The 57,671-nt window shown below is 36.7% G+C and carries 56 protein-coding genes, 1 pseudogene and 1 riboswitch (1 of these 58 cut by a window edge); of the genes and pseudogenes, 8 read left to right on the forward strand and 49 right to left on the reverse strand.

Annotated features, from left to right (window positions below):
• Together COE25_RS07585 and COE25_RS07590 are read left to right on the forward strand one after the other, a co-directional pair.
• A protein-coding gene (locus COE25_RS07585) for a chromate transporter (protein WP_098932166.1) crosses the window boundary here: on the forward strand, nt 1-131 show its end. 490 nt of this gene lie to the left of the window's left edge; 131 of the gene's 621 nt are visible here — the last part of the coding sequence; its start codon lies off the left edge, out of view; it ends in the stop codon at nt 129-131.
• A gap of 18 nt (nt 132-149) precedes the next feature.
• Nucleotides 150-692, forward strand: coding sequence for a chromate transporter (locus COE25_RS07590; RefSeq protein WP_098932167.1), 543 nt, complete (start codon nt 150-152; stop codon nt 690-692).
• A 127-nt stretch (nt 693-819) separates the two neighbouring features.
• Here the strand turns inward: COE25_RS07590 and COE25_RS07595 are convergent.
• A pseudogene (locus COE25_RS07595) lies at nt 820-1,045 on the reverse strand (hypothetical protein).
• Between the two features lie 419 nt (nt 1,046-1,464).
• Here COE25_RS07595 and COE25_RS07600 point away from each other — a divergent pair.
• Nucleotides 1,465-1,893 (forward strand): cell wall hydrolase, encoded by a 429-nt coding sequence (locus tag COE25_RS07600; RefSeq protein WP_098932168.1) that lies wholly within the window; start codon nt 1,465-1,467, stop codon nt 1,891-1,893.
• Nucleotides 1,894-2,029: 136 nt separating this feature from the next.
• Here COE25_RS07600 and COE25_RS07605 read toward each other — a convergent pair whose 3' ends face one another.
• The 23 genes from COE25_RS07605 to COE25_RS07705 form a co-directional block, all read right to left on the reverse strand.
• On the reverse strand, nt 2,030-2,332 hold the full coding sequence (locus COE25_RS07605; RefSeq protein WP_098932169.1) for a dockerin type I domain-containing protein: 303 nt from the start codon (nt 2,330-2,332) through the stop codon (nt 2,030-2,032).
• Nucleotides 2,329-2,700, reverse strand: coding sequence for a hypothetical protein (locus tag COE25_RS07610; RefSeq protein ID WP_098932170.1), 372 nt, complete (start codon nt 2,698-2,700; stop codon nt 2,329-2,331). Before COE25_RS07610 ends, COE25_RS07605 begins: the two co-directional genes overlap by 4 nt.
• Nucleotides 2,701-2,762: 62 nt before the next feature.
• Nucleotides 2,763-2,963: a helix-turn-helix domain-containing protein gene (locus tag COE25_RS07615; RefSeq protein WP_098932171.1), complete on the reverse strand. Its 201-nt coding sequence runs from the start codon at nt 2,961-2,963 to the stop codon at nt 2,763-2,765.
• Nucleotides 2,964-3,052: 89 nt separating this feature from the next.
• The gene (locus COE25_RS07620) at nt 3,053-3,235 is read right to left on the reverse strand and encodes a hypothetical protein (protein WP_098932172.1); all 183 of its coding nucleotides are present in this window, start codon (nt 3,233-3,235) and stop codon (nt 3,053-3,055) included.
• A 395-nt stretch (nt 3,236-3,630) separates the two neighbouring features.
• Nucleotides 3,631-3,936 (reverse strand): hypothetical protein, encoded by a 306-nt coding sequence (locus tag COE25_RS07625; protein WP_142354458.1) that lies wholly within the window; start codon nt 3,934-3,936, stop codon nt 3,631-3,633.
• Nucleotides 3,937-4,270: 334 nt separating this feature from the next.
• Entirely contained in the window at nt 4,271-5,545 is a 1,275-nt protein-coding gene (locus COE25_RS07630) for a helix-turn-helix domain-containing protein (protein WP_098932174.1), read from the reverse strand.
• Nucleotides 5,546-5,758: 213 nt separating this feature from the next.
• On the reverse strand, nt 5,759-9,973 hold the full coding sequence (locus COE25_RS07635) for a S8 family serine peptidase (RefSeq protein WP_098932175.1): 4,215 nt from the start codon (nt 9,971-9,973) through the stop codon (nt 5,759-5,761).
• Nucleotides 9,974-10,142: 169 nt separating this feature from the next.
• On the reverse strand, nt 10,143-11,408 hold the full coding sequence (locus COE25_RS07640; protein WP_098932176.1) for a helix-turn-helix domain-containing protein: 1,266 nt from the start codon (nt 11,406-11,408) through the stop codon (nt 10,143-10,145).
• A 199-nt stretch (nt 11,409-11,607) separates the two neighbouring features.
• Nucleotides 11,608-11,736 (reverse strand): hypothetical protein, encoded by a 129-nt coding sequence (locus tag COE25_RS31420; RefSeq protein ID WP_257208725.1) that lies wholly within the window; start codon nt 11,734-11,736, stop codon nt 11,608-11,610.
• A gap of 51 nt (nt 11,737-11,787) precedes the next feature.
• Nucleotides 11,788-11,949, reverse strand: coding sequence for an AMP-binding protein (locus tag COE25_RS32200; RefSeq protein ID WP_142354459.1), 162 nt, complete (start codon nt 11,947-11,949; stop codon nt 11,788-11,790).
• Nucleotides 11,950-13,365: 1,416 nt separating this feature from the next.
• Nucleotides 13,366-14,214 (reverse strand): tryptophan 2,3-dioxygenase, encoded by an 849-nt coding sequence (gene kynA / locus COE25_RS07645; protein ID WP_098932177.1) that lies wholly within the window; start codon nt 14,212-14,214, stop codon nt 13,366-13,368.
• 56 nt (nt 14,215-14,270) lie between these two features.
• Nucleotides 14,271-15,698: an amino acid permease gene (locus COE25_RS07650; protein WP_098932178.1), complete on the reverse strand. Its 1,428-nt coding sequence runs from the start codon at nt 15,696-15,698 to the stop codon at nt 14,271-14,273.
• 24 nt (nt 15,699-15,722) lie between these two features.
• On the reverse strand, nt 15,723-16,994 hold the full coding sequence (kynU, locus tag COE25_RS07655) for a kynureninase (protein ID WP_098932179.1): 1,272 nt from the start codon (nt 16,992-16,994) through the stop codon (nt 15,723-15,725).
• Between the two features lie 50 nt (nt 16,995-17,044).
• Nucleotides 17,045-17,836, reverse strand: coding sequence for a 2-keto-4-pentenoate hydratase (locus COE25_RS07660; protein WP_098932180.1), 792 nt, complete (start codon nt 17,834-17,836; stop codon nt 17,045-17,047).
• A gap of 46 nt (nt 17,837-17,882) precedes the next feature.
• A complete protein-coding gene (locus COE25_RS07665) occupies nt 17,883-18,662 on the reverse strand; it encodes a 2-keto-4-pentenoate hydratase (RefSeq protein ID WP_098932181.1) in 780 nt (259 codons plus the stop codon).
• A gap of 71 nt (nt 18,663-18,733) precedes the next feature.
• On the reverse strand, nt 18,734-20,200 hold the full coding sequence (locus COE25_RS07670) for an aldehyde dehydrogenase (RefSeq protein ID WP_373605342.1): 1,467 nt from the start codon (nt 20,198-20,200) through the stop codon (nt 18,734-18,736).
• Nucleotides 20,193-20,666, reverse strand: a complete 474-nt coding sequence (locus COE25_RS07675; RefSeq protein WP_179196016.1) for a RidA family protein — start codon at nt 20,664-20,666, stop codon at nt 20,193-20,195. The genes COE25_RS07670 and COE25_RS07675 overlap by 8 nt, the downstream gene beginning before the upstream one ends.
• A 22-nt stretch (nt 20,667-20,688) precedes the next feature.
• Nucleotides 20,689-21,699, reverse strand: coding sequence for an amidohydrolase family protein (locus tag COE25_RS07680; protein ID WP_180247438.1), 1,011 nt, complete (start codon nt 21,697-21,699; stop codon nt 20,689-20,691).
• A complete protein-coding gene (locus tag COE25_RS07685) occupies nt 21,684-22,223 on the reverse strand; it encodes a 3-hydroxyanthranilate 3,4-dioxygenase (RefSeq protein WP_098932183.1) in 540 nt (179 codons plus the stop codon). Before COE25_RS07685 ends, COE25_RS07680 begins: the two co-directional genes overlap by 16 nt.
• A 35-nt stretch (nt 22,224-22,258) precedes the next feature.
• Nucleotides 22,259-22,825 (reverse strand): NADPH-dependent FMN reductase, encoded by a 567-nt coding sequence (locus tag COE25_RS07690; protein WP_088086753.1) that lies wholly within the window; start codon nt 22,823-22,825, stop codon nt 22,259-22,261.
• 61 nt (nt 22,826-22,886) lie between these two features.
• Nucleotides 22,887-23,411 carry an FAD synthetase family protein gene (locus tag COE25_RS07695; RefSeq protein WP_098932184.1) on the reverse strand — a complete coding sequence of 175 codons (525 nt, stop codon included), beginning with the start codon at nt 23,409-23,411 and terminating at the stop codon, nt 22,887-22,889.
• Between the two features lie 32 nt (nt 23,412-23,443).
• A complete protein-coding gene (locus tag COE25_RS07700) occupies nt 23,444-24,922 on the reverse strand; it encodes a 4-hydroxyphenylacetate 3-hydroxylase family protein (RefSeq protein ID WP_098932185.1) in 1,479 nt (492 codons plus the stop codon).
• Nucleotides 24,923-25,095: 173 nt separating this feature from the next.
• Entirely contained in the window at nt 25,096-26,409 is a 1,314-nt protein-coding gene (locus COE25_RS07705; protein WP_257208740.1) for an MFS transporter, read from the reverse strand.
• 364 nt (nt 26,410-26,773) lie between these two features.
• Between COE25_RS07705 and COE25_RS07710 the strand changes: the two genes are divergently transcribed.
• Nucleotides 26,774-27,409, forward strand: a complete 636-nt coding sequence (locus tag COE25_RS07710; RefSeq protein ID WP_098932187.1) for a Crp/Fnr family transcriptional regulator — start codon at nt 26,774-26,776, stop codon at nt 27,407-27,409.
• Entirely contained in the window at nt 27,406-28,062 is a 657-nt protein-coding gene (locus COE25_RS07715; protein WP_098932188.1) for a Crp/Fnr family transcriptional regulator, read from the forward strand. Before COE25_RS07710 ends, COE25_RS07715 begins: the two co-directional genes overlap by 4 nt.
• 58 nt (nt 28,063-28,120) lie before the next feature.
• On the opposite strand, the gene COE25_RS07720 is transcribed toward COE25_RS07715, so the two are convergent.
• From COE25_RS07720 to COE25_RS07755, 8 genes are all read right to left on the reverse strand, one after another.
• On the reverse strand, nt 28,121-29,044 hold the full coding sequence (locus COE25_RS07720) for an AEC family transporter (RefSeq protein ID WP_098932189.1): 924 nt from the start codon (nt 29,042-29,044) through the stop codon (nt 28,121-28,123).
• Nucleotides 29,045-29,399: 355 nt separating this feature from the next.
• Nucleotides 29,400-30,692: a CitMHS family transporter gene (locus COE25_RS07725; protein WP_098932190.1), complete on the reverse strand. Its 1,293-nt coding sequence runs from the start codon at nt 30,690-30,692 to the stop codon at nt 29,400-29,402.
• Nucleotides 30,693-30,883: 191 nt separating this feature from the next.
• Complete coding sequence (locus COE25_RS07730) at nt 30,884-31,567, reverse strand: response regulator (protein ID WP_098932191.1); 684 nt, start codon at nt 31,565-31,567, stop codon at nt 30,884-30,886.
• Nucleotides 31,560-33,167, reverse strand: coding sequence for an ATP-binding protein (locus COE25_RS07735; protein WP_098932192.1), 1,608 nt, complete (start codon nt 33,165-33,167; stop codon nt 31,560-31,562). The genes COE25_RS07730 and COE25_RS07735 overlap by 8 nt, the downstream gene beginning before the upstream one ends.
• Nucleotides 33,168-33,312: 145 nt before the next feature.
• Nucleotides 33,313-33,702, reverse strand: a complete 390-nt coding sequence (locus COE25_RS07740; RefSeq protein WP_098932193.1) for an iron chaperone — start codon at nt 33,700-33,702, stop codon at nt 33,313-33,315.
• Nucleotides 33,703-33,729: 27 nt separating this feature from the next.
• Nucleotides 33,730-34,527, reverse strand: coding sequence for a rhamnogalacturonan acetylesterase (locus COE25_RS07745; protein WP_257208726.1), 798 nt, complete (start codon nt 34,525-34,527; stop codon nt 33,730-33,732).
• 220 nt (nt 34,528-34,747) lie between these two features.
• Nucleotides 34,748-35,545, reverse strand: a complete 798-nt coding sequence (locus COE25_RS07750; protein ID WP_098932194.1) for a hypothetical protein — start codon at nt 35,543-35,545, stop codon at nt 34,748-34,750.
• 239 nt (nt 35,546-35,784) lie between these two features.
• Nucleotides 35,785-36,789 carry an asparaginase gene (locus COE25_RS07755; protein ID WP_098932195.1) on the reverse strand — a complete coding sequence of 335 codons (1,005 nt, stop codon included), beginning with the start codon at nt 36,787-36,789 and terminating at the stop codon, nt 35,785-35,787.
• A 176-nt stretch (nt 36,790-36,965) separates the two neighbouring features.
• On the opposite strand from COE25_RS07755, the gene COE25_RS07760 reads away from it, so the two are divergent.
• The gene (locus COE25_RS07760; protein ID WP_098932196.1) at nt 36,966-37,307 is read left to right on the forward strand and encodes a helix-turn-helix domain-containing protein; all 342 of its coding nucleotides are present in this window, start codon (nt 36,966-36,968) and stop codon (nt 37,305-37,307) included.
• A 32-nt stretch (nt 37,308-37,339) separates the two neighbouring features.
• On the opposite strand, the gene COE25_RS07765 is transcribed toward COE25_RS07760, so the two are convergent.
• The 7 genes from COE25_RS07765 to COE25_RS07795 form a co-directional block, all read right to left on the reverse strand.
• On the reverse strand, nt 37,340-39,712 hold the full coding sequence (locus COE25_RS07765; protein WP_098932197.1) for a polyprenyl synthetase family protein: 2,373 nt from the start codon (nt 39,710-39,712) through the stop codon (nt 37,340-37,342).
• A gap of 349 nt (nt 39,713-40,061) precedes the next feature.
• Entirely contained in the window at nt 40,062-41,021 is a 960-nt protein-coding gene (locus COE25_RS07770; RefSeq protein WP_088086728.1) for an aldolase catalytic domain-containing protein, read from the reverse strand.
• Nucleotides 41,022-41,668: 647 nt separating this feature from the next.
• Complete coding sequence (chbG, locus tag COE25_RS07775) at nt 41,669-42,373, reverse strand: chitin disaccharide deacetylase (protein WP_098932198.1); 705 nt, start codon at nt 42,371-42,373, stop codon at nt 41,669-41,671.
• A gap of 98 nt (nt 42,374-42,471) precedes the next feature.
• Nucleotides 42,472-42,780: a PTS lactose/cellobiose transporter subunit IIA gene (locus tag COE25_RS07780; protein WP_088086726.1), complete on the reverse strand. Its 309-nt coding sequence runs from the start codon at nt 42,778-42,780 to the stop codon at nt 42,472-42,474.
• Between the two features lie 25 nt (nt 42,781-42,805).
• Entirely contained in the window at nt 42,806-44,119 is a 1,314-nt protein-coding gene (locus COE25_RS07785; protein WP_098932199.1) for a 6-phospho-beta-glucosidase, read from the reverse strand.
• A gap of 27 nt (nt 44,120-44,146) precedes the next feature.
• The gene (locus tag COE25_RS07790; RefSeq protein WP_098932200.1) at nt 44,147-45,514 is read right to left on the reverse strand and encodes a PTS sugar transporter subunit IIC; all 1,368 of its coding nucleotides are present in this window, start codon (nt 45,512-45,514) and stop codon (nt 44,147-44,149) included.
• Nucleotides 45,515-45,519: 5 nt separating this feature from the next.
• Nucleotides 45,520-45,828 (reverse strand): PTS sugar transporter subunit IIB, encoded by a 309-nt coding sequence (locus COE25_RS07795; protein ID WP_088086723.1) that lies wholly within the window; start codon nt 45,826-45,828, stop codon nt 45,520-45,522.
• Between the two features lie 323 nt (nt 45,829-46,151).
• Here COE25_RS07795 and COE25_RS07800 point away from each other — a divergent pair, with 323 nt between their 5' ends.
• Nucleotides 46,152-46,880: a GntR family transcriptional regulator gene (locus tag COE25_RS07800; protein ID WP_088086722.1), complete on the forward strand. Its 729-nt coding sequence runs from the start codon at nt 46,152-46,154 to the stop codon at nt 46,878-46,880.
• Nucleotides 46,881-46,997: 117 nt separating this feature from the next.
• On the opposite strand, the gene COE25_RS07805 is transcribed toward COE25_RS07800, so the two are convergent.
• The 5 genes from COE25_RS07805 to COE25_RS07825 all read right to left on the reverse strand — a co-directional run bounded on the left by COE25_RS07805 (nt 46,998) and on the right by COE25_RS07825 (nt 52,172).
• The gene (locus tag COE25_RS07805) at nt 46,998-47,369 is read right to left on the reverse strand and encodes a hypothetical protein (protein ID WP_088086721.1); all 372 of its coding nucleotides are present in this window, start codon (nt 47,367-47,369) and stop codon (nt 46,998-47,000) included.
• A gap of 233 nt (nt 47,370-47,602) precedes the next feature.
• Nucleotides 47,603-48,820 (reverse strand): MFS transporter, encoded by a 1,218-nt coding sequence (locus COE25_RS07810; RefSeq protein WP_098932201.1) that lies wholly within the window; start codon nt 48,818-48,820, stop codon nt 47,603-47,605.
• 234 nt (nt 48,821-49,054) lie between these two features.
• Complete coding sequence (locus COE25_RS07815) at nt 49,055-50,419, reverse strand: amino acid permease (protein WP_098932202.1); 1,365 nt, start codon at nt 50,417-50,419, stop codon at nt 49,055-49,057.
• A 165-nt stretch (nt 50,420-50,584) separates the two neighbouring features.
• A riboswitch (glycine riboswitch) is annotated at nt 50,585-50,665 on the reverse strand.
• A gap of 271 nt (nt 50,666-50,936) precedes the next feature.
• Nucleotides 50,937-51,197, reverse strand: a complete 261-nt coding sequence (locus COE25_RS07820; RefSeq protein ID WP_088086719.1) for a hypothetical protein — start codon at nt 51,195-51,197, stop codon at nt 50,937-50,939.
• 177 nt (nt 51,198-51,374) lie between these two features.
• Nucleotides 51,375-52,172 (reverse strand): DUF2935 domain-containing protein, encoded by a 798-nt coding sequence (locus COE25_RS07825; protein ID WP_098932203.1) that lies wholly within the window; start codon nt 52,170-52,172, stop codon nt 51,375-51,377.
• Between the two features lie 251 nt (nt 52,173-52,423).
• On the opposite strand from COE25_RS07825, the gene COE25_RS07830 reads away from it, so the two are divergent.
• Entirely contained in the window at nt 52,424-52,978 is a 555-nt protein-coding gene (locus COE25_RS07830; protein ID WP_098932204.1) for a MerR family transcriptional regulator, read from the forward strand.
• 298 nt (nt 52,979-53,276) lie between these two features.
• Here COE25_RS07830 and COE25_RS07835 read toward each other — a convergent pair whose 3' ends face one another.
• The 5 genes from COE25_RS07835 to COE25_RS30570 all read right to left on the reverse strand — a co-directional run bounded on the left by COE25_RS07835 (nt 53,277) and on the right by COE25_RS30570 (nt 57,570).
• Nucleotides 53,277-54,197: a patatin-like phospholipase family protein gene (locus COE25_RS07835; RefSeq protein WP_098932205.1), complete on the reverse strand. Its 921-nt coding sequence runs from the start codon at nt 54,195-54,197 to the stop codon at nt 53,277-53,279.
• A gap of 101 nt (nt 54,198-54,298) precedes the next feature.
• A complete protein-coding gene (locus tag COE25_RS07840; RefSeq protein ID WP_088086715.1) occupies nt 54,299-54,733 on the reverse strand; it encodes a hypothetical protein in 435 nt (144 codons plus the stop codon).
• 429 nt (nt 54,734-55,162) lie between these two features.
• Entirely contained in the window at nt 55,163-56,323 is a 1,161-nt protein-coding gene (locus COE25_RS07845; protein ID WP_257208727.1) for a glycosyl hydrolase family 18 protein, read from the reverse strand.
• A gap of 230 nt (nt 56,324-56,553) precedes the next feature.
• On the reverse strand, nt 56,554-56,793 hold the full coding sequence (locus COE25_RS07850; RefSeq protein WP_098932206.1) for a histidine kinase dimerization/phospho-acceptor domain-containing protein: 240 nt from the start codon (nt 56,791-56,793) through the stop codon (nt 56,554-56,556).
• Nucleotides 56,794-57,417: 624 nt separating this feature from the next.
• On the reverse strand, nt 57,418-57,570 hold the full coding sequence (locus COE25_RS30570; protein ID WP_179195768.1) for a hypothetical protein: 153 nt from the start codon (nt 57,568-57,570) through the stop codon (nt 57,418-57,420).
• Nucleotides 57,571-57,671: the final 101 nt, after the last annotated feature.

Genomic DNA, 57,671 nt, shown 5'->3' on the forward strand with positions numbered 1-57,671 from the left:
TTCTAGCTGGTGCTTTAGCAGGTATTATTTTAATCAATTTAAAAGAAAAATTGGGCTACAAAGTCCAATTTGACAAACAGAAAGAAACGGATGTATATGATATCGATTATTTTATGGGCTCAGGAATTTAAAATGAAGGGATAAAAACAATGATATTGTGGGAACTATTCAAAATGTTTTTTGTCGTTGGTTTAATTTCTTTTGGTGGGGGATACGCTATCATGCCGGTCATAGAGCTAGAGGTGATTAAGCATGGATGGATGACAACTCAAGAGTTTACAAACGTTATAGCCGTTGCAGGTATGTCACCTGGTCCAATTGCAACAAATTGTGCTATTCTTGTTGGGTATTCAACAGCTGGAATTACGGGTTCTATCATTTCTGCCTTAGGAATCTTGCTTCCATCGATCATTCTGGTTCTTATTGTAGCAACCTGTTTTCTTAAGTTAAATCATTATCCAATTGTAAAATCAATGTTTTATGGGTTAAGACCGATTGTCACTAGTTTAATTTTTTATGCAGCCATTAGGTTTGCACTTTCAAATAACATTATAAGTCTCCATTTTACATGGCATACATTAAGCCTATTACTTGTCTTTGGATTGTCACTTGTGGCTCTTCTAAAGTTCAACTGGCATCCCGCCTATATTATTGTACTTTCTGGATTAGTAGGGATTGCTCTCTATTCATAAATTGAGCATTTTTATTATTCTGGTTCTAATGCATACATTTTTTGTCTTTCTTTACTAACCCCCAAAAAAGCATCTACAAACCTGCAGATACTCTTCATTAGTGTAAGGCCTCTAGGCCATTTTCTACTTAGTATAAGGGTTGTGGAGCGGAACAAGCTGGATAAGGGTTTATAAGCTTGAATTTGTCTGATATCATATTGTTTCATGGCAAACTGGGATTGGTATAAGTATTCCATTAAATAAATACTCCCTCCAGTCACGTTACATAAAACTCCAGAAACCCCTTGACCATTTATTAAAGAAACACCAACTGGTTGACCAATCAAATTACTAACTGATTGTTGCCTATACATACATGTAGGCCTCCTTTTAGAATATAATACTGACAATTTATTAGATGGTTGCTTATCCCGATACATATTTGTCAGGTGCATTAAAAGAGCAACAACCCAATTGACTGTTGCTTCCATTCTTTACTTTAATTTAAACCTAAAAAAACAATAAAAAAAACAGCAATACCTATCAAGGTTTTGCGGCTTTTGAATCCCAACACTTTTCAATCTATAACTTCGTTCTTAAACTCAAAGCTCTGGCAAAAATTGTTGGTCAAATTCTCACATTGTTCTACATGAATGATTACTTTAATATTATTTATAGATTGTTCGTCAAATGCTTTTATCGTATTTAGATCCCATTTTTTAACTTGACTAATCATTTGTTAATTTGAAGTTAATATTGGAAAATTAGTTCAAATAAAAAAGGGGGTGAACGGATGCCAGTTGTAAAAGCAAGAACTTCAGATATTGATCTTTTAGCAAGGTTACTTCGAGCGGAAGCTGAAGGTGAAGGTGAAATGGGAATGCAGCTTGTTGGGAATGTAGGAATTAATCGAATACGAGCGAATTGTTCAGACTTTATCGGTATTCGAACCATCCCACAAATGGTTTATCAGCCACATGCCTTCGAAGCTGTTCAACATGGCTATTTTTATCAAAGAGCCAGAGAACAAGAAAAACGTTTAGCACGTCGCGCAGTTGAAGGAGACAGGTTTTGGCCAGCGAAATTTAGTTTGTGGTATTTTAAGCCGCCAGGTGGTTGCCCCCCAACTTGGTATAATCAACCTTTTGTGGGGAAGTACAAAAATCACTGTTTTTACCAACCAAAAGCAGAGACCTGTGAAAATGTTTATAATACTTTTTAAAATTAACTTAATTTTAACAACTATAAAAAATCCCCTCCCAGATAGACTATTAAGAACAAAATATCCTGCTCTCTTATTTAGTGTCTATCTGTAGGGGATTTCTAGCAATAATTGATTCTCTAAAAAAATATCACTATTACATGCCTACTTCTTTCAGTACATCCTCTAAAGTTTTACCTTGGTATTTCTTTTCCGCTTTTGGAGCATTTTCCATCCATGGATTTTGCATTAAGTAATTATTTAGTACATATTGCATGTCTTTCCCATCGACTACTCCGTCATAGTTAACATCCGCTTCACGTTTATTTTCTTTCCAATATTTCTTAATGAAAAGGGCATCATTTACATCGATGACATTATCTTTGTTTACATCTCCCCCAGGTGCATAGTTATAATAGAGTGCTTTCGAATAAGGTTTAACTTCACCATTTTCTTTCAACCCGATCGTAAAGGTTTTCTTAAAAGTGAAATGTCCCGGCATTTAGATGAAAACGACCAAGGAAACCCCACATGACTACCAAGCGTGTTTGGATATTCTTTTCCTGATTCATCTGTCACTTTGACTTTTGCACCTGCCTTTACATAATCAAAGGCCGGTGATGGCTCATCAAGATAAGGATTCCCAAATGCTTCCGCATAGACGAACGATTTCATGTAGGAGTAAGTTCGTTCAACCTGATATGGGATACTAATACCAAATGCGGATTTCTGATTGACATCTGTATTTGTATACAATACATTGAATTGTGCCAAATCTAAAGATACACTGTTAGAATCATCTTTCACTTTGTATGTGATATCTACCATTGGAACTTTTCCTGTTACTCCTGTTTTTGCTGCATCACCAGTTAATGTAGCGGTGATGTTCGTTAATCAGAGTAAAAAGCATCTTCATCTAATCCTAGTGCTGTGGTGATTGCATCTAGATTTTGTAAAGAAAGAGGTTGCTTGTGGTTGAATATCCGACTTATATCACTTAAATGAATGCCGGAGTGTTTTGCTAAATCTATTTTTCTCCATTTTTTCTCCTGCATATATTGCTCAATCCTAAATAATAAAGCTTGATTCATCTTATCCACCTTCTTTATCTAGACTAGCTCTCGGCAAAGTTTATTTGAAGTTTAATATATAAAGAAAAAACCTATTAAGGAAAAATCTTCTACACAATTCGTGCCAATTTGTTAAATATTAGGTATTTAATCCTCATAATTTCAATGACCAATAAATCAAATTTTTTGCTTAGGTCAATGGTGCTTCGATCTGTTAATCTGAATTTCCTCACTGATAGTTCCATTTTGGATTTTATTTGATTATATTCAAATAAATATTTTCCCTGCTCCATGTTGCTACCTCCAACTGATACAAAGTGCGCTAGTTTCATTGTATTTAAGTTTGAGGTAATTTTGAAATTGAGAAATTCCATCAAGTTCCATTTTTTCAATAAAAATAGAGAGCCCTTTTGAGCTCTCCTTCCATTTTGTCATTTAAGAGAAAAGAATAGTTATTTAAGTGTTTACCTTACTAACTTTCATTTAGAAGTTGTTTATATTTAACTACCTGTTCTACATTCACATGGTCTCTATATGTCCAAAACACTAAAGGTCAGCGTTTTAACATCTCCATATTTCCTATAGTGCTCGCTGAGTTTGCCACTTCTAATAATTCATTCACACCCTCCTGAAATCGTTTCCTTCTACACAGATACAAAGAAAATGCAAACCGAAAACTCAAATAAGCCTATCGCTTGAAGAATTCCTTACTTACAGATATTTCATTGATTACAGGTTTGAATCTTTTAAGTAATGTTTCAGCATCATCTAATCGGTTTAATTCTACATATGCCTCTAACAATCGTGGTAAACCAATATATATATCTTCCCTATTTTCTAACCAACTCATATTTTCATCTGCATACTCTAAATGTTCATAATCCAAGAAGGCAACTAATCTGTTTCCGACTGCAAAATCAGCAAAAAATTCATTTATCTGGGCGTATTGGTTCGTAAGACCTGGAATGCTTAAAGTATACAAATCTACTACCATTGTCTATATTCGATGCGATACAATTCTCATTTAGGAAAAGGTGTTTGTCCTTTTTACCCTTTTATGCTTTGAATGAGGATAAAAATATTACACTTGGATGCACGTTTACTTATTCATTGAACGATCACATAATCATTTATCCATTTTACCAGCAAACTTTCTAATAAAGCTATATTTAAACCCTTACCTATATAGCTCTCTTAAAGTAGTTATCAATCCCTTGGAAAGTTACCAGCTGATGAGTTGCTACTTGCTGTTGGGATTGTTGTTCACTCACAGTCAGATCATCTAACTGTCTACCGTTTCACTCAAAACATTCTGTATTGCTATTGTCCTAAATCAAATCTTTTGAATGGTTATCTGGTAGTGTCAAGGTATTTAGTAATTCCATATATTTGTCTTCCTGTTCAGGAGTAGCACGATGTTTATATCTCCAGTACTCAAGAAGGCATTTTTGCAAACGTTTCACATTCCCTATTTGATTAGCAGTTAACGCTACATCTAATAATTCATTTAATCCTTGTGGAAACTTCTCTCTTCTACACTGATAGAGAGCGTGTGCAAAGAGGAAATTCAAATACATCTTCTGCTTTAGCCATGATTCTTTACTAACTGCCATGTCGTTGATCACATATTGGAAATTTTCTAACAAATGTTTTGCATCTTCTAATCGATGTAGCTGAATAAGTGTTTCAAATACCCTCGGTAATCCAACATATAAATCGTCTCGATCTTTTAGCCAAATCATATATTCATCTACATATTCCAACTGTCCAAAATCTAACAAAGCAATATATCGGTTTCCAACTGCAACTTCAGCAAAATAATCACTTACTTGAGCATATTGATCGATAGAAGTTAAAACTTCCTCCAATGAAGCACCTAATTGTGCAAGTGCAAAACTCTTATACATAAGGGCTCTTCCATAATACTCGCCTTCACTAGCCATTCTTTCTAATCTCTTCGAATAATACAGCACTCCTTCCCATTGTTCACTTCTATAGTAAAACGACATAATCCACATATACGCTTCTTTTCTAACGCCTTTTGGCATGTACGCAAGATGCTCTAACACATACGTCAATGTTTGATGTCCTTTATCAGTCATTCTTTCGACATAAAATTTTCTATAGAAACTGATTGCCAGTTGTTCTGAAAAATGATTTGATTCATTTTCAATGATCAACTCATATAAAGAAAGTGCCTTCTCTTCTTTCCCAGCCACAAACAGCTTTTCTGCTACGGAAAATATATAGGTCAAATACTCAGGTCGAATTGTATTTTCTTCTATCATCAAATCTATTAGATTATTAAATGGTTGATCGTTGCCATTCTCTAAACATTTGTACAAAAACTTTATACTTCTGTGTTTGTCTAAAGATTGATTCTCATTGAAACACTCTTCTACATAATATAAATATAGAGTACCCTCTACCAATTCAAGCGCTTCTGTAATCGTATCCAAATGTTTTAAAGAGAGTGGTTGCTTGTGATTTAAAATACGACTTATATCACTAATATGAATACCAGAGTTACATGCTAAATCCGATTTATTCCATTGTTTCTCCTGCAAATATTGCTGAATTTTTTGTAACAGAACTACATTCATCCTTCTCACCTACTATTTATAATCTCATTAATCTAGATGTTTTTTTTATTCGATTATATATTTCCTCTACTTTAATTGTAATGGGACTTGATAGATTATTAACTTTGGAAGAATTCTATCAAGCTTACATTTTTTTTTAAAACTATTTCAAAATTAATTCAGCAAATCAATAAAAAAAGCTGCTGAGTATAATCAGCAGCTTTTTCCGAATAATTATTGGATTCCTAATTCTTTCAATACTTTATCTAAAGTTATACCTTTATATTTATCCTTCGCTTCAGGTGCATTATCTAAAGTTGGATTTTGCATTAAGTAGTTCTCTTGAACGAATGCTAGATCTTGCGCATCGACCTTGCCGTCGAAATTAATATCTGCATTACGGTCATTGGTACCCCAATGGTCTTTAATGTACAAGGCATCTATGATGTCAATCACATCGTCTTTATTCACGTCTCCTGCAACAGCTGGAGATTCAAAGAGATATAGATTTTGATGAGTCACTTTTCCATTATCATGGAATCCGATCGTAAACGGTCTATGATCCGTAAAGTGACCTGGTACACTTACCTCAAGTTGGTATACATCATCCGTAAATGGCAGATTAGATATTGAAAATGCTCCTCCACCTGGGCCATTGTAAACAATACCGTTATATACTTTACCGTTTTGATTTGTTGCTTTTACTGTAATTCCCAATTTTGTGTAATCAAAACTAGCATTTCCTATCCCATTTGCAGTCATAAACGCCTCTGCCAGTAAACCGCCATGAGCATATGAATAAGTTGGATTTCTGTAAATGGTTGAAGTCCCCATAAAACTTACATTTGTTGTAGCATCATTCATGTCCGTATACGAAGCGGCAGAGAGATACTCTGGCGAAAGAACCGGTTGCATATTATACACATCGCTTTTCATCTTAAACGCCACATCTACTAAAGATAGGTCCCCTGTTAATCCTGATGTTTGGCCATTCTTCAAGGTTGCTGTAACAGTAGTCCTCATGATAGTTGAACTATATGGTTCATTTTGTACATCCACATCGATTTCATCACTTACACTTTGATTCGGCTTCACATCTATATCGGCCTCATCGTTATGATAATAGAATGAAAACACAGCTTTTTTTACATTCGTTACATTATTTAGTGATAATGTAGACTTCAATGTTTGCCCCATATCTGCTGAACTTGATGAAGGTTTTTCAGCCTGCATGTAAGCAAACGTCTGCCCATCTTTCACGACATAAATATCTTTTGATTTCCAATACGTTCGATTCGACGCTGCATCCACGCCATAAAACGTAAGGGACATTGGTCTTGTTTGGTTTATTGGAATATCAACCGAATACGTACCGTCTGGTTTAACCGTAATAGGATGTGGTGAAGTGCCCCCTAGTCCAGTTCCTAATGAATTTTTATAGTATATTTTGTTACTTCCTTGTGTATAAGGTAGACCCGCATTTTTCATTTCTTCCGTTTCTTTGTCAAAGATCGTCCCCGTTACATGAAGTGTCGTTTCATTAGCTTTATATCGATATACATCCGAAGTTAGATCTTGATTATTAAGCTTGAGCGTAAAATTTGGTTCTTGATTGTCAAAATAGAATGGCACTTCTTTCGTGAATGTTTTACCTTCCTCATTGGTCCCGACAAACTTCATTTTATACAAACCTTGTTTTGCTATGTCTGGATCATAGGCAAATGGATGTGCCGTATTTCCTGTTGCTGGATAGTATACGCCATTAAATATATTTTGAATGTAATAATATACATTTTCGATATTTAATCGGAGCCCATCGATTGTTCCGATGATTCCCACATCCTGGCCTGTTTTACCGTCTTCAAGGATCACATCGACTGTGCGCATTTGTGATTTTAAATTTAAAATGGCTGAAGTATAGAAAACCATACCATTATATCCATAATCAAATGGAGCTGTAAATGTTTGAGGAGTTAATATTGCATCATTAATTCCCTCTTCTACCGTGCGAATCGCAAATGGAACTCGGTAAGATTCAGCTGTATTTTGATGATTTGTATACGTTACATAGCCTTCATAAATGCCTAATGCAGCTGTTTTCGGAACAGTGATCGACACATTCGTTTTCTTATGAGCATTTCCGCTCACAGTTAGCGTTGTGTCCGTAGTGATCTTGACTCCGTTCGGGTCAGCATCCAATGAGCCTCTTCGGTTAGTTTGGAATTGCACCTTAACGTCAAATGTCTTCTTTTCTTTGCTGTCATTGTAGAAAACAAGTGGTCGTTCAGATGTTACATCCTGGCCACTCGGTGCAAATGAACCAAATCTAATCGCACCTGTGTCATCTTCGACAGATGTAAGGTTCCCTTTCTTGTCATACTTTGCTAACGTTTGGTCGATAACTTCAATTCGTGCTTGAGTATGAATCGCTTTGTATGGGTCTACTTGACCGGCACCTTCTTCAAACACACTGTAATCTCCTGTTAATGGATCAGCCGTGTTCATTAATTCTTCTTTTACTTGTGACGGCGTAAGCTTTGGATTTGCTTGTAATAAAAGGGCCGCTACTCCTACCACGTTCGGTGTTGCCATCGATGTTCCAGAAAGGTTTGCATAGGCATATTGATACTTCCCAATTTGATCAGGACCATTCATATAAGATGGGACAGTTGAGAAAACTGATACACCAGGTGCGGTTACGTCTGGTTTAATATCATAGGTGATACGCGCCGGACCACGAGAACTGAAGGAAGCAAGCGTGTTCCCCCCTGTAGTAATTAGACCCATCGTGTCAAACGAGAAGGTTGGAGTTCCTGTTGCAAGTTGTGCCTTTAACGCTGCTCCTTGTTCCATTGATAAAGAGAATGTCGAAACATAGGCATAACTTTCCCCTAGCGTTACAGGAATAAATCCTTCAGAAAGGTTATCCGCTAATAGCACCGCTTTAGCACCGGCATTTTTTGCATTTCGAACCTTTGCATCGAGGGAAAGAGTTCCTCTGTCAACTAAAACGATTTTTCCTTTTACATCTTTCTCTGTATAGTCAGTGGTATCGCCAAGACCTACATAGACAATTGGCAGATTCTTACCCTTTATGTCTTCTAATTTGTCAGTGGTTCCTCTTGCCAATTCTTGTAAGTTCGCTGGTACATCTCCCGATAATGCGTGTAATGTTCCTTTGGCCGTTGCAAGTGTTTGCGCTGTATCGTTTGCACCTACTGTAATCGCTAGTGCAGACGCACCTGGAGAGCCAAGTGTATACATGCCATTCCCTGCATTACCTGCTGCAACTACAGCTGTTACGCCTGAAAGGGACGCATTATCTAGTGCTAAACTCTCAATATCTTGTGGATCGTTGTTGCTTGATCCAAGAGATAGATTTATCACATCCATTCCATCCGAAATGGATTTATCAATTGCACCTAAAATCGCATCTGTCGCACCTGATCCGTAGGGTCCTAACACACGATAGACATATAGGTCAGCATCTGGTGCGACTCCCGTCACCGCAAGGTCTGTATTGTTCTTTCCTCGGCCGGCAATAATTCCGGATACGTGCGTACCATGCTCCGTATAATATTGTTCTCCCGCAATTTCTTTTACTCCAGATTTTTTCCAATCGTCATAGGTTGTTTCCATTGGATCCGCGTCATTGTCTACAAAGTCCCAACCTTTAACTAAGTTTGGATCAATCGTTTTTGGGTCTAACCCCGGTTGAGCACGATACCCTTTATAGGCATCCGTTAAATCTGGATGGTTATAATCAATTCCTGTGTCAATAACCCCAACCTTGATGCCCTTTCCTGTAAATCCTTCTTCATGTAACTTGTCAACACCAGGAAAGGTAACACGTTCAGCTGGTTTCGTTACTGCAGATGTGTCTTCTTTCACTGGTGGATCTAGATGTACCTCTTTATTACTGTATACGGCTTGTACTACATCAGACTTTAGCAAATCTTTTACTTGATTGGCAGGAAGTTCAATCGCAACACCATTTAACGTATTTTTAAATGAGCGCTTAATCTTATAAAAGTCTTTATTCTTCTCTAAGTCGTTTTTATAAATTGATTGGAGATCTTTACCGAATCTATCATGGTCAGCATCTGCCTGTTTTTTGGCATCCGCTAAAGATAAAGAATTCCCTTTAGCAGCCTGTTCCAATACAGCAGTTTTCGCAGGCTTGTTTTTAAATTCAACGATCACTGATAAATTTTCCGAGCTATCTAAATTTGTACCAGGTGATAATTGAAGACCTGAACCGTAATTTACTTGCAGCTGGTGCAAAGCTTGACGCTGTTCAGGCGTAAGTTTCGATAATACTTGTTCAATTGATGTTTCGGATTGTGCACTCGCAACGGAGTTGGAACTAATATTATGTGGCAAGCCGCTAAATAGAACCCATGTGCTAAGCGTAAGTATTGCAGCGCTTTTTACAAATTTGTTCTTCATACTTTCCTCCCCTTCTTACCTTCTTTGTTTACATCTTCATTGTAATGCAACTTGATGAAATTTTAATATTCTAGAAATTCCATCAAGTTCAATTTTTTTCAAAAAAAAAGATCTCCAATTGAGACCCCTTTCGATTATTACTTACTATTCTGTACTGGTGATGGAAAGTTCAAGGAAGTTTACTCATGTTGTCTACATTTAATAAGTTCATATACATTCCTTCATGTTTAGAAGTTACGTAATCTCGATACTTCCAATAGATTTGGAGACATTGTTTAAATCTTTCTGCAATACCAATTTTTTTAGCTGTAAATGCTACCTCTAACACTTCAAATAATCCTTCTGAAAATCGATTACACGCAAAAAGGTATAGTGCAAAGGCATATCGAAAACGCAAATACAATTGTTGCTTAAACGAAGGTTCGTTACATGAAGCCATTTCGATAATAATATGTTTATATTTATCAAGCAGTCGCTCAGCGTCCTCTAAACGATTCAATCTAACATATGCCTCTAGCACTCTAGGTAAGCCAGCAAAAATATCATCCCTGCCTTCTAACCAATTTAAATAATCATCGACATAATCCAATTGATCAAAATCTAAATAAGCAACAAATCGATTCCCAACAGCTAAATCATCATAATACTCATTAACTTGGGCATATCGATCAATAAGGTTCATAACATCCTCTAAGGAGCCACCGAGACATTTTAATGTAAAACTCTGGTAAAGAAGGGCTCTTCCATAATACTCGCCGTCACTTGCCAACTTTTCTAACCGATGTGCATAATATTGCGATTTTTTCCATTCTCGAAGCGTATGGAATGTGGCTGTAATCCAAAAATAAGATTGTATTTGAAATTCCTTCGGCATATAAGCTATGTGCTCTAAAACATGACCTAGCGCATATTGTCCTTCTTCAGTCAACCTAACGATATAAAAACGTCTATAATAACTAATAGCTACTTCCTCTGAGAAGTGATCGGGCATGTTCTCAATAATGACATCGTATAGGAGCAATGCCTTTCTTTCTTTTCCTTCATTAAAAAGCTGCTCTGCCACGGAAAAGATCATGGAGATATTTTTACTACGAATTGATTTAGATCTTTCTTCCAATACAGAATTAAAAATAGAATTAAGCTGCTTATCCATTCTTAAATCTGCACACTTATACAAAAATTGCTCGCTTTTCCGTTTATCTAAATATCTACTCTCATTAAAACATTCATCTATATAATAAGGATATAAAGTCCCTTCACTAAGCCCGAGAGCATCAGAGATACTATCTAAATTTTGTAAAGAAAGTGACTGCTTATGATTTAAAATACGGCTGATTTCACTTAAATGTATACCGGAATACTTTGCTAAATCCGTTCGATTCCATCTCTTCTCGTCCATACAATGCAAAATCTCATGAAACAGAATCGCATTCAACTTACCCACCCCTTTTGCTTGATGAATTATTATCTTGAAAATTAATAAGAGGTAGTAAACTAAAATCGAAATAGCTTAACACATACAAGCGCTTTTCAAGTTGTCCAACAGTTTCAAACAATGTAAACCCAAGGCATGAGGTATAGCACTGGTACAATATCCAACCTTATCAAATCCCAGTTCTTCAAGATTTGGTAGATTATTTAATGCCTAGAATCGTTGGAACAGCACCAAAATAAAACGGTTGTTCTCGCTTAACGAGGCCCAGCTCTTCCTGTAAGTAAAATCGGGGAAGAACTATTAGATTGAATCCATTTCTCATTGCCATAAACAAAACTCCAAATTATCCAGCAATATGAAACAGCGGAGCCATTGCTATCTATTTAGGTTTATGGGGAAAATCTAAATGTCTGTACGACATATCAAATAATTGTTCAATGCTACTTGATACATTCTTGATCGTTAACATAACCCTTTTTGATTCTCCAGTTGTCCCACCTGTGAAAACTAAAGAAGCAACGTCATATGGAGAAATACTCAATTTCTCTTTCTACAAACATAAGATTAAATAGTGCAGCAATTCCTCCTAACGTCAACATCGCAAAAATTGATACGATTTGATGGGGCAATTTGGCAACATAATTGCGAGTCAATCGCCTTTTTTAATTCCATTATTATTTAAAGAGGCAGCTAACTTTTCAACACTATCTTTAAGTTCATTATTAGTCATGGTTTTTCTGTAAAACGTAATAACGGTATCGTTTGAAAAACGATCAACAGAATTTTGAAAATCCTCTTTCAGATCATAGGATTCATAATAGTGCGAATATCTTAAAATTATGATAATTTTTTTTTATGATTTTTCAAAGTATAGAATTTTAAAGGTACGTTTATTTAATCTTAATTTTAGGGAAGATCATAAAAATTTCGAAAAAACACTCTGAATTCAGACCAGTGTAATAGAATAATGAACATGCCTATGTGTAAAAAAAGTGAGCCCTATTGAGCTCCCCTTCCATTGTGTCATTTACGAGAAAAGAATAGATATTTAAGTGTTTACAACTAATATTAATTGTGCAGTTGTTTATATTTTACCTCTTGTTAAACTATTACATGTTTACGATAAGTTCAAAATACCAAAATACAACGTTTTAACATTCCATATTTCCAATTGTATTCGCTGAGTTTGCCACTTCTATTAGTTCATTCACTCCCTCTTGAAAACGCTGGCTTTTACAAAGATACAAAGAAAATGCAAAAAGAAAAGCCAAAGAAGCCTGTTGCTTAAAGGATTTCTCACTTACAGATTATTCCTCAAACACATGATTGAATCTATTCAGTAATGTTTCGGCATCATCTATTCCATATACATCAAGTTCTTATTTCGAATCGTTTTTGATTTTTCTTCTAAAAAGGCATTTATAATTGAATGAGTATGTTGTTCGTAACCTTCCTCTGCGCATTTATATAAGAACTGTATGGCTCCGTTTATCTAAATGCTGATTTTCGTTGAAGCATTCTTAAATATAATCAGTGTATAAAGCAGCTTCGTCTAATCCTAGTGCTTTTGAGATTGCATCTAGATTTTGTAAATGCCTGAGTGTTTTGCTAAATCTGTTTTATTCCATTTTTTTTGTTGAATATATTGGTCGATTCTAAAAAATAACTCCTTATTCATCTTTTCCACCTTCTTAATCTAGACTAGCTTTAGTGATATAATATTCGAAGTTTGACCACAAATTCTGTTCCTTTTTCTATCTCGCCACAAACTTTTATGGTCCCTCTATGTGCATTGCTTATCTTATACAATCTTTAAACATGTTAATATATCCATAGAATAACAAAATAGCAATGACCAATATACTATTAAGGTTTAAGAAGAATTTGTACCAAAAACAATAAAAAACCGCAATACCCATCAAGGTTTTGCGGTTTTTTGTACCCCTCACTTTTCAATCTATAACTTCGTTCTTAAACTCCAAAGCTCTGGGAAAAATTGTTGGTCTAGTACTCTTTTTAAATAGGTCACACCAGACGACCCACCTGTCCCCTGCTTATGACCAATGATTCTTTCCACCGTACTCATGTGATTAAAACGCCATAATTGCTGTTGATTGCCAATATCAACTAACTTCTCCGCTAACTCGTATAAATCCCAGTATTGATCAACATTTCGATAAACGGTTAGCCATGCTTCTTCGACGCTTGCATTCGGCTCATAGTTTTTAGACAAATCCCGATGGCGAACCTCATGATCAACAGGTAATCCGCGTGCAACGAGTGCCTGTATCGCGGCATCATAAATACTTGGTTGATGAAGGGCCGCTTGCATTTTTTCATATAGCTCTGTTTGATGTTGATAGACTGCTAGTGTATGAGCATTTTTGTTGCCTAAAGCAAATTCAATCAAACGGTTCTGGTAAGACTGGAACCCTGACGATTGACCCAATTTATCCCGAAACTCCAAGTATTCAGCAGGTGTCAAAGTAGAAAGAACACTCCAAGACTGAATTAATTGCTGTTGTATTCTTGAAACACGCGACAGGATTTTGAATGATGGCTCCAAATCGTTGTTTTGTATATACTTAATTGCCGCTGTCAATTCATGAATGATTAATTTCATCCATAATTCACTGGCTTGATGAATAACGATAAATAACATTTCATCATGGTGATCGGACTGCCGATGCTGACTGGATAAGATTTTATCAAGATGGAGATAATCCCCGTATGACATCGCTTTTTGAAAATCTGTTTGAATCTCTTTCTCAAGCCCAGGGTTTGTGTTTTTTTCTTGTGAATTCATTCTATTAGACCTCCATCATTCTATTGTAGTTAAGTTATTTATGAGTATTTAACACGTTAATTTACCTTTTTGTTAAGAACTGCATCTGACTCGTTCTTTTCAGGATTGTTTCTTCTTTTATTAAAAATAAAGTAGGCAGCAGATAAAAACAGTAACCAAGGAATACCAAATTGAAGCATGATTTTAAAACCTGTAAACCATGTGGTGATCATTAAACTCAGTAGAAGCACCGCTCCTAATATCGTCAAATATGGAAAACCAAGCATTTTAACTGGCAATTTCCGGCCGCCTGCCTTCTCCCACTTTTTTCGGAAAAACAAATGAGAAACAAACACCATAAACCACGTGAATATCGCACCAAACATGGAAATCCCCATCATAAATGCGTAAGACGATTCTGGTAATAATGCATTTACGGCTGCTGCAAGAAAAATACCGAGTGTAGATATAGCAAGAGCGCTTAAAGGTACCCCTTGTTTACTTAATTTACCTAAAAAGGCTGGTGCATAATTTCCTCGTGATAGTGAAAACATCATCCGAGTTGAAGCATATAACTGACTGTTCATTGCTGACAGGGCAGCGGTTAAAATAATAAAATTCATTATTCCACTTGCACCTGGGATATTTAAGAGTTCCATAACCTTTACGAAAGGACTTTCTTCCACTCCTGCTGATTTCCAAGGAACAATCATTAGCATGATGCCAAGAGTAATAATATAAAATGTTGATAAACGGAAGACAGTTGCTTTCAGAGCTTTAGGTACCGCTACATCAGGATCCTTCGCTTCCCCAGCTGTTACTGCAATCAATTCTGTTCCTAGAAAGCTAAATAAAGATATAAAGATAGCCACCCACATTCCCCACCAGCCGAACGGTAGGAAGCCTCCAGCATTGACAAAGTTCTCAGGTCCCATTTCTGGCTTAGCCGAGCCTCCAAAGAATACGTAAGCCCCAAGAAGTATAAACCCAACGATTGCACTGATTTTGATCATCGAGAACCAATACTCAAATGTGGCAAATGTATTAACACTTGTTGCATTTACATAAATCAATACAGCCGCAAACAATAAGATCCAAACAAACCCAGGTACATCAGGAAACCAGAACTTCATATAAACCGCAATTGCACTTACCTCTACCCCAACAGCAAGTACGTTTGCAATCCAATAGGAATAGCGGACAAGATAACCAGCGAACGGGCTAATATACTTTTCAGAAATAGTACCAAACGCCCCTGATGTTGGATGGGCAACAGTCATTTCTGATAAACATCCCATTAAAAGTAAGACAATGAAAGCACCAATGGCATAACTGATTAATACACTAGGACCAGCTGTACTAATGGCAAGTCCACTACCTAGGAAAAGGCCCGTTCCAATCGCACATCCCATGGCTATCATTGTAAGTTGATTTGTTTTTAATTCACGCTTCAACCCATTTTCTGAACCATTTCCATTTTTTAAATGAGCTTTATTGTTCGCCATATAATTCCTCCTCGTTCCATTAGGTTAAGCAACAACTTCTCGTTCATTCTTAAACTTTTCATATTGCTTTTCAGTCATAATTTTCTTAAGAATTTGGTTCACTTCCCAAACCTCTGTATACGAGGTATAAAGTGCAACTGGCGCAAGACGTATGATGTTTGGAGCACGGAAATCAGGTATGACACCATTTTCTTTCAACGCTTTGCAAATACGTGCAGCTTCTTCATGCTCTAAACTTACATGACCACCCCGACGGATATCGTCGCTAGGATTTCCAATCGTGAATCCGAAGTCATGCAGCTCTTGGTTAATTAAATCCATTAAATATTGATTGATATTTAATGACTTGGCGCGAATATTTTCAATTCCTGCTTCTGCAAAAATCTCCAACGCACCAAGTAAAGGGGCGAGACTAAGCACATGTGGTGTTCCAATCTGATAGGCTCCTGCTGAATCAGCCGGTGTTAAAGCGTGCTCCATATCAAATTGTTTCTCCTTTTTCGAACCAAACCAGCCAGCAAGACCAGGGGCTGTTCCAAAATGTTTAGAATTCACATATAAACCTCCAACACTTCCTGGACCACCATTTAAATGTTTATAATTGCACCAGTAGGCAAAATCAACGCCCCATTCAGTAAACGAATGAGGAATCGCTCCGATCGAATGACATCCATCAAAACCAATTAATATCCCTCTTTTGTTTGCTTCCGCTGTCAGGCGCTTCATGTCCAAGATTTGACCGCTTCGATAGAGTACTGTCGGCAAAATGATAAGCGCAATTTCATCAGTCATTGCTTCGATAATATCTTCTTCCTCTAAAAAGCGACCATCCCGACTTTTTACACGAATAAGATGTGTATCGGGATCAAATCCATGAATACGCAGCTGACTTTGAAGTGCATAAATATCTGATGGAAAGGTTAATTCGTCAGCCAAAATTTTAGTCCTTGTCCCTTCTGGCTTATAAAATGTAGCAACTAACTGATGCAAATTGACAGTTGTGGAACCTGTTACAATCACTTCATTTGCTAAACCACCTACTAGAGGAGCCATCATCTCTCCTAATTTTTCCGATAAAAAGAACCAAGGGTGTTTCCCATTCGTCCAACCGTCAATTCCATGCTCTTTCCAATCATTTAAGGACTCCAACAGCGTCCGTTCTGCTCTTTTCGAAAGCAGCCCCAATGAATTCCCGTCCATATAAATGGAATTCGGCTTTATGTAAAATTCTTCTCGAAATCTGTTAAGTATATCTTCTTGATCCAATTGTTTTGCATACTCTAAAGTGTAAAGCATCGTATTCCTCCTCGAATCTTGTGTCATTTTAGTTAGGGCGTGAAGGGAAGCTATGATTTGCAGGAGAATGAGACACTTCCTAGATCTGCAAATTGTGCCAAAATCGTATCACCGGGTTGAAAGCTAATTGCCTCCGTTATCGCACCGCTAAGAACGATTTCACCTTTCTTTAATCCCCTTCCTGTTTCTCCGAGCTTGTTTACAGCCCATGCAACAGCAGCAGCTGGATCTCCTAATACGGCAGCACTGGTCCCAGTTGTCGCAACCTCTGAATTCTTAGACATGTATACGCCAATTTCTTTCAGGTTTAGAGCATCCGGCGATACCCATTTGTTCCCTACTATAAATTTGGAGGAAGAACAGTTATCCGCAACGACGTCTACGAGAGTAAACTTGAAGTCTAAGTAACGGCTATCAATAATTTCGATCGCTGGTGCTACATATTTCGTCACCTTTAAAATATCTTCGGCTGTAACATTAATTCCTTGGATGTCTTCATTAATCAAGAAAGCAATTTCCGGCTCTGCTTTGGGATGAATTAAACTACTAAATTGGACTGGTTCCCATTCCGGTACAAGCATATCATTCATTAAATAACCGTAGATTGCTTCATGGACACCCATCATCTCTTGCTTTGCCTTACTTGTTAAACCGAGTTTCACTCCAATTCGGCGAAGCCCCTCCTGTTCTTTTTGCTCAATTAATTTTTGTTGTATTTCATAAGCATGCTCAAATGTTAAATCAGGGTAACTAGTGGTGATTTTTTCGACTTCCCGCTTTTCCTTTTCTGCAGCTAATAGGTAGTCTACGATTTCTTGTTCTGTTCCCTGCAATATTGTCATAATGGAACCTCCACTTTTAATAATTTTTATTCGAGAAAAAACTTACTTACTTAAATGTTACAGATACATTACCTAATGGGCCAAAATTTGCTAGTATCGTGTCGCCTTCTTTTACTGCAATCGCACCAGAAAGTGCTCCGGGAAGAATTAACTCACCTGCTTTTAGTGTAATCCCAAATTCATGTAATTTATTGGCTAACCATGCGACGGCTTGGGCGGGGTGTCCTAGAGCGGCCGTTCCAGATCCTGTGGCCACAAGCTCATCATTTTTATAAAGGACCATTCCTTGGGTTCGCAAATCCAAGCCTTCAATCGTGCTCAGCTTTTTCCCAACTACTACTCTCGCTGACGAGCCATTATCTGCCACTGTATCAATCAATTTGATTTTCCATTCAGAAATACGGCTGTCAATAATCTCGATGGTAGGTACTACATATTTGGTAGCCATTAACACATCTAGATAATTCACATTTGGACCAACTAAGTCTTGTTCTAAAATAAAACCAATTTCCGCTTCAACCTTCGGACTGATAAATTCAGCAATTTTCACTGTTGATTCATCAGTTATTTTCATATCATCTAATAGGTGGCCATAATCAGGTTCATCGACTCCAAGCATTTGCTGCATTGCTTTACTTGTCAGCCCAACCTTTTTCCCGATCACTTCATTTCCTGCTTTTAACTTTTTACCGATTACTTCTAGTTGGATTTGATAGGCATCGCTTACAGACAATTCGGAAAAGCGCTCCGTCAGCGGTTCGACAGAATATTGATGATTTTCTGCGTCGATTAATTCATTTGCAATCTTTTCTACTAATACTCCCATTTTTTCCTACACCTTCCTTTTCTATATTAATAGATAAAAAGTGGCCATTCAGCCACCTTTTACTTTTAATATTATAATTTCATTGTAATCGTTTTAGCCTCTGTGTAGAATTCAAAACTATGACGTCCACCTTCTCGGCCAATACCACTTGCCTTGGATCCTCCAAATGGAGTTCTTAAATCCCGATAATACCAGCAATTGATCCAGAATAACCCTGAATCGATTTGAGAAGCGACACGATGAGCTCGTCTTAAATCATTTGACCAAACGACTCCTGCCAAACCATAAATCGAATCGTTGGCAATTTGAATGGCTTCCTCTTCCGTTTTAAATGGAATGACGACTAATACCGGTCCAAAGATTTCTTCCTGTGCGACTCTCATTTTGTTATTTACATCATAGAGCACGGTAGGTTCGTAAAAGTTTCCTTGTGACAATCCTGCCACACGCTTACCGCCTACAGCAAGTTTCGCACCTTCAGTAATTCCAATTTGCACATAGTTTTCAACCGTTTCTAGGTGACCTTTGGATATAAGCGCACCCATATCCGTAGTTTCATCCAATGGATCGCCCACTTTGATGTTCTTTGCTGCTGTAACAAATTTTTCGAGAAATTTATCGTAAACCGATTCTTGTACTAATAATCTAGAACCTGCTAAACAGATTTCCCCTTGATTTCTAAAAATTGCTTCAATCGAGCCTGCCACTGCTTCATCTAAGTCAGCATCCTCAAATACGATATTAGCAGATTTTCCACCTAATTCTAATGATACTGGAATTAATTGTGATGCTGCATTTCTCATAACCGTTTTCCCAGTAGAGCTTTCCCCGACAAAGGAAATTCTGCGAACGTATGGATGAGTGGTCATTGCCGTTCCTACTGTTCCACCTGGACCTGTAAGTATATTCAACACGCCCGGCGGTAATCCTGCTTCGTTGGCAATTTCACCTAACATGACTGCACTTAGTGGTGTATAGGATGCTGGCTTAACAATCACTGTATTACCTGCGGCTAACGCAGCGGAAGCTTTCCATGTCATTTGCATGAATGGTAAATTCCAAGGAATGATTAAGCTTACTACACCTGCAGGAGCGTATTTGGTATAACTCATATGCTTGGATTGTTCGTAATGCTCGTGATTGATATATTTTGCCATTTCTGCAAAGAATCTTAAGTTTGATGCTGCGCGCGGGATATCAAAATCTCTGCTTTCTCTAATGGGCTTACCCACATCTAATGTTTCAATTAGCGCTAACTCCTCGACTCGTTCCATGACCAGATCCGCCATTCGGCACAAGATCTTTGCTCTTTCTTCTACTGGCATTTTACTCCAAATACCACTATCATAGGTACGCTTTGCCACTTGTATCGCTCTTTCTACATCTTGCTCACTTGCACTAGCGACAGCGGCTAATTTTTGATTGGTAGATGGATTAAGAGTGTCAAAGGTTTCTCCTGAAAGAGCGCTTACATATTCTCCATTAATAAACAGCTTGGCATCGTTAATTTGAAGTTTTTTTTCTAGGACGTTACTCACCAAGATCACCATCCTCAACTTCAACAATCATCTCAACCTCAACAGCGTTATTGTGTGGCAGCTGGGACATCCCTACTGCTGATCTCGCATGCCTTCCTTTTTCACCAAACACTTCCACCAACAAATCGGAGGATCCATTCATTACTTTAGGATGGTCTTTAAAATCAGGAGAGCTGTTGACCATACCAAGAATTTTGACAATCCTTTTCACTTTGCTAAGGTCACCCAGTTCATTCTTGACCACTGCTAATAGATTAAGCATACATTGTCTTGCTGCTTGATAGCCTACTTCAATCGATACATCCTCACCAAGTTTTCCACGGTATTCATCTGTACCTTGTCCTGATGTGAAAATAAGATTCCCTGTCCGAACACAACTTACATAATTACCAGATGCGGGGCGGAGTGCTGGAAGCTTTAATCCAAGTTCCTCTAATCTCTCTTCTGGGGTGATTACCTTGTCTATCATCTTCTCATCTCATTTCCTATTAAATTAATAAATTAACCGGTATATTTAAAAATCTTAGTGCATTTTCACCTAACATGGCTCTTTTCTGTTCTTCGCTTAGTGTTAAGGTCTCATCAATAATCTTCCCTGGTGGAGTTTCCCGCAGTAAGAATGGGTAATCCGATCCCATGATGACTTGTTCAGCACCAAATTTTTCGACTAAGAATTTAATATTTACAGGGTTATTTACGATTGAATCATAGAAAAATTTCTTGGCATAAAAACTTGGAGGATGCTCCGTGAGCTGCAAATGCGGCCAAACATTCCAACCATGATCAAGTCTAGGGAGAATGTAAGGAAGTGACCCGCCTCCATGAGAAAAACAAATTTTAAGATTTGGAAATTTCTCGATGACACCACCTAGGATCAGACTTGCTGCAGCTAAGGCTGTTTCACTTGGCATTCCAATCGTATACATTAAGTTATGGGAGGAAAAACGATCTCCACCCAGTGTTTCCCATGGATGAACAAATATTGGAACATTCCATTTCTCACACATCGCAAAGAAATCAATTAATGATTCATCGTCTAAATTTTTGCCATTAATGTTTGTGCCAATCTCAATCCCTTTTAAGCCAAGTTGATGTATACAGCGGTCTAGTTCACGAATCGCTTCTTCAACATTTTGGAGCGGAACCGTCCCTAAACCAATAAACTTGGTGGGATGCTGAGCGACTGTTTCAGCGATGAAATCATTTTGAAATCTAGCCAAAGCTACCGCTTCTTCTGTAGGTGCCCAATAGGAAAACGTTACAGGAATTGGCGATAAAACTTGTATATCTACATTTTCTACATTCATATCGTGAATCCTTTTTTCTGGACTCCAAACTTGGTCGGTCACTTCTCGAAAAACCTTCCCAGCTACCATTATATTAGCACCGCAAGAGCAGGTAGGCTGGAGGACTGGCCACTTATCGTTTTGGTACTTTTTCGCAAAATCAGGGAAATTTTCAGGGATAATATGTGTATGAAAATCTACTCGCATTTCCATTCACTCGCTTCTTCGGGCATAATATGTCCGCAGTTCTTACAAGACCGGAGCTCTAAATTACTGTTAAATCCATGTATCGCTTCTTTTACCTGTACTTCAATATTTGTCAATTGGACGGTAACGCGGTGCATTTCATGATCACATTCATCACAGAACCAAACAAAATCCTCTAATTCACCTTCACCTCTGTCACGTTCAATGACGATCCCGATTGTATCAGCGACCCGATGAGGGGAGTGGGGAACATTTGGAGGGAGATGAAATACTTCTCCTTCTCTCACTGTAATTACTTCTCTTTTACCTTCCGCATTAATAATTTCAACGTAGCAATCACCTTTTAATTGATAAAATATCTCTTCAGATGGATCCACATGAAAATCACGTCGTTTGTTTGGACCTCCAAGGACCATGAACATTAGTTCAGAATCCTTCCAAACAACCTTATTATTTACTGGCGGCTTAAGTAAATCCTTATTTTCTTCAATAAATCCCCAAAGGTTAATTGGTTTTAATGAGTTTGTCATAAAAATCTTCTCCTCTCAACTTTTAATACAAAAACTTATCCATTTACTGTTGCAAATTTTTCCTCTGATGATTTTAATGCCTCCTGCATGAAGACCACTTCTTTTGCTAAAGCAGTAATTCTTGTTAGAACCTCAGAATCGATGATTTCATTTTCTTCATTAAAGTGATCGTTATTAACATAGACATAGCCTGGTGCCACAAAGGCTCGGAAAAATCCTGCAATCGGCTTCAATTGATTTTCGATCACAAGGTAATGCTGGTATGTACCACCTGTTGCAACAAAACCGATTACTTTGTTGCGAATCTCCTTAGGATTGATTAAATCAAACAAATTTTTGAGTGGGCCAGATAAAGATCCCTGGAATATCGGTGTTCCGATAATATAGAAGTCAGCAGAATTAACAATATCGAGAACTTTCTTCGTGTCACCTGTATAGTTTGAAGGATTTCGTCCATCACAGAATTGAACATCATACTCTCTTAAATCTAGCAGTTCTACCTCAATGTTAGGATGATGTTTCTTGACTTCCTCTAATACCTTTTGAACAACAATACTTGTCTTTGCTCCAATAATTGTGCCTGAAATTCCTAATAACTTCATAGCGTGAACTCCCTTCTAATGCTGAGTAGTTATCACATAAACTCATTTACTTTATTCCAGTTTACATTCCAAGTAACGAATATGACTGCTGGAAATCTCCCTCTGCAATTAACTGACGGATTCTTGTCGATGAAATAAGTTTTCCGCCCTTACAATAAACTGGGGGAGTGATATTAATATGAAAATACTTTTCTAAAAGATTTACATCCCCAGCTCTGTTTTTTCCAAAATGAAAATCAGAACCAACTGAAATCTCTACCGGGTTAAGTTTAGATAATTCACAAATAAAATCTTCAGGTGGCCGGGTCGCATACCATTCATCAAAGCTGGCAACGATGACATAATCTACACCTAACTTCGCAATCCTGCTGACCTTTTCCTGAATTGGTGACAAAATTCGAACGCCCTTAAAAAAATTTCGAGGAGGCGGGTCGAAAGTATATACAACGCTAGGAACCTGATAAACCCTACTCTTTTCCACAGCTTGCTTAATCACAGCTTGATGTCCTTTATGGACTCCATCAAAAGCACCAATGGCAATCACCGAACCAGATAATGTCAAAACTCCATCTTTTAGCGTTTGCATCCTTCACACCTCCTCTTACTATCGATTAACTTTTATAAGCTAGTAACCTCATTTTTTCGATTAAATATTTTCATTGCTTCATCAGCCAGCTCAAAGGAATTCTGCTTTTTGTGGTTGTTATAGAAAATCGCTCTTTTACGAATTGGATCTCCAGTATAATAGCGTTCGTATTGAAGAACTCTTTGTCCAAATGCCTCACCGCATAAATCCCATGCTAGCTTAAAGAGATGAACGCGTTCTTCCGCTGAAACGCCCTCTCTTCCAAGATAATACTTCTCTAAATCCTCTCTTAATTCAGGATTCTCGAAATCGGCATCTGTAGGAGACATTAATAGTCCACCTGCACCAATGATTTGCATAACCTCAATCGCCCGTGGGTACATTTTTGGCAGCAATCCTCGAATTGTTTCTAGTGGTGCATAGGCTGGCATCGCTTCCCCAGTAGCAGTTACTTCATGTTCATACTCTGAAATTCTGAGTAATGCCCTAATCGATTCAACCGATTGGACTAATTCTCCTAAATCATTTTGTACATTTAGGTAGGCATCAACACCGATGGAGTCGGCGATTTTACAAGCCACTTCGGTTGCAAATTGTAGTTTGATTAACCCTCTTACACCAGACTGATGGGCTGGCTGCTGTGCGATTCCTGTTTTCGGATAGAGTAAATTTGCTGCTTCAACATTGTTATACAGGAATACACGATCCCAAGGTACTAAAACATCATTAAAGACTAAGACCGCATCCATTTCTTCGAATCTTGATGCTAATGGGTGGTCATAAACCGAACGCGTCCCATCCTGCATGGCTTCACGGCAGATAATGCGAAGACCTGGAGTTTCAATTGGTAGTGCAAACGCAAGTGCATAGCGCTCATCACCAGGCTTAAATCCAGGAAAAGAATAAACAATTACTTCGTCAGTAATCGGTGCAAGGGTAGCTAACATTTTCGCTCCTCTTACAATTAAGCCATCAGGTGTTTCTTTAACAGCACCTAGATGGGTAAACATATCCTGTTGTTCGTGTGATGATTTGCTGCGGTCATTCTGCGGATTAATAATTGCATGGGTTAAAAATAAATCATTATCGCGGATATGCTTATAATATGATCGAATGTTTTTTCCCCATTCAGGATTGTATTTGTCCAGGAACTCTGAATTGCTCGCCATGGATGTAACGACGACATTTAAGAAATCAGGTGTTCTTCCCATTAAACCAAAGGTCGCTTTGGCGAACTCTTCGAAAGTTCTTCTCCTTGCTTGTAAATCTTGATAGCTTTTTGGAACCAAGAATGCATTCGAGATCCTTTCTCCCGTTTCTTCACAAATATGAGTAATGTCCTCTTGATATTTGGAGTCATGCTGCATATCATAAAGCTTTGCAATTTGAAGAATTGGCTGATGAAAAACTGGCTCTTCAAAGATATTTTTTACTTTTTTTCCTGATAACCAAACTTCTGGATTTCGGGACTTTAATGCCTCGATATATTGTGCTCCTGTACGAATTCCCATAAAACATCCTCCTTTAATTTCATATTTTCATTATAAAATTGATTTTTTTGAGTCATTGTAGTCTGATTAACATTTTTTCTAAAAAAATAAAATTTTCATTTTATTAAAATAAATAAAGCAACTCACATCATTCTGAATTCAAATGATGTGAGCTGCTTTTCTTTTTATATATGCTAGATCTTCATATCCCCTTTTTTAGGGATAAACAAAATAGTGATTGATGCAAGGACTCCTGCTGCAGCAAAAAGATAAAAATTAATGGAAAAATCCAAATTTGAACTCATAAAATATCCAATAAGAATAGGTCCAGAAATAGCACCAATCCTACCAAATCCAAGCGCCCAGCCTAGTGCGGTGGCCCGATTTTCTGCTTCGAAATATTTGGAAATATAGGCGTTGAGAATAAGTGTTGTCCCAATCGTCCCAAACCCTGCAACTCCCACTAAGCAATACACTAGTAACATCGATGATTTAATACTAAGTAGGGCAATTGAGACTCCTGCTAAGAAATAGGAAATACTGATGATCTTTTTGGATCCCCAGCGGTCAGCTGCAGTTCCGGCTATTAAGGCACCAATTGCTGCTGATAGATTGAGCATGAGTAAAAATCCTAAGCTTGGTCCGAGTGGATATCCCGCCTCTCTCATCATTTTCGGAAGCCATGTACTCAAACCATAAATCATAAGCAGACCCAAAAAGAAGGTGACCCAAAAAAACATTGTTGCCCGAATATTCTTTCGTTCAAAGAGACTTCCGATTGCTGCAAATTTGTTCGTTGATCCTTTATTTTCAACCTTTGGATTGCTTTGGATAAAATCATTGGGAAGATGATATTTTTGGGCGATACTTTTAGCTTCCGCAAACTTTTTCTTTGCCATAAGGAAACTAATCGACTCAGGTAGAAATTTTATAAGAAAAGGAATCACTAAAAGTGGTGTGACACCAATCCAAAACATTAATCTCCATCCATAATCCTCTAAAAGAAACATTGAAAATAATGCACCAAGGACTCCTCCAATTGGATAACCAGTATACATAATGGCATAAAGTTTTGATCGATGTTGAACTGGAGAATACTCGATTGTTAAAGCGGACGCTGTAGGTATTACTCCCCCTAGTCCAAGACCACCTAATAAACGAAACAATCCAAACATTTCAGGAGAAGTAGATAAAGCCACAAGACACATCGATATCGAAAATACAGCTATACAAAAGATCAATGTCAATTTTCGACCAATCATATCGGTAATTGTCCCTACACAAACGGCACCGATCAGCATTCCCATTAAAGCATAGCTTCCGATCGCTCCTGCCTGTGCAGGAGTCATACTCCAGTCTTTGTATTCCATTAATGATGGTAAAACAGCCCCATAAATCCCCAAATCATAACCATCTGCTAACATCGCAAACCAGCACAACACAACAACAAGTAATGTTGCTTTAGGCATACTCTTTAATGAAAGATTAGTAGTATTTTGCTCAACCATTCTCTTTTTCGATAAATCTTGAGCTGCTACTGATTGTACTTCCTGGTTCATCTAACCATCCCCTTTTAGAATTTGCTCCAATAGTCACTATTGTTATTTCTTTACGTGTACAATCTCTGCCCCTCCTTTCTTTTGGCTGAATATTTCGAATTCATGACCCAATATTGATTTTATATCCTGAATCTTTTACACTGTTGTTAAGTTGTTAACATAAATAACCTTTTTTTACGTTGAAATGTAAGCGTTGCCAAAAAATTACCTCTAGAGTCTCCAATTAAGAACAAAGCATTTTGATTAATTTACATATTTCCTAGATTTACAGTTTTATTGTTTTTTTCATCCATTTCACTAAGGAGTTGATTAGTTGGCAATCTTGTTTGACAGTGATATTAATTGGGAATCATGCTTGCAGTTTGGTACTAGACAATTCTTCAAGGAGAAATCATCTATTTACCAGCAAGGGACGCTCGGGGATGGATTTTATTATATCCAAAAGGGATTAATTAAAGTAACGACTACTACTTCGATTGGAAAAGATCGTATGTTAAACATCGCTATTCCAGGGCAGCTATTAGGAGTTCAAGCGATGGACCGACAGCCACATTTTACTACCGCTACGGCAGTAAATGACTCTATTCTCTATTTTTTCTCATGTGAAAATTTTCAAAAATTAATTAAAGCCCAACCTTCTATCCTTAACATTTTTATCAAAACCGTTATTCATAAAATGCACATATTAGCTGATAAAATTTATTTGGACTCTCTCACACCAGAACAGCAACTGTCGGTGATACTACTAAATATTTGTTACGAATTTAAAAATTATGAAGTTCCTCTCACACAACAAGACCTTACAAAATGCACAGGCTTAACGAGAATCACCTTATATAAGATTATAAAACAATGGAAAGCTGAGGAAATTATTGAGATTCGTGGTAAGAAGTTTTTAATAAAGAAACCTGATGAATTAAAAAAGCTTCTTGGTAAGGTGATAATATGAAAAATCTTCGATATTCGTGGAGCCCATTTTTAAAATATGGAAAAAAACTAGAGATTGAGGAAAATTCAGTTGTATACCATCAGGGAAGTGAAGGCAAGGGTTTTTTCTACTTATCTAAGGGTGGGATAAAGATAACCCTTCTCTCACAAGAAGGTGTGGAACGGACGGTGAATTATGTACCAGAAGGAATGCTATTTGGGGAGCACGGTGTGAAAAATGAACCCTATTTAACCACAGCCACCTCGAGTAGTTCATCTGAGATCTATTTTTTTTCTGATGAGGCTTTATTCATGATTTGTGAGGAACAACCTGAGGCAGCGTGTATTTTCACCAACTCACTAATCTATAAATTTAGGATTCTTGCAGAAATTATTTCCTTTCTTAATTCGCCTATTGAGCAGCAAATGGCCCACTTCCTTTTAAAGTTAGTAAGCGAAAATGGTAATTTTTCAATCGACCAATCTTCTTTTGCCCGTTACATAGGGACCTCTAGGATTACGGTAAATAAAATACTGAATAAATGGAAAAGCCAACAATGGATCCAAATATCAACCCGTACAATTGACATCTTAGATATTTATCAATTAAAAGCAATCCGAGACTCTGGTGCAATCGACATTTCGAACTTGGATGTATTAATGTTATCTCTATAGATGAAAGAAGCAGGCGCCATAAAGGTTTCCTGCTTCTGTTCCACTAATCTACACAGTATTAAAATAAAATAGTCGACAAATATACAACCGTAGTCACAGTAATCATGCTTAGTAATGTAGACAATAAGACCACTTGTGCTGCATATTCTGGGTGATTTCCGTATTCTAAAGCGAAAAGAGCACTGTTTCTTGAAGTTGGGAACGAGCTTGCTATAAATAAAGCCTGTGCCGTCGTTCCATCCAATTTTAAAAGTAATATAATGATCATCGCGATGGAGGGAGAAAGTATTAAACGGCCAAAGAGACTTAGAATAAGTGAGATGGAGAATCGATTTATTTTTAAAAAAGCACTTTGTGCACCGAGCGTAACCAGTGCCACAGCCACAAAGGCATTTGAAATATTTTCAATCGGAGTCCACAAGTATTTTGGTATTTTGATAGAAAGTGAATTAAAAACCAAGCCTAACAAAAAGGCATAAACAACTGGATTTTTCATAAATACTTTCATTGCTAGTAAACCTTTGTAATTTACTCTTATTGAATTAAACAACCCATATGTATTGGTAAGAAGATTTTGATAAATCATAACCACCACTTGGATGGATAAACCAAGTGGATTATGCTGAAATACAAGTTGACTTACAGGTAACCCAAAATTCCCAGAATTGTTTAGTATCACACTGTTTTTGAAGGTCGAAGATAGTCTATTATCAAATTTGGCTAATCGAGATATGATGGTACTGAAGAAAATAAGACAAAGACTTTGGATTACTAAAAAAGTAAGAATATTTAAGACTGTTTCTCCCTCCATTTTAGTCTGATAAATGTTGACAAAACTTACAGCAGGCATGAGCAAAAAGTTATTTAATTTTGATAATGTATTCATATCAAATGTAATTTTTCGATGTAAAAACGCACCAATTCCAATAAGACAAAAAACAGGTAAAATGACATTTAATATGATAAGAAGTAAAACACTCAAAAATTTCCCTCCAATTAAAACCTAATGCAGCGGGACTGCTATACTGCAGCATATTGATACATAAGAAACCTCCTTGCTTAGTTGGAGTTTCCCACAAAGCAAAGAGGTTACACAGTTTGTTTAATAGTACCTATATACTTGAAAGTTTAAGATATTTTAGTATCGTTATAATAAATAACCTCTGAGAGAATCTTACAACCTTTTACTTTATTAAAAGATTCTAAAGCTTCTTTTTCTGTATTATATTCAAACAACGCAGGGATTTTTCCTTCTGAATAGACAGTGAGTATCCACATAATCATTCATCTCCAGTCAAATTATTAAATGATTTTCATGAGAATTCAGCAAATTTTAATTAAAAGGGAAAAATGGACAAAATTATAGCAACAAAAATCATAGCCGCTGTGGATCCACAGGCCCATTTTAAGAATGCTCTCTGCAGGTCTCCGAAATCTTCTCCAACCATACCGACTAATAAGTAAGTCGAAGGTACGAGTGGACTTAATAAATGTACAGGCATCCCCATGAGTGACGCTCGTCCAATTGCAGCCGGATCAATTCCATATACACTTCCTGCCTTGGCAAGTAATGGCAAAACTCCGTAGTAAAATGCATCGTTGGACATAAAAAATGTTAAAGGTGCACTGATAATCGCAGTAATCATAGCAAAATGGGAGCCCAAAGCATCTGGAATATGAGAGATCATCGTAGTTGCCATTGCATCAACCATTTTCGTTCCAGAAAGAATACCTGTAAAAATACCTGCAGCAAAAACCATTGACACAACTGATAGTGCATTATCAGCGTAGTGCATAATCCGTTCTTTTTGTTCATTTAGATTTGGATAATTGATGGTGATCGCAATTGCAAATCCAATCATAAATAATACCGTTGTAGGCAGTATTTCTTGGATTAGTGCAACTAAAAGCAGAATAGTTAGCAGATAGTTTACAAGAATTAATTTGGGACGTTTAAGGAAAGCAGCCTCAGATGTAGCTGCCATCAAAGACAATGTGCTATAATCAATTTCCATAACACCTATCCGTTTACGCTCTTTTCTACCAAGACAGTAGGCCATAAATAATACAAACAACACTCCCCCCACCATACTAGGAATTACGGGAGTAAAAATATCTCCCATCTCTAGATGTAATGCTGTCATTGCTCTAGCTGTTGGTCCTCCCCAAGGAAGAAGGTTCATAACACCTGAAGATGATACAGCGATTCCTGCAAGTACCAATGGTTTCATGCCAATACGTTTATACAAAGGAAGCATGGCAGAAATGGTGATCATATATGTAGTTGTTCCGTCACCATCAAGGGAGATTATTAACGCAAGAACTGCTGTTCCAATCGCTATTTTTACGGGATCCCCTTTAACTACCTTCAAAATCGTTGAAATGATAGGATCAAAAACCCCTGCATCTATCATGATTCCAAAGAAGAGAATCGCAAATAGAATCATGATTCCTGTTGGTGCCACGCTTTTTATACCTTCAAGCGCCATTGGTCCCATTTCTTTTCCGAATCCGCCTATCAATGCAAATACAGCAGGTATCACCATTAGAGCAATCATTGCGGATAAGCGTTTTGTCATAATTAATACCATAAAAATAATAATCATTAAAAATCCTAAAGTTGCCAGCATCTCTTCCACCCCTTTTGTTAGTAAATTAATAATAATCTAAATATTCTAAGGTGAAAACGTTTCCAAAATAAAGTTATTATCGTACATTAATCTATATTTTGTTCATATTGTTCACGGTAGAATCCTATCTGATTACTGGAGTTTCCTTAAATGGTTTGCACATAAAAAAAGGATGCCTTTAGGCACCCTTACTAAACAGGATAATATTTTCTTTCCGGCCTCCCGACAATACCATAAACCACTTCCGCTTTTGCTTCCTTAATGGAGGATAGATATTCTAAATATCGACGTGCAGTAATCCGGGATGCTCCAATTTCCTTTCCCACTTCTTCAGCTGAAAGGCCTTGGTTATTAATCAGAAGTGCATTTTTCACCTTTCCAAGTGTGATTTCATCAATTCCTTTAGGTAATCCCGTGCCCCTTCCCACCTTTTCAATCTTTTTATTTCCGAAAAGGAGGTCTACATAATTCTGGTCTACATCTTGTTGGGAAGTTAGGAGGGAGTGCTTTTTTATATATTCTAAAATGACTTCGTCAAATCTTTCTCTATTTACAGGTTTAATCAAATAATTTTCTACTCCGTAGCTTAATGCTTTTTCTAGAAAAACTTTATCTGTCGCTGCAGTGATCATAATAATACTAACCCTTGGAAAACGATCTCGGATAATTGGAAGGAGATCGGATCCCAGCATATCAGGCATATACACATCCAGAATCAATAAATCAGGGGTTTTATCCGTTAGAATTTGAATTGTCTGATCACCATTCAATGATTTACCAACAACATCTATTTCATTAAACTTTGTTAAAAATTTTTCATGTATATCGGCAACTCGAAAATCATCTTCAGCAATGGCTACTTTTATCCTAGTCAACTGTTTGTCTCCTCTCGTATTCCTTTGGAAGGTAAACTGTAAAAACAGTCCCACTTTCCGGGGTACTTTGCACCTCAATCATCCCGTTCATTTCTAACACTGCCTCCTCAGCATTCGATAGGCCAAATCCCCTTGGCTCATCTCCTTTTTTAGAAGTATAGCCCCTGTCAAATAGAAGCGGAATTTCTTTTTCAGTAAGTCCCTTCCCATTATCAGCAATCTCAAAAATGATATCGCTGCCTATATCAGTAACGAAAAATTTCACTGTCGGAGAATCGAAACCATAGACAGCTTCGAAGGCATTGTCTATTAAGTTTCCAAGAATCACTATTAGATTGGATAGCTTAAAATGGGATGGCAGTGCCTCTAATTGGCTGTCCGATACAACCTCAAACTTTACTTTCTTTTCTGAGGCTTTTCCCAGTTTCCCTAAAAGGATGGCCTGTACTTTTGTATCTTTAATATGGTTAAAAACAATAGAATTCTGAAATTGCAATACCTGTGTTTCCGTTTGAATCATATCTATAGCTTGTTCATATTCCCCGAGCTGTAACAGGCCTGATAAGACATATAATTTATTTGTAAACTCATGTGTTTGTGCACGAAGATCTTCCGAATATCTTTTTACTTCCGATATGGTGTTGACCATTTGCTCTATTTCTGTTTTATCACGAAAAGAAGCAACCACTCTACTTACCCCATTCTCATCAAAGAGTGGCGTACAATTGACGATAACTGTTTTATCTTTCCAGACCATTTCTTTATCTGCTTGTGGATTTCCAGACTTTAAAACTTCATATAAATAGTCAGAAGGAAACAGCCCATCTACTTTTAAATTACGGACTGTGCCATTAATATGTAAAAGTCTCTTTGCAGGTTGGTTCATCATCGTGATAAATCCATGTTTATCTATGGCTAATATCCCTTCTTTCACTCCATGAAGCACTGCATTTTTTTCTTTATATAATGCAGCAATTTCATAGGGTTCGAGACCCATCGTGTCTTTGCGGATATTCCGCCCGAGCAGAATACTGCCTAAAAGAGAAATCAAAAGGGCGAACAGGGAAACAAGAAGTACCTTTGTAACATTATTCATAATTTGTTGATGGACATCTTCAAGAAGAAATCCAACCGAAACGATTCCAATCACTTCTCCCTCTTTATTCATAATAGGAGATTTTCCTCTTATAGATGGCCCGAGTGAACCCTTTGCCTTGGATACATAATATTCTCCATTTTTAAGTGCTCTTTGGTTATCTCCCCCCTTCATCTTCTTCCCAATCAAAGATGTTTGAGGATGCGAATATCTTGTACCCTCTTTGTTTCCTATGACAACAAATTCTGCACCAGTTTCTTTGCGAATCTTTTCAGCTAGCGGTTGAATGGTTTTGGAAGGATCACTTGTTTGAAACGCAGCGATAATGTTCGGTATGAATGATACCGTTTTTGAAATTTCCAATGCCAACCTGCCCTTGTTTTCCTCTATTTCTTTACTTTCCATATAGCTGAAAAATGTTGTCAGCAGCAGGATCAACAATAATCCCAGTAATAGAACCAGCCCAAATATTTTTGTATGTAGGGATATTTTTTTATTTTTCAGGCAGCATACCTCCTGTTAAACTCAATGGGATAAATACAAAGTCCATTATATCTTTTATATTAGAAGATTTCTTTATGAAAGCCCTGCCATTAAAAAAAAGAAACTATCACATGATAGTTCCAAAAATATTTTTAAGTTAAAGCTATTATTTCTTCTTTTTCAGTTTGTCCTCAGCTCGCTTCATATTTTCTGCAACTCTAAATTTGACAATCTCGCTTATTAATATATAAGGAAGCGGCTTTTCTATTTGAAATTGCACTGAACCTTTAGCACCTTTGTATTGCGATAATTCATCCTTAAATGCAGCAATTCCACTCGAAGTTGGGTAAAAACCGATATGATTTTTATACGCTGCGAAATGCACCAGATTTCCACGTAAAGCAAACGTAGGCATTTGATAACTAATCTTTTCTTCTGCATCCGGTGCCGATTCTTTTATTACTTTTCTTAACGTATTAAGTTTTTCCTGAACATCAGGGGGAAATTGTTGGATATATTCCCCAATTGAATTAAAAGTTAATTTGTTTCCTTCCATGATTGATATCTCCTTAATGTTTCTTTCTTATTTTAAAATGTGATTACGAAGCGGCACTAGCATAGATTCCTCTATGCCTTCAAGTACAAGACTGGCAGTCTTCTCAGCACCAGCCTCCTGAAAATGAGTGTTATCATGAACACCATTCGGATAATTCTTGTTCTCTTCAGCATCCAGCCAGAGGAAAACATCCTTTGTTCTTTCTGGTCCAAGTTCTTGGAACAATGCCTTGCTTTTGGCAGTAAGGTCAATGACAGGTACATTTTCTTCCATTCCAAGCTCCTTCATGGCAGCAGGATACTCCCCGTGTGTATCACGCGCTCTTGCTTCTTCAGAAAAACGCCGGCGTTCAACAGGTGTCACTAGAACAGGAATGGCTTGTTTAGCTCGGGCACCGTCAATATATTGTTTTAAATAGCTTTTATAGGTAGAATAGGGCTCCGTATAACGGGTTGGATCCTCTTTTTTTTCATCATTATGACCAAATTGAATAAACAGGTAATCACCCTTCTCAATCTGATCTAAGATTGATTTGAGTCTCCCTTCATCAATAAAACTTTTTGAACTCCTGCCAGATGAGGCCTCATTTTTTACGACAATCTTATCATCGAAATACCGATTTAAGACCTGTCCCCAGCCTGCCCTGGGTGCTAACGAGCTGGAATAGTCAGAAACGGTTGAATCTCCGGCCAGATAAACGGTTATTCGGTTTTTGTGGTTTTTTTCGTTTTTTGCAGCTGTACCAAAATAATTTCCAAAAATCAAGGTGAGAACTAATAGGAACAAGGATACCCGTAGCATTTTTCCCTTAAGCTTTCGCCGCATGATGTTCCTCCTAGATGCTATTTACTTTAGAGTTTAATAATATTAGTTAGAATTTACTTTATGAGAAAAAAGTCCTCTTATCATTCTTCCTTCTTTATTAATTATTATTTAATTTTCCTTCTTTATAATACTTTTAGCAAGGACAAAAAAAGTCGCCAATAGGGTAATTGACGACAAAAGATATGAAAAATAGATCGGTAAGGGGTTAAATCCTTCGAGTCTATTTCAATTTGATACTATTTCTAAAATAATCATAATCAGTTTTAATGAAATGAAAGGCTGTTGCATTACCGCCGTGATCTGGGTGAGTTATTTTTAATAATTGTTTATATCTGGTTAAAACTTCTTTATCGCTCGCCATTTTTGAAAGACCTAATTTTTGCCGATAATCATTCGTGTTAGGTGAAGAAGGGGGAACGTCATGTGTCTTATCAGTATCTCTTTTGTTTCCTTTAAAAAGTTCTTCTTTAAATTTTAACAATTCATTAGTTAAATCAATATTTTCTTTAAGTAATTTCTTGGTTTCCTTTTGTAATTCACTTTTCTCATTCTTTAGGTTGGCAATTTCTTTATGTAAAATATCTCTTTGCTTAATTAAATTGGTTATGGACGTCTTATGTAGATGTTCAATTCCTTTTATATGTTCATCCTGTGCTTTTATTCTTATTTTCAATTGGTGGACGACCTTATCCTGATCTGACGGACTAATAATTAATCCCTTTGAATCTGTTTCATTTTGCTGGTTTTTTGTTTTCTGATTTCCAGCCCCCACGTTTTGAATCTTACCTTCACGCAGCAAGCGACGAACAATTTGAAATGCGATGCTATCGGTTACACCTGCATCCTTTAACATGTTAAAAACTTGATCTGTATTATCAATTATGTATCCTGTATCCCGTTGTCCTGTTCCCTCGTAGTTAATCTTTCTTTCACGGAGCCACCGTCTAACCGTTTGAATACTAGTATCTTCAGTGACTCCTGCTTCCATTAACAAATCAAAAGCTTGATCCGTGTTCACGATCTTCCTTCTTTCCTTGCATTTATTATTTATACTATAGGAGTAAATATAAAAAGTGAATGGATAAAAAAGACTATAATAGAAGTCTTCTAGAGAATAGAATTTGAGTGAGCAAGGTCGCTTTCAGTACCAATTTCCTAGTTGAATTGGGGCGGATGTTGGTTCTAATAAAAGGAAGTAATAGATTCATACAACCAGCCATTCATAGCAACGAGACCGTTCAAATAATTAAACGGTCTTCATTCTACTTTTTCGTTATCAGTTGTTAAATCCCAGGAAATAGGAGTTTCCATGATCTTCTTTACTTCTTTACAATCATTTGTTTTTCCAAGCGCCCACATAAGCTTAGAAACAATAGCTTCGGTGTTCATATCACCTGATAGTGTAACATTATATTGTGCTGCCTTCCTTCCAACCTCATAGAGATAAAGGTCTTCCCCTTCCTCTAAGCATTGAGTAGTAATGATAACGGTTATATCAGCCTCAGTTAATTCTTTAATCTTGGGTAATAAGTTACGGTCCTCAAATGGAAGTCCCCCATTACCAAAACTTTCAATTATGACGCCTCGATAGCAAGTTTTCACAAAGTCAAATACTTCAGGCTTTGTTCCTGGAAACAATTTCAAAACAAATACATCAGGAGAAATACGTGTATCTACACTTAATTCTTGATGCATCTTCTCCGGTTTGAAATAGTATTTAACAATGTCCCCAGTTATATAAGCAACATAAGGATGGTTAATACTTTCAAAAGCGTCATAACTTTTCGTTCTAATTTTGACTGCACGGGTTCCAATTATAACTCGTCCATCAAAGACAACAAAAACCCCACCAATATCTTCACAAGCAAATCGAATCGAATCCGCAACATTTTTTACGGCATCGGTTCGACTAAAGCTAATTGGAACTTGGGATCCAGTTACAACAACCGGTTTTTGTAACCCTTGCAGCATATAGGATAAAGCTGAGGAAGTATAAGCTAGTGTATCAGTACCATGAGTAATGACAAATCCATCATACATAGTGTAATTATCGGCTATTGCATTTGCCATCATTACCCAATGTTCTGGTTGCATATTTGTACTATCTCTATTCATAAGAATTTTGCACGTTACCTCTATTGATTCAGATACATTCAGGCAATATCGGAGTAATTCATCAGGAGACATTCCAGGAACTAGACCTTCATTGCCCTCCACCGATGCGATTGTTCCCCCTGTTGCAAGTAATAATATTTTTTTCATCCTTTCCCCCCCTTTACTTATATCTAAACGTACGCGTTTTGCGAATGAATATACTAATTATAAAGCTATTAATGTATTAAAATCAATCATTGTTTTCATATCGCGTATATATTTCTTTTTAAACGATTTTTTCTATGATATAATCAAGCAAAAAACCATGGGGGAAGGGAACGAGAGTGTTAAAACGATTAGTAGACCTTAGAAAACAAAAAAAGTGGTCAATGCAGGAAACAGCCGATCAGCTGGGCATTGCCAAAAGTACCTATGCAGGCTATGAATCCGGGTATAGAGAGCCTTCTTTACATGCTTTATCTCTTATGGCCGAATTATTTGATACAACAGTTGATTTTCTCTTAAATCGAGTTGACGAAGAAAAAATAAAGGTTGAATTAAACTGCGTATTACAGTCGGGTAACAGTTTTATTTATCTCGATGGGACTCCATTATCTGAAGAAGAACTTTGTGATTTTATTGCTTTTACCAGGACAAAACGTCAAGTAAAACAAACAATGGTTTAAACATCTTCTAAATATAACAATATGACAAACGATTAATGATCACGGTTAACTATATAATTCAATAAATGCTTCAGAAAAGTGATATTGCGAGGCACCGCTTGTAACGCTTCCATGGCAAGACAGTATTGTTCCCACATCTCTTTTCTAGCACCCTCCTGACCTAGGATGGACACAAAAGTAGAACTGTTGTTTTCAGCATCTTTACCAATCGGTTTTCCGAGTATGATCATATCTCCTTCAACATCAAGCAGGTCATCTTTTATCTGAAACGCAATACCAGCATGTTGGGCGAATTTTTTCAAAGCTTCAATTTCGATTTCATTTGCATGGGCGAGGATTGCAGGCATGATTAGGGAAGCTTCAAATGCTATTCCAGTTTTATAAAAACACATCAAATTCAATTGTTCCAGTGTTAATTGTTTCCCTTTAGAATCCAAATCCATCGCCTGTCCCTTACACATAACAGCTGTCATTTGAGCTGAGTATTTAATCAAGTTAAGCACCGATTTCGAATCGAATTGATCAAGAGATGCTTGTTCTTCAATTGCCTTTTGGGTCAGAAACAGTCCAGTTAATTCTGCTATGGCAATGTTATAAACCGAATGTATTGCTTGACGTCCCCGACGGGTAGAGGAATTATCCTGTGATGGCAGATCGTCGAAGATTAAGGATGCCGTATGCATGTATTCTAATGATCGTAGAAGTGGTACGATGGCCGAACTATTTAATCCATATTCGTTAACGCCCATGACCCAGGTCATTATTGGCCTCAATCGCTTCCCGTCACCTTCCAGACTGTAATTTGCAGCATCAATTATTGGCTCAACTTCTTCAATTTTAGGGATATTTAAGACGTTGTTGATCTGATTACGGACAGTTTTAATCGTTTCTAAAAAGTCTACCTGCTCCTTCCGTTCATTTTTCAAAATGGTAATCATATGGTCCCGAAGTAGTTTATCAAAGAAATCTACATCATCTGCTTTACGAACCATATTTTGAATCACACGATTAAACTTTGGAACTCCTGAAAAAAATAATTTCATAACTTCGTTGTATTTTTCAGTTCCCATTCGTTCTTTAAATCTCTTAAGACCATTTATAGCACGATCAAGAATCACCTCACAGGCCTTGTGATCTGAGTGATATACCTTATGGATCAAATTAGAAATGACCGTCCAGTATAATTCAAAAGGATTGATAAGATCGAATCGCTTTTCATGATACTTCAGATAATAGGTATAGGGGGTTACCCTGTCTTCTTTCAAGTCTTCATACATATCTGCAAAATCATCCGCAAGCTGGTTGTATATGCCATAATAGAATGTTCGGGTGTCAAAGCCTTCATCCTCCGGAGCACTGATAACTGAACGGACAATCAATCGGGAAGAAGAGGATTTTAAAATGACCGGAATGTATAACTCTTCATTCGTGTAATTTGCATTGGATAGATCCTTTAAACGGTCCACTTCCTGTGAATTAAAAAACACATACGCCTGCTCGAAAAATTTTTTGCTGGTCTCTGGCCGCAAATGAGATTTAATATACTCAAAGGCATCGCGGAGTTCTGAATGAATATATCGGATTAGGTTTATGTTTTTCCCAGACCACTCACCCAATTCCGGTACATTTCCTGTGATAAGGGTGGTACGAATCAAATCGGAATATTGTTTTTCTTCATTAGCAGATAAGACTTTGGCATCGAGAAGATCGTCAATAAATGGATAGGTTAAACCATAGGAATAGCCGAGCCTAATTGCATCATCAAGTTTCTTCATTCGTTCTTCAGGCGATATCTCATCGCCCATCTCTTCAACTTCATGCATAATTACCCCAGCAATGATTTTAATAAGCTTTCTCTGAGCATTCTCAGCATCCATTCCCGTTGGAATATTGGAGGATACAGTCTTTAATTTGTTTAGCACCCAAATCATCGTGGATTCGATGCCTTCTTTCTGGGCGATTCGGTACAACCCGGCCATGCTAAACGTCTCAGAATTGACACTAAGGTTTGTTGAGGTAGACTGAATTAGGTGATTTTTTAAACTGTCAACAACACGCCGTACCCTTTTCTGTGTCTCAGTTGAGTCCAGAGCTTTGCCTAGGTCCCGCATGAAAATATAAGAGATGCTGCGATCCAAGTAATTATCAAGTTTGCCGGTGTAATTGAGCCATTGGATATAATTGTGATATGCTCGATTATCAGGTTTTCCTTTTCGACGTGAAAAAAAGGATAATATCGAATGGTGATGAATATGGTTGTGTTTCCAAGATTGAATATCTTTTGTTAGGACAGGAACAAAGGTCTTTTGCATGACCTGTTTATGAAGTGATTTAAAATAATGAGCAGCCTTCTGCTCAGCTAGCTGATAACATGCATCGGCATTTTTTATTAACTCCTCATCCATACTGTACATTACCTCTTCTTAAGGTTGTCTTATACATGTTTTGCAATATAATTCAAACCGAGATTATAAATCCAAGCGTTTTTCTTTAAAACTATCAAAATATATTTATTTATAATCATAAAATAACATCTTTAGACTCAAAAAGTATAATATTTCCTTTCATATTATAATTCCGCGAATTGTAAATAATACCTTCATTAATCTTTTCTTTTTTAATGGCTTTGTTAAACTTGGCTGTTGATTTCCGCTCCAATCAACGTGGGCTTTAATATCAATAATGACCTTTAACACAGCCTCTTTAATTAATAAAAAAACACCTCAAATATAGAGGTGCTTTAAGCAATTTAACCTATTTTAAAGTTGTAGCCACTGTACTTTCAGGTGATGTTACTTTGTCATAAAAATCTACGAATTGATCACGTTCAGCACTATCACGGTATGCCATGGCAACACGTGGATGTTCATTAAGAACACCTGAAATCATATAAGGAATGATAAAGCCCCACTCCCACTTTTCACGCATTTCGAGCATGTGCTTCTCAATGACTCCAAGAACTGGCTTAATCTCATAGCTTGATTTTTGGATGTAGCTAACAAGAAGCTCTGTGTTACAGTTACCTGCTGCCCGACCCATGCCATATACAGACGAATCGAGATATGTAACCCCATTTCGCATCGCAGTTAACGTATTGGCAAAAGCTAACTGCATATTGTTATGTGTGTGAATTCCAAGCTGTTTGTTAGGGATCAACGCTTTGAACTTTTTCACTTGGTGCTCAATATCTACAGGGTCTAAGCTTCCAAAGGAATCAACGATATAGACCACATCTACAGGGCTTTCCTTCACCAATTCAAAAGCTTTGATCAGCTGTTGTTCAGGAACACTTGATAATGCCATAATGTTCAGTGACGTCTCATATCCCAAATCATGGAACATTTGGACAAGTTCTAAGCCTTTATCTACTTCACGGATATAGCACGCTACTCGAATCATATCTAAAACACTTTGTTCACGAGGTAGAATATCATTGGGATCTACACGCCCAATATCGACTAAAGCCGATAGCTTCGTGAACTTTTTGACAGGGATAATTTCTTTCAGGAAGTTATCATCAAGAAATCGCCATGGATTGGGCTCTGTCGCTTTAAGAAGCTTTGGAGAATTTTTATAGCCAATCTCCATGTATTCAACACCCGCTTCACTTAGGCCGTTATACAAGTCTTGAACAAATTCGACACTGAAATCCCAATTGTTAACTAATCCTCCATCACGAATGGTACAGTCTAAAATTTTGCTACGAGTTTCCATGATCGTCATTTCCCCCTGTTTATTCCACATTTCTAATATTATTTCATACTTTTATGCTTTTAATTACTAAAATTTTCTTATTGTGTTTATAACACGTATTGTCCGGAGGTGTCAACCTATTTTCCGAAAATTCACTTTATCAAAAGTAACCAATTATATTCTTCCCCATGTCATTAATTCATTAGTCCTCTTTGTATTAAAACAAGGTATTGCTGATAATCATTTGATAATATTTCTTGCTGCTGTAAGTTCTCACATGTGCATATCTCCCTTAAATAAAAATAAAAAAGAGTCTACTCATCCCAAAACAAGGGACGAAGAGACTCTCCGCGATACCACCCTATTTGATAGGCTAGAATTGCCCATCCACTCAATAAATAAGCTCATGAAACTGCATTTGTAATTCATACTCTTGTACACCTGGATTTGCACCATCCATCCAGTCTCTTTTTGCTGTGTAGTAGGTACTACTAAGAATGCTGAGCTTTGAATCTATTTTCTTTTACACCAAAAGGATTAAACACTTAAACGCTTAAACGCTTTTAAGTGTTAAAGTAATATTAACAAAATACTACTAATTTAGCATTCTGTCAATGTTAATGTAAATTTTTAAATTAAGCTCTTTCTAAGTAAACCCGTCGAACAAGTTACACTAAAATGATGTTTTTAGGTAGTTTAACCGATGTTAGAATTTCTAGCTCTGTTAATCTCTGATAAGTATAAGAAGACCCGTTTAATAGGTTATTATCTAAGTATGAAGGGTGACACATAACTTCAACTGTTATGCCATCTTTAATACGATCTTTCAACTTTGAAAAATAGTCCGGTGTAACACCTTCACCATAGAAATCAAACAATGATACGTCAGAGAAAGAGTCCACACCAGAAATGGAGATGTATCCATTTTTCCTTACTGGCAGCCCGAATTTAACTGATAATTTCTTAACCACAGGATACACTTCTTTCAAGGTATGAACATGGTGATGGCTATCGAGATGGGTTGGTTTAAGTCCCGAATCGATAAATCGGTCGATTTGAGCGGTCCACTCAGCTTCAAGTTCATCTAAAGAAATATCTTTAGGATTGAAAGAGGACAAGGGTTTAAAAAGTCCATTAACATCAACCAATGAGGGAGCCATGTCTACTAATGGTTTGCCACATGTTAGCACAAGATGAATTCCTACCCGCAATCCTGGATTTTTTTTAGCCAATTGAATGGCATGCTCTGTCCCAGCCATATTCATCATCATTGTAGTTGATTTTACAATTCCATATAAATAGCTGTCGATTATTCCATGATTTACGCCTCGACTAAACCCAAAGTCGTCCGCGTTAACGATTAATTTTATCATGATTTATTCATCCTTAAGGTTTTGGACTAAACATAGCGATATCCTAATTATCCATGAATGATGGGCAATTTAGAGAAGGTTTTACATTTTAGGTTCTATCATTTGATTCTTTGGTACAGTTCAACCATTTCTACAGCCAAATCCTTTACTGTCATCGCATTCATTAAATGATCTTGTGCATGAACCATTAAAAGTGAGATTTCCGTTTTTTCTCCTCTTATCTCTCCTTGAATGAGCGATGTCTGGATATGATGTGCCTCATTCATGGCATTGTCTGCTTCCATCAATTTTTGTCTTGCTCCTTCAAAATCCCCTTTCTTTGCTGCCTGCATCGCTTCCATTGCAGCGCTCCTGCCGTTGCCGCCATGGAGTATAATTTGAAAGATTACTGCCTCTAAATTTTCCATTTTACTTCCCTCTTTTTCTTGATAATTAATGAAACTGGGGTAGGTATTCTTTATGTGCCTCGAGCATTTCGTCCAAAATGACTTTTGCCACGCGATCGCTTGGTACAAGTGGGTTGATTGTCATAGCCAGTAACGCCATTGCATAATCCCCGCTTATTGCCGCTTCAATCGCTACCCTTTCAAATGATTTCATTTGCTGTATAAGCCCACGAACTTGTATAGGCAGATCACCCACGGCAATCGGTTTCGGTCCGTCCTTTGTAATGATACAGCTGATTTCGACAGCAGAATCAAAAGGGAGACCTGCAATAGCCCCGTTATTGATTGTGTTAACAGCCTGAATGTCACGTTTATCCGTATACATTGAGTGGATAAGTCTTACAGCTGCATCACTATAATAGGCGCCGCCTCTCATCTCTAATTGAGGCGGCTTAATTGCTAAATGAGGGTCTTTATACAACTCAAATAGCTCTTCTTCCAGCTTTTTAACAACCTCTGCACGTGTTCCGCCCTCTTTATAGTTTTTCAATTCTTTTTCCAGCATATCTCCAGATTTATAATAGTAATTGTGATAAGGACATGGTAAAACATCTAATGCCTTCAAGAACTCAGGCTCCCACCCCATTGCATGAATGTTTTTCATCGTTATACTTTTCTCGGGATCATTAATTAAAGAAATCACCTTATCCTTTACGGATACCCCATCGACAAAAACATCCAATCCGTATACCATGTGGTTTAATCCAGCAAAATCGATTCTTACTCTGTTATTGTCTACTTCTAATAGTCTTGCAACGCCCATTTCCATACCAATCGGCACATTACACAATCCTACCACTCTATCAATATTACTGTAACGAAGGACTGCCTCTGTGACCATCCCGGCAGGATTTGTAAAGTTTATGAGCCAGGCTTTCGGACAAAACTCCTCCATTTCCCGGCAAATATCAAGAATAACAGGAATAGTTCTTAATGCTTTAAATAAACCTCCTGGGCCATTTGTTTCCTGACCAAGTACACCGTGCTTTAACGGAATACTCTCATCCTTCTTGCGTGCATCAAGCAACCCTACTCGAAATTGAGTAGTTACGAAATCAGCAGACTTTAAAGCTTCTTTTCGATCAAACGTCAAATAGATCTTTATCGGAACCCCTGCTTTTTCTACCATTCTTTTGGCAAGATTACCGACAATTTCAAGCTTATCCTTTCCATTTTCAACATCTACCAACCATAATTCACGCACAGGCAGTTCGTTATAATATTTAATAAATCCTTCAATAAGTTCAGGGGTATAGCTCGAGCCCCCGCCTATCGTTACGATTTTTAAACCGTCTTTCATTTTTTAACACCTCTGCTTGGATTTTATCTACATATTTAAGGTATCAGTAGTTTTGGATGTTTCACCCATTTCTCTCCTTGCATCAATGCGTCCCTGAGCAATGACAAAAGGCAGATAAATAAAGATTGAAATGCATAAATTCACTGCCGCCAAAATAGCACCGGAAACATGCCCGCCAGTTGCTAATAATCCTCCTATAATTGCAGGTGTTACCCAAGGGATATCAGCAACTACTGGATGAACCAAACCTAAACTAATGGATGTATAGGCTACGATTGTCATGATGATTGGTCCTAGTATAAACGGAATGAACCAGATGGGATTTAATACAATGGGCAATCCAAAAAGAATGGGTTCATTGATTTGGAAAATCCCAGGAGGTGTTCCTAATGCGAGTAATTGTTTATTACGTTTCCTCCCTGCAATAAACATTGCTACAATTAAACCTAAAGTTGCACCTGAACCTCCCAGATAAACAAATGCATCCAAGAATGAACCAGAAAGAATATGGTATTCACTTAAATCTTTAACACCTTTTGCATACATATTCACATTTTCTTGCCCTAACTTGGTCATTAAAGGAGTTGTAATTCCCCCAAGTATGTTTGGACCGTGAAGACCAAGAATCCAAAATCCATGTACCAAGGTTACTATTAAAATCGCAAATAGCATTGAATCTACCGCCCCAGTAAGCGGTGATACGAGTACTTTATTGATCCAGTCATTTAAATAAGCACCATCGCTAATAAACTTTCGTAAAACAAGGCCAAATAAACTAATGGTAAAAATGGTTGCCATTCCTGGGAGGAGCTTAGCAAATGAACGTGAAACCGCTGGCGGAACTCCATCAGGCAATTTAATCACCAAATACTTGACTTTAGCTAAACGAACAAAAATTTCAGTGGCTACAATGGCTACAATAATACCGGTGAATAAGGCAGTGGCATTAAAATAATTCCAGCCAATGAACCCCCACGCACCCCCTGTTACAGCTTCACCGCCCTCAGGAGTTATCGACACGTTAGCAACTTGAGGAATCAGGACAAAGAAAGAAGCACCAGCGACAAGCATCGCTTCGAAACCATCGTCCCCATAAGATCTTGCCAGCTTATAAGCTATACCGAAAACCGCAAATATCGTCATGAAGGCAAGGGTACCCCACCAGATATCTGAGCCTAAAGTTTTCCACGTTTCACCGAAAATAGATATCATTAATTTTTCATAATATTTACCAATGCCAGGTACAGATCCTAGGTTGTTTAATAACACTGCTAACGAACCAATCATGGTAATCGCGATCATTCCTACCAAAGCGTCACGAATAGCAAGAAGGTGCCTGCTGTTCCCTAGCTTATTTGCGAAAGGCATAATAAATTTATCGATAAAATTCATCATGTTACCTACTCCCCTTTTATTAGATTAATTGCTTGCTTCAAAACTTCCTCTCCATTACAAAGGCCGTAATGCTTCGGATTAATAGAATCTACCGGAATACCAATCTTTTCTCCTGCCTTTTTAAGCTGGGTAAGCATATAGCGAACTTGTGGACCAAGAAGCAATACGTCTGCCTTGTTTATCTGGTCATTTATTTCAGTGGATCCTACTGCCCAAATTTTACAATCGATCCCTTGTGATTTGGCGCTTGCTTCCATTTTGGAAACCAATAGACTCGTAGACATACCAGCGGAACAGCATAATAAAATGTTCATCAATATCCCCCTTAAAGAAAGCGATTACATTAATTAATAAAATTGCAAATGAGTTCGATTTTTCGAAAAAGATGCTTAACATTATTAATGCTTATAAACAATCTTCCTCCCCCTTTAGAAGTAAACATATAGCTTATTTCAAAAAGCAGTAAAAGGTTTTTATAATCTTATTGTAATGACAATTCTGAATATTTACAATACATTTCTCGCCAATTTGTTATTATTTTTAAAATTTGTTATTACAAATATAAATAATTGTACTTTTATAGTACCTTTAAGAGCTATTTTTTGTTAATCTATAGGTATTGAGGGGGAAGTCCACTATGATAGAAGATACAAAAGACGGAAGTGCTCTGCACCTTAAGGTAAAAGATGCAATCATTCAATTGATTAACGACGGGGAATATAAACCAGACTCACAACTTCCGACGGAGGCTGAATTTTGCGAAAAATATGGTGTAAGCAGGACAACTGTACGAACTGCCCTACAACAATTAACGATGGAGGGTTATGTTTATCGTAAACGAGGAAGCGGAACTTTTGTTTCCGCAAACAAGGTAAAACAAATTTTAACAACGACGGTTGACCACTTTTCGAGTCAAATTTCCATGCAGGGAAAAAAACCATTAATAAAAGTAGGACAATTAGAAGTAATACCAGCAGATGAGTATCTTAGTGAACAATTAAAGATCCAAGAGGGAGAACCAGTTAATGTGCTAGAGCGGATACGTTATGTAAATGAAGAACCGATACAGTTTGAAACTGCCTTTTTACCCTGGTATAAAACCCCAGCTTTAAATAAACAGGGTTGTGAAAATTCATTATATAAACTTTTGGAAACACAATTTGGTTTAAAAATAAACAAGACAATTGAAAGCCTCGAATTGTTTATTGCAGATCAAGAGGCAGCAGAAAAACTACATATCTGTGTTGGTGACCCCTGCTTTGCGCTCGATACCTTGGCCTATCTTCAAGATGGTTCAATCATTGAATATTCAAAAACAATCTATCGTGGAGATTTGGCCCATTTTGTCATTGAAAGAAATTACTAACGATTTATATATAAAACAGTAGATTAACGTGAAAAAAGGATTGGTCATTTCGAAAATCGCCTCCAATAATTGGCATTGGCATTATAATACCAATGCCTTAGTTAAAAAAGGGAGGCCTTAGGACCAATGATACAGTTTTCCTTGCCTGCTAAATGATTGACTGAGATCCTTTAATGTGTAAATTCTAGCCGTTAAGAGAAATAAATCATTGTAGTTATTATGGATGTATTCATCAATAATCTCGATTCCTTCTATAAATTGATCAACTAAATAATACGTGTACTTTTCATCCCAGGAAAACTTATTGATTCTTAAAAGTTCATCTGCTAGTATTTGAAACTTAAACTCCTCAATCAGGAGTTTTATTTGAAACAATTTATCCGGATTAAACCTAAAACTGTTTTTATTTTCATGGCTTTTCTGAACATATTTTATAAAACCATTGATATTTTCAGCCAACATATTCGCTTTTTGCATCTCGAAGTTCAATTTGTCCTCTCCTCAATTTCTAATTTCCAACCCATCTTTAAAAAGAGTGTATGTCTTGGGAAGGAATAATGACACCAACAAAACCAAATGTCTCGAAAAAATTCCTTATTAATGAAAGAATCAGGAAAAATAAGTGAAAAATCTTCATAAAAAAGAGGCACAAATCCAATTTGATTTGCAGCCTCAATTTAGTTTAGAATTTATTATTTTATGAAGATGCTATAAGAGTCAATTCACACTGCTTTAGATAAAGTAATGTTTTGATCTTGATTATCTTTTCTTTTTTTCAAACTAACCATTGCTATAAAGGAGATACAGTAGAGTACAGCAAGATATCCCATTGCGATCGTCACATTAGCATGCTGCAGGATATATCCTACTAAAATAGGAGATAATCCCCCTAATGCTCTACCGAAGTTAAAGATAGTATTGGTTGCTGTGCTGCGAATTTCTACTGGATAATAATTGCTTATTAATGCACCGTAACCAGCAAACATTCCATTCGAGAAGAATCCTACAATCGCACCGCCGATTAAAAGACCCGCACTTCCTGACGCAAAGGAGTATAAAAAGACTGCGATTGCGGAAGCGAATAAGAAGATTCCGAATGACCGCTTCATTCCAAGTCGATCCATAAACTGTCCAAAAGTTAACATACCTGCAATCATTCCCGCAGCTGTACTAATCGTCCAAAGAGCCGAGTTTGAAACTGATAATCCCTGGGATTGTTGAAGCATGGATGGCAGCCAAATCATCAAGCCATTATAACCTGCAATTTGGACCGTTGCCATGATAGCTAAAGCAATCGTCGTAACTGAAGTTCTTGGAGTAGCAAACAATTGCTTTAAATTCGCTTGCTTTGGCACAAGTTGTTTTTTCTTTTGTGATGCCAGCCACACGGGTGATTCGTCTAATTTTTTTCGGACGATAAAGGCGAATATAACCGGAACCAATCCGATGAAAAACAATCCTCTCCATCCCCAAGCAGGCAGGATCATGGCACTAAGAAGTGCAGCCAGAATCACACCGTATTGTGCACCGATGCTAACATAAGAAGAAGCGCGTCCTTGTTTATTCTTTGGCCATGCTTCAGCCACAAGCGCCATACCAATTCCGTATTCCCCACCTGCGCCTAAGCCGGCAATAAACCTAAAGATGTATACTTGTTCAATATTTACGGCTAAACCAGTTAATGCCGTTCCGATAGCAAATAGTAGAATCGTATAGGTAAATATTTTAACTCTCCCAAATTTATCTGCTAAGATACCGAAAATGATTCCTCCAGCGAGCATACCTAAATTGGTAATCGAAGAAATAAGACCTCCAGCAACCATGTCAATATGAAACTCTGCAATAATCATCGACATCGCAAAGGAGATAAACATGATATCCATGCCCTCTAAAGTTAAACCTGCTACTGATGCAACTACTGTTTTTTTACGATAATCCATTTTTGTCGTTCTCCTTTCAAGCCTCACAGGACTTTGATTAAAAGATTATGGGCAAAAATAAAATGCCCTTTCATCCAAAGGACAAAAGGGCATTCATATACATAATTAGTATGATGAAGTTTACTTTTGCCTTTTTGGCCTCTCTGGACCAAATTAAAGGAATTTAATTTCATCTAATAGTAACACGATACATTTCATGTGACAATATTTTTATTATATTGCAAGAATTCTACTTTACGCAGATATTCTAATATTTTTTCCCTTTGTCCTTTTAAATGAATACACTATGAATAAAAGAATGAACCATAATGGTGTCATTAATAAAGCGACACGAGTTGATTCTGCAAATAGCATAATAATGAGAATAAATGCAAATAACGAGAGAACAAGATAATTAATAAATGGGGTAAATGGTGCTTTAAAAATCGACTTTTCATGTAAATCTGGGCGTGATTTCTTATATCGCAGATGACAAATTAAGATAATGCTCCAAACCCAAATAAAACAAATCGCACTAATCGTTGTCACGATACCAAAGGCTTGTTCTGGAATCAGCTTACTTAAAAGAGCTCCGACGGATAGAACAAGTGCAGATATAAATAATGCGTTACTCGGTACATGATTTTTATTTAATTTAGCAAAATTCGCGGGTCCTTGTTGATGATTACTTAAATTAAATAATATGCGGCTCGTTGAAAACAATCCACTGTTACAGGCAGACGCAGCAGATGTTAAGACGACAAAGTTAATAATTCCTGCAGCAATCGGAATACCAACTAAACTAAACGTTTTTACAAAAGGACTGTTTGCTGCATTCAGTTGCGTCCATGGATTGATGCATAAAAGGATAATAAGGGCTCCCACATAGAAAAACAGTATTCTTAAAGGTATTTTATTTATTGCAGATGGGATATTTTTTTGTGGATTGGATGTTTCGGCTGCTGATACACCTACTAATTCAACACCTACAAATGCAAAGACAACCATTTGAAAAGAAAGTAAGAAACCTGATAATCCATTTGGGAAAAGACCACCATGGCTCCATAGATTTTTTACTGTAACCGTTCCTGAATCTGTTTGAAATCCAATAATTAACAAAATGACCCCTATGATGATTAAAGCAAGAATGGTGATCACTTTGATTAAAGCAAACCAAAACTCTAATTCTCCAAATAGCTTTACTGTTAATAAATTTAGTCCCAATAATAGAATTAAACAGACTATAGCAGGCATCCATTGTGGGATATCGAACCAATATTGCACGTATACACCAACAGCAATAATATCAGCCATAGCTGTCATAATCCAACAAAACCAATAGGTCCATCCAGTTACATAACCAGCCCACGGTCCAATATAATCCTCGGCGAAGTCCGTAAATGATTGATAGCCCTTATTTGATAAAAGAAGTTCTCCTAATGCCCTCATTACAAAAAAACATGCGATACCCACAATTAAGTAGGCAAAAATGATAGATGGACCTGCTAACTGAATGGCTTTCCCTGAACCTAGGAATAAACCTGTACCAATCGTACCTCCAATCGCAATCAGTTGTACGTGCCGATTTTTTAAATCTCTTTTTAATTCTTGTTGTGCCACTTCTTTTGCCCCCTCATTTAGTAATAATTTCCTTTGTCCACTATGTGAAGATATGAACAATGAGTTAAACACCATAAAAAAAGAGATTGGAATTTCTCCAATCTCATCGGTCATAAGAATAACAAATAATATCCATTACTCTTTTGTCAGAATAACAAATAAAACTCGTACTCTTCTGTCCTTTTGCCTGAGATTGTGAACCCTTCGGCGCCGCATATTTCCTGCGGTCTCTCCAGAAGCTGCTCCTGCTATAGTTTGACCCATAGCAATCATAGCTTGCTTAGTATTTAATTTATGTAGAAGAACAAATGGTTCAAAATCCCCCGCTAAAAAAAGTTATGCATCATTACATCTTATCTCACAAACTAAATTATTGTTAAATAATTTCTAATTTTAGTAGTATTCAATCACTTTGTCAATAATTAATTTCAGAGAATCTAGATTTATGGAGAAACAAAAAATGAACCCACTGCAAGGGATTGGGTTCATTTATATCGCAATCGTTGATTCTGCATCCTTAATCTCCTAGTACCAAAAAATATTGAATATGATTTGCTGAGATGGGCGTAATCGCGATTATACGATAGCCGATACTTAGTAATTGCGACAAAGTTTCAGCACAATTGTGACGTGGAGGCTCAATCGGAGCATGGAAACTTTTATAAAGATTAATAAATTGATTATTATTTGTACAGTGAAGCAAGATCACATGTCTACCAGTCCATGCTTGACCAATCATGGTTTGTGGTTGGGTTTGTATTTCCCTTTTGATTCTCATAATGAACACCCTCAAGTATTGATACAATAGAATATGGATATAACCCTGTCCAATGTTCTTGGAAAATTAGGAAGTTTTTTTATATGATCCAAATATCTCCATAACAGCAAAAATGGGGTGTTTACTTAAACTCCCCCTCACCTTTTATTAGTTATTATATTTGGCAGATTTGTGAACTCACTCCATACGTCGAGGTTTTGCAGGATCACAATTGGGTGAGTCAAGATTTGCCGATTCTGCTAATTTCATAAGATAATAACATTCTTCACGGTACATATGATCCGCCATTAGGGGGGCGAATGTTCCTAATGCTTGCTTACTTAGTCTAAGTTCTTCTATTTCATGTAGAAAATTTTGAAATAATTTTATTTCTAACTGGCTGTCTGAATTCAATTTTAACAAAGCAGGGAACGAGTTCAAATTAGTTCTTAAATATCCTGCTAGTTCAACTGATTTCAGGTAAAAATCTTCAAAGTTCTTCCTAAATGTATTACTTTTCTCAATGAGTTTCTTTTCAACACTATCTAAATTAGAGGAAATTGCCTCTGAATGACCCGCAGCATCTAATAACCATAAAAGATGATGATGTAGTTCATGGTAAACAGGAGGAACTTCCCCTGCTTTTAGGTGTATTAAAATTCTTAAGTATTCCTCTAATTCATTGACCATATGATTGATGAAGGTTGGCGAAAGGTGCATTTTTATTTTCCCAATCAGATGTTTTCTTAATAAGTCCATTTTAAATTCCCGTAATCTTATAACCTCTGTTTCAGCTTCGATTGTTAATGTCACTAAATCTGAGGAATTTGCACGATCCAGAAGCTTGTCAAAAACTCGAATAAAAGATGATGCCTTTTCAATTTCCTCTTTTTGAACGGGTGCAAGAGCTTCATAAATAAACCGCGAATGATCACCTAATATTTGTAACCAAAAACGATGTTCAAATCTTGCTGTTCTTTCAAGGACATCATTCATGTTTATTCCTCCCCAATAAGAAATCCCCACACTATTTTGATGTTTATTCTTCTTATTTGCTTCTTATGACCAATGACATCCTGTTTGAAATTCCAACAATTTCAATTAAATCTATTAATCTCCTTTCTTCATCACTTTTATAGCCATTTCCTTCCATATATTTCATTACCTATACTTCATTCAGAAAAAATTCTAATAAAAAAAGGAATTCTCAGCGTTTTATAGAAGTGTTAAATTGGAGGTGTAGTGTTATGACGATAATATATTCACCTAGTAACGTACAGGAATTGCTTGGAATTGATGGCAATACATTACGGAAGTATGCCACTCTCTTGGAAGGACATGGGTATCAAGTTCAGCGTAATAACAGAGGACATAGAACCTATATAGATAAAGATGTTATCACTCTCCGCAAATTAATCGAATTCAGTAAGCAAGAGGGTATGACGATGGAACGTTCAGCCGAAGCTGTGATGACATGGATCTCTGAAGAAAATAAAACGGTAACACTTTTGGAAGAAGTGCCGTTACAGACAACTAATGATGGCGATACTGAGCAAAATACTAACACTAAAGAGCTATTGGATCGTATAGAACATTTGGAGCAAGTAAACTTAGATTTAATCAAACATTTGAAGGAGAAGGCAGTACGAGAAGCTCAGCTAGAAGAAAAGATTAATCTAATTTTGAAGTATGTTGAACGTATGGAGCAATTGGAAAAGGAACGAAGTAAAATGATTGAGGAAGAAACCAGAAAGCAAATCGCAGTCGCTGAGCAAAGGAAATGGTGGAAATGGTGGAAATGAGAAAAGCCGTGCTTAGAATAGCATGGCTTTTTTTACAAACATAAGTCAAACAATGAAAATTTTTTTCTTTTATTAAAAGAAGTTAACAGTTCATTTAAAACGAGGAATATCGACAACTTTTTCAATATACCTTGTTTATAATGACTTAAGTATTGAAGTGTAAAAAATTGAGGAGGAAACTAATGGACCTTCTACTCTATATCGGTACGAATCTATTAGGTGCTCTTGCTATTGTGCACCTGATTACATTCACTTTTAATCTATTTTCTAAATAAAGTTCGAGAAAAGGCCTTTTCAGCTACTTATTCTTTAATCTTTGCATTCTTTTAACCTTATATTGTTCAAAATCCCACTTCGATAAAAATTCTTTTGTAGAAGAATAGCCTGACATATAGAGAAAATCGATTTCAGCCGTAGCCAATTCAAAATCAGTAGCGTTGATGTCACCAGTTGGAATTTGAATGGTACGTTCAATCGTCTCTTTGTTCAAATATCGTAGATCATGGGCCTGAATCATTGTTTTAAATATATTTTTAAAAAGGTGGAGGGGCGTTGGTATTACGGGATCTATGTTAACTTTATCTTTCACAAAACGGAAGCCGAACGTTGGAAACCGAGGATTGTCCGTATCAAATATCCATATTGGAAAGTTACTTAGTAACCCACCGTCTAAAATGTAGGACTTTTTACGGTCTTTTGATTTCCAAATAACCGGACGGAAGAAAAATGGGAGAGAGGCACTCATCATAACTGCGGTTGAAACCTTAAAATCAGCAGGAGTCATCCCATACCGATCCAAATCATCTGGCAAAACAAGCATTTGGCCATTCGTAACATCAGAAGCGATTATTTTCAATTTTTCCGCTGGTAGATCCGCAAATGTCTTAATTCCTTTTTCTATAAGAAGTGAATCCATCCAGATTTCCAAGTAATCGTTTTTATAAATTCCAAGATGAATCATTAGTTCTAATAAGGTACCAAAAATCGGAATTCGATTCAAGTACGTTCTACCTCGTAGCTTTGAAAAATCTAGTTTGCTCAAATGATCTCTAATTTCATAGCTTTTGTAGCCGCTTGCCAAAAGAGCAGCGATTACAGCTCCTGCTGATGTTCCAGCTAATCTTTGCCATTCTACTTTTTCCTCTTCCATTGCTTGAATCGCTCCAATAAAAGCAATTCCCCTAGCCCCACCACCTTCAAAAACTGCATCCGCCTTCATTTTTTTCCACCTCACGAGTAATATATTTTAAACTGCTAAGATAGTTGATTAACGACGAAAATTAAGTTTTCCTGTCAAAACCCCATAAGTAAAAATGATGATTACATATTGGTTAATTGGCCCTTTATTAAAGTTTTATCTAATTCACGTACTTTATCATATGACTGTAACAGTTGTTCCGGTACCAATGTTCTCCCGTATTCCCAAGCATTCGTTTCAATTTCAGATTTAAGCTTCTCTATTTCTTCATCTTCACCATACATTAGAATCCTAAGATCATGTTTGTTTTTTTTAAAATCCAAGTAATACCCAATCACATGATAAAGAATAATTCTAACAAAGTTTTCATCTATCTCTTTAATTCTAATTTTGTTGATATAACCGTTAACTTGTAGATAATTAAATTTTATAGTATTTGTCGATACGTTATAACTCATCGGTACAGTGAGATTATTGTTAAATTCATAGTCAATATTTAAATTATGCTTATCTAATGTATCATTTATGATCTTTTCAATGTTCCTTATATAAAGCATTTTACTATCACTCCCTTTTAAGAACTTACTTCATCCAGTGGTATCAATATTTTCTTTTACATCCTACCTTTATATTGATAAATAGTATTCATTTGGACATTAATATGCTGTAATTATATCTTTATAGTATCCCGATTACGAAAAAACTTCGAAAGCCATATTTACCATTTCTTTCTACCTCAGCTACTATTTTAATAGTAATATAGGACCTTTGTTAAAATAATTTTAATATATAGGATTTTCAACTTGTCTGTTGATTTGCGCTCAGGCCAGTTAGCAGGGATAATCAATAAAAAAAATCGGGATTTTGGATCAGACAAAATGAAAAATTGCCGAGAAAATGAACCTTTCTCGACAATCTGAGCAGATCCATTGGATCTGCTTTTTTATATGTCTTACTTTCTGTAGGGAAAATTCATTCATAGATCATTATTTTTTTACTTTTATTGTCTCGGGTATGGCCTTCCAGTACATAGGGTCTTCTAAGCCGAGTCGCCAAATGCCGATTCCTTGTAAGTTATATTTTTCTACAAGGTTTAGTTTAGACCGCAGACTGTCACTATTCTCAAACCAAGCCTCGTGGATATGGTTTTTTTCATCTACATAATTGTAATGAGGTGTTTGCGTACGAGGGTCCCACAAAATTTCAGCTTTATATTTTGTTTTATGCTCCATTAACAGTGCATAGGAGCTATATAAAGCTTTTTTAGCTGTTTTGTCCCAGTCCCATCCATAACCAGCGATACCGAGTAAAATTTTTGATTTTGGGACTCCTTTATTCAAAGCATAACGAATCGTTGCTTCTGTCCAATTAGTCGACGCCGTTGACCCGGGTGTTGTGTTTGCGTTGTGTTCATCGTAGGTCATAATCATTACCCGATCTGCAAATATACCAAGTTTTGGGTAATCAAACCACGGTGACCAGGGATTAGCACGCGAATCACCTGTGTTTGCCGGGACGGAAACCGTCACTACTTTTCCATCACGATGCAGTGTATCAGACAATTTTTTAATCATTAGACTAAATGAATCTCGGTCTGTCAAATACAAATTTTCCATGTCTATATTAATACCGTCATAACTGAACTGATTTATTTCATTTCGTAAATTTCGAATGAAAACACTCCGGCTTTTATCATTATTGAGTACATTACTCGCTACTTGCTTGCCTTTCTCCGTGGTTTCATAAAAGAGGTTGTGAACAACTAGATATACCTTCACCTGTTTTTCATGAGCGCTTAGAATAACCTTTTTCTTATGTGCTGCTGGAACGGAATCTATCAGACTGCCTGGACGTTTATCATCAAGCTTGTACCAAAAGGGTGCAATGATGCTTATATTGTTGAATTGCGAGTTAAATGTAGGCTGAGAACCGGGAAAACTGCCTTCCTGTTCTGTGTAAAAACCTAAAACTTCACGAGAGATTTTATTAGTATTATGTACCTGAACTCTCTGGTCGTCCGTTTCTGAGTAACCTGGATGAAAATCCTGCATTTTCACTGGCGATGGCTTTTCGATACTGTTCGTATTTTCTCGAACACTATTTGGACTACCACTTTTTCTTTGTGAATGACTGCATGATGACATCATTAGTAAAAAAACCATGACTAAAGAAATTATGGTGAAGCACTGATAAAAGTTCCGCGACACCTATTACACCTACTTTTCTAATTTGTTTATTTCTTAAGTTGATGAGAAAAGTTATAATTTATTCACGGCAATTTTTAAGTCCTTCCTTCATTAACAAAGAAAGCGACTCCGAAAATTCAGAGTCGCCTTTTGTAATCATCAATATTTCGTATTTCAACTATTCTTTATTATTATCTGTCATCTTTTGTTTTTAATTCAATCATTCGGACCAGTTCACTAAGTAGTAAATCAGTATACTCATTTGAATTATTATCTTTCAGATAAAGTTGAACAAACCCTTTTATTGTTGTAAGCGGATTCCTTATTTCATGTGCCACTCCGTCTGCTAATTCACCAACGATGGAGAGCTTTTCAGATTGAATAATAATTTCTTCTGATTTTTTACGTTCAGTAATATCTCGACTAATAATGACGAAATGTAGGGAAAGCCGTTATCAAAAAAGCATACGAAGTAATCTCAAAAATTCATGAGTTAAGAGAAGAAGCAAAATTACAAGAAGCATTAGTTAAAACTGAGATAAAGATTTCATGTATTCCCGGATTGACTTATTCTGCCTTTGACTCTTTAGTAAAACTGCAAAATGATTTTCCTGAAGTTATAGTGGAAATCCGGGAAGATGAGATAAGGAAGATCATTAATGATGTTAAAAGTGGAAAATGTGATATCGGTTTAATAACGGCTAAGAAAATAGAATTAAGGGAAGAACTAGTCTTGGTGTTTTCAGAATTGGCTACCTATAGAGGAGAATATTTGAAGGCATTGTTGAAAACCGATTTGTTCCATTCATGCAAATAACAAACCGCTTCCGCCCCTGCCCAAAGATATTTGAAATTTGATCAAGATTATTGGAAATAATGGGAGCATGTTTGGGAAAGAGTTCTTCCAATTAACTACTGAAATTCAAATCCTAGATAACGAAAAATACCCATCCAAGTTTAAATTGATGGGTCTGTTATAACCTAATATTGCTTCATTTTAATTGTAAGGTTACTAGTCTCGCTTGCTCAATTTCTATTCTTGATTTGGCCATCTGTCATCTTTTTTTTGATTCTATAACATTAACAAGTTCTTCTATAATATCGTTTAAACTCATAGTGCTTGTATCTTTTCTTAAAATGATAGAAGTTTTAAATAGTAAAGTTTTTTCTTGTTCACTCATAAATATAGTTTTTTCTTGTTCATTCATATAACTTCCTCCACTTTAATAGAATGCTGAATTTTAATTCTAAATGGTAAAACCCAACTTATTCTTGGAAGATCTCTGAATAAATAATAAATAAATTTATC

This window comes from Bacillus sp. AFS031507, from assembly GCF_002584635.1.
Taxonomy (GTDB): Bacteria; Bacillota; Bacilli; order Bacillales; family Cytobacillaceae; genus Neobacillus.

What these genes read in the sequence shown, in the direction of transcription:
- COE25_RS07700 (WP_098932185.1), bottom strand. Translation starts at nt 24,922, where the DNA reads ATGGGAATTCGTACAGGAGCACAATATATCGAGGCATTAAAGTCCCGA.
- COE25_RS07690 (WP_088086753.1), bottom strand. Translation starts at nt 22,825, where the DNA reads ATGAAGTTATTAGGAATTTCAGGCACAATTATTGGAGCAAAGACAAGT.
- COE25_RS07740 (WP_098932193.1), bottom strand. Translation starts at nt 33,702, where the DNA reads ATGGAAGGAAACAAATTAACTTTTAATTCAATTGGGGAATATATCCAA.
- COE25_RS07615 (WP_098932171.1), bottom strand. Translation starts at nt 2,963, where the DNA reads ATGAATCAAGCTTTATTATTTAGGATTGAGCAATATATGCAGGAGAAA.
- COE25_RS07600 (WP_098932168.1), top strand. Translation starts at nt 1,465, where the DNA reads ATGCCAGTTGTAAAAGCAAGAACTTCAGATATTGATCTTTTAGCAAGG.
- COE25_RS07820 (WP_088086719.1), bottom strand. Translation starts at nt 51,197, where the DNA reads ATGAGAATCAAAAGGGAAATACAAACCCAACCACAAACCATGATTGGT.
- COE25_RS07825 (WP_098932203.1), bottom strand. Translation starts at nt 52,172, where the DNA reads ATGAATGATGTCCTTGAAAGAACAGCAAGATTTGAACATCGTTTTTGG.
- COE25_RS07780 (WP_088086726.1), bottom strand. Translation starts at nt 42,780, where the DNA reads ATGGAAAATTTAGAGGCAGTAATCTTTCAAATTATACTCCATGGCGGC.
- COE25_RS07765 (WP_098932197.1), bottom strand. Translation starts at nt 39,712, where the DNA reads ATGGATGAGGAGTTAATAAAAAATGCCGATGCATGTTATCAGCTAGCT.
- COE25_RS07745 (WP_257208726.1), bottom strand. Translation starts at nt 34,527, where the DNA reads ATGCGGCGAAAGCTTAAGGGAAAAATGCTACGGGTATCCTTGTTCCTA.
- COE25_RS07835 (WP_098932205.1), bottom strand. Translation starts at nt 54,197, where the DNA reads ATGAAGGCGGATGCAGTTTTTGAAGGTGGTGGGGCTAGGGGAATTGCT.
- COE25_RS07800 (WP_088086722.1), top strand. Translation starts at nt 46,152, where the DNA reads ATGATAGAAGATACAAAAGACGGAAGTGCTCTGCACCTTAAGGTAAAA.
- COE25_RS07665 (WP_098932181.1), bottom strand. Translation starts at nt 18,662, where the DNA reads ATGGGAGTATTAGTAGAAAAGATTGCAAATGAATTAATCGACGCAGAA.
- COE25_RS07650 (WP_098932178.1), bottom strand. Translation starts at nt 15,698, where the DNA reads ATGGCGAACAATAAAGCTCATTTAAAAAATGGAAATGGTTCAGAAAAT.
- COE25_RS07680 (WP_180247438.1), bottom strand. Translation starts at nt 21,699, where the DNA reads ATGGAAATGCGAGTAGATTTTCATACACATATTATCCCTGAAAATTTC.
- COE25_RS07755 (WP_098932195.1), bottom strand. Translation starts at nt 36,789, where the DNA reads ATGAAAAAAATATTATTACTTGCAACAGGGGGAACAATCGCATCGGTG.
- COE25_RS07660 (WP_098932180.1), bottom strand. Translation starts at nt 17,836, where the DNA reads ATGACAATATTGCAGGGAACAGAACAAGAAATCGTAGACTACCTATTA.
- COE25_RS07770 (WP_088086728.1), bottom strand. Translation starts at nt 41,021, where the DNA reads ATGGAAACTCGTAGCAAAATTTTAGACTGTACCATTCGTGATGGAGGA.
- COE25_RS07685 (WP_098932183.1), bottom strand. Translation starts at nt 22,223, where the DNA reads ATGACAAACTCATTAAAACCAATTAACCTTTGGGGATTTATTGAAGAA.
- COE25_RS07795 (WP_088086723.1), bottom strand. Translation starts at nt 45,828, where the DNA reads ATGAACATTTTATTATGCTGTTCCGCTGGTATGTCTACGAGTCTATTG.
- COE25_RS07610 (WP_098932170.1), bottom strand. Translation starts at nt 2,700, where the DNA reads ATGGTAGATATCACATACAAAGTGAAAGATGATTCTAACAGTGTATCT.
- COE25_RS07705 (WP_257208740.1), bottom strand. Translation starts at nt 26,409, where the DNA reads ATGGTTGAGCAAAATACTACTAATCTTTCATTAAAGAGTATGCCTAAA.
- COE25_RS07590 (WP_098932167.1), top strand. Translation starts at nt 150, where the DNA reads ATGATATTGTGGGAACTATTCAAAATGTTTTTTGTCGTTGGTTTAATT.
- COE25_RS07845 (WP_257208727.1), bottom strand. Translation starts at nt 56,323, where the DNA reads ATGATGTCATCATGCAGTCATTCACAAAGAAAAAGTGGTAGTCCAAAT.
- COE25_RS07635 (WP_098932175.1), bottom strand. Translation starts at nt 9,973, where the DNA reads ATGAAGAACAAATTTGTAAAAAGCGCTGCAATACTTACGCTTAGCACA.
- COE25_RS07625 (WP_142354458.1), bottom strand. Translation starts at nt 3,936, where the DNA reads ATGGTAGTAGATTTGTATACTTTAAGCATTCCAGGTCTTACGAACCAA.
- COE25_RS07630 (WP_098932174.1), bottom strand. Translation starts at nt 5,545, where the DNA reads ATGAATGTAGTTCTGTTACAAAAAATTCAGCAATATTTGCAGGAGAAA.
- COE25_RS30570 (WP_179195768.1), bottom strand. Translation starts at nt 57,570, where the DNA reads ATGAATGAACAAGAAAAAACTATATTTATGAGTGAACAAGAAAAAACT.
- chbG (WP_098932198.1), bottom strand. Translation starts at nt 42,373, where the DNA reads ATGATAAAATTAATCGTTAACGCGGACGACTTTGGGTTTAGTCGAGGC.
- COE25_RS07785 (WP_098932199.1), bottom strand. Translation starts at nt 44,119, where the DNA reads ATGAAAGACGGTTTAAAAATCGTAACGATAGGCGGGGGCTCGAGCTAT.
- COE25_RS07620 (WP_098932172.1), bottom strand. Translation starts at nt 3,235, where the DNA reads ATGGAGCAGGGAAAATATTTATTTGAATATAATCAAATAAAATCCAAA.
- COE25_RS07725 (WP_098932190.1), bottom strand. Translation starts at nt 30,692, where the DNA reads ATGCTGGCAACTTTAGGATTTTTAATGATTATTATTTTTATGGTATTA.
- kynU (WP_098932179.1), bottom strand. Translation starts at nt 16,994, where the DNA reads ATGCTTTACACTTTAGAGTATGCAAAACAATTGGATCAAGAAGATATA.
- COE25_RS07810 (WP_098932201.1), bottom strand. Translation starts at nt 48,820, where the DNA reads ATGGATTATCGTAAAAAAACAGTAGTTGCATCAGTAGCAGGTTTAACT.
- COE25_RS31420 (WP_257208725.1), bottom strand. Translation starts at nt 11,736, where the DNA reads ATGGCAATGAGAAATGGATTCAATCTAATAGTTCTTCCCCGATTTTAC.
- COE25_RS07840 (WP_088086715.1), bottom strand. Translation starts at nt 54,733, where the DNA reads ATGCTTTATATAAGGAACATTGAAAAGATCATAAATGATACATTAGAT.
- COE25_RS07830 (WP_098932204.1), top strand. Translation starts at nt 52,424, where the DNA reads ATGACGATAATATATTCACCTAGTAACGTACAGGAATTGCTTGGAATT.
- kynA (WP_098932177.1), bottom strand. Translation starts at nt 14,214, where the DNA reads ATGAATTCACAAGAAAAAAACACAAACCCTGGGCTTGAGAAAGAGATT.
- COE25_RS07715 (WP_098932188.1), top strand. Translation starts at nt 27,406, where the DNA reads ATGAAAAATCTTCGATATTCGTGGAGCCCATTTTTAAAATATGGAAAA.
- COE25_RS07790 (WP_098932200.1), bottom strand. Translation starts at nt 45,514, where the DNA reads ATGATGAATTTTATCGATAAATTTATTATGCCTTTCGCAAATAAGCTA.
- COE25_RS07695 (WP_098932184.1), bottom strand. Translation starts at nt 23,411, where the DNA reads ATGCAAACGCTAAAAGATGGAGTTTTGACATTATCTGGTTCGGTGATT.